The following is a 55,419-nucleotide window of genomic DNA, read 5'->3' as shown; positions in this document are numbered from 1 at the left end:
GGCCAGCAGCGAGTGCCGCAGGCGGAGCACGTCGCGCGCGGCGAGCGCATCGGTCATCGTCCCGTCCGCACCGAGGCCGAGCGCCGCGTTCGTCGCGTTGATCCGGCGGATCAGATCACGCAGCTGCACGAGCGCGGCATCGGCCTCGACGAGGAGGGCTGCCGCGTCTTCCGCCGGCTCCTCGCCCTCCTGATACCTGGCGTTCGCGGTGATGCGGGCACGCAGCTGCTCGATGCGACGCTGCAGATCTGCACGGGCGGTGAGAGCCTCGGCGAGTTTCATGCCTTCATCCTGTCAGGGTGCCGCCGTGTAACACAGCGTCACACGACCGTCCTCAGCGGACCCGCAGCAGCGAGGCGTGCTCGGGGTGCGCCTCGAACCAGTCCGAGACGTACCAGCACACCGCGTCGACCTTGCGGTCCGCGCGCTGCTCGATGTCGGCGACAGCCCCCTCGACGACCACCGCCGCATAGCCGTGTCCGCGGAAAGTCGGGATCGTGAACGCTCTCGTCAGGGCGATCGTGTGTCCGTCGTCCCGGTAGTCGAGCACGCTCACGAGCTGTCCGTCGCGTGTCAGCGTGTACCGCGATGCGTCCTTCTCGTCGGTGAGGATGAAGCCGGAGGCGAGGGTCGAGGTGGTCACCCGCACCACGTTACGCCCGACTCCCCCACCGACGGCCGTTTTGACACGCGCGGACTTCTTCGGTCATAATCCCCCCATGACTACCAACGCAAGCCCTTCGTCCGCCCAGGAGGCGAACAGGACTGCCGGGATGATGATGCCCGGTCGCGTTGGCATGTGTTGCCGAATGTGTCGCTGAACGAACAGCCACTCCGTCTGACCTGACTTCTCGCGATCTGCGGGGACTGGTCTCCGAGCACCCACCCCTGCTCGCTTCCCGGCTCGCCCGGTCATTCATGCAACGCATCAGAGCCTTCTCTTCGGCTCACGTCCTGAGGACTTCATCATCATGTCGAACATCGCACTTCTCGAGCGTCCTGTCGCCACCTCCGCACGCCCCGCACCGCAGGCCCCCGCCGCAGCACCGCTCGACGCGGACCTTCCCGCCGTCCGCTCGCCCCGCGGCTTCGCCCTCTACGTCGGTCTCGACGAGATCAAGGCGGCCGAAGCAGGCGTCAGCCTCCCGCTCCTCGTCGACGCGCTGCGTCGCACCCTCGCCGAACTGGCGCCCGGGGCCGAGACGCACGCCACCGTCGCCCTCGCTCCACACGGATCGGGTGGTCGCGACCTCGACGTCGTGCGCCTGGCGCTGCACGAGCCCGGCGCGATCGCTCGCACCAAGGCCGCGGCCGAAGAGGAGATCACCGACGAAGAGGGCGGTGTCGTGGTCGACATCTCCCGCAAGCGCGTGCTGATCGACGGCGAGTCCGCCGCGTTCACCTACAAGGAGTTCGAGCTGCTGCAGTACCTCGTGCTCCGAGAGGGACGCACGATCGAGCGCAGCGAGCTCGTCTCCGCCCTGTGGCAGGCGCAGGACGACGAGACCCCGGGCGAGCGCACCATCGACGTGCACGTGCGGCGACTGCGCGCCAAGCTCGGCCGCTACGAGGACATCGTCCGCACCGTGCGCGGCATCGGCTACCGCTTCGACCGCCACGCCGACGTCGTCATCCGCTACGGCCACGGAACACCCTCGCCCGACCGCTTCTGATCCGAGTGTCAGTCCCGCCACGTATGGTGGGCGCATGACCCTGACCACGGATGCCGGAGCTGCCGACGCAGCCCCTCGGGCGCATCCGCGAGAGAGCGTCTACCGACCCGCCGCACCTGTCGATCTGCGCGCGACGGTGGGGATGCTGCGGCGAGGCCCCGGCGACCCGACGACGGTGCACGACGGCCCCGTCATCTGGCGCGCCGTGCGCACCCCGTCGGGCCCGGCGACGGTCGCGCTGCGTGCGCAGGGCCGCGAGATCAGGGCGACGGCATGGGGCAGCGGAGCGGACCACGCTCTCGATGCGGTGCCGCGTCTGTGCGGAGCCGCCGATGACCCGTCGGGCTTCGATCCTTCGCATCACCCGTTCATCGCCGAGGTCGCCCGCCGCTCCCCCGGCATCCGCCTGTCTCGCACCGACGTCGTCTTCGACGCTCTCGCGTGCGCCATCCTCGAGCAGAAGGTCACCGGGCTCGAGGCGTTCCGCGCCTGGCGCCTGATCGTCACGAAGTACGGCGAGCGCGCACCGGGCCCGACCCCGCGACCGATGTTCGCCGCTCCGACCGCAGAGCAGTGGCGACGCATCCCCTCGTGGGAGTGGCATCGGGTGGGTGTGCAGCCGCCGCAGTCGAAGACGATCGTCCGGGTCGCCGAACGGGCCGAGAGCATCTCTCGTGCGCTGCTGGCCGCGCAGGACGGCGCCGACCGTGACCGCATCCTCACCAGCCTGCCCGGTGTCGGAGTCTGGACCTCCGCCGAGACGCGCCTGCGAGCGCTCGGCGATCCCGATGCGGTGAGCGTCGGCGACTACCATCTGGCGCATGAGGTCGGGTACGCACTCACCGGGCACCGGACCGATGACGACGGGATGCTCGAGCTCCTCGCGCCCTGGGCCGGTCACCGGCAGCGGGTGATCAGGCTGATCTTCGCGAGCGGCGTGAGCGAACCCCGCCGCGGCCCGCGGCTCTCTCCCGAAGACCACCGCTCGCGCTGACCCGTCCGCGAGCGATCGGCTCGTGGCTCGATCACCTCTAGGCTGAGGCCATGTCCCGCACTGCTCTCCGCCTGCTCGTGACCGCAGGACTCCTGATCCTCGGGATCGTGATCGGTCTGATCTTCCAGAACGTCTGGCTCGGCATCCTGCTCGCGGCGATCGTCTGGCTCGGCTGGTTCATCGGCTACGAGTCCCGCCGCGGACGCAACGCCGGGGTCAACGACGAAGATCACGGCATCGAGCTCTGACCACCCTCAGTAGTAGAGGGCGCTTCCCTGGGCAATACCCGGCTGAGCCCTCTGGCGCGACGCCGAAACCTCCTGCAAGACTGGCGGCATGGCTCTTCTCGATCACCTGGGCATCACCGTCGACGACCTCGAACGCGGAACGGCGCAGTTCCATCCCGTGCTGACAGCTCTCGGATACGAGAGCGGGCCGGGAGACGATCACTCGATCTCGTGGCATCACGGCGAAGAGACCGAGATCATCCTGTACGCGTGGGACGAGAGCTCGGGCCCGCACCGTCACGGACGCGTCGGCTGGCAGCACATGGCCTTCGCGGTCGCGTCGCGCGACGAGGTCGACAGACTGCACGCGGTCGCTCTGGACGCGGGGTGGTCCTCCGTCCGCGATCCGAAGGAGTACCCGCGGTACACGGACCGGTACTACGCCTCGTTCGTGGAGGACGACGACGGCATCCGCATCGAGTTCATGCACAATCCGCCCCGCGCGGCAGGGTGACGCCAGGGCGGGTCACCGAGCTATTGCGCCTGTCCTGCACGTCTCGGCTGCAATCCACGTTTTCCCCTGTACTCGGGATGACGGTATACAGCGACGTGGATCTCGATGCGTCGTCTGGAACGATGCGAAGATGACACGGTGCACCTCATGAACGACGCTCAGATCTGGACGATGATCGGCTCGTTCACTGCGCTCATGCTCGGGATGATGACGGTCGTGTCGACACTCTTCATCCGCGTCGTCCGGGCCGAGATCGGCGGACTCCGCGGAGAGATCGGCGGACTCCGCGGAGAGATGAACGCCCAGATCGGCGGACTCCGCGGCGAGATGAACGCTCAGATCGGCGGACTCCGCAATGAGATGAACGCCCGCTTCGACACCGTGAACACCCGCATCGACGGGATCGACCGCGACATGCAGGCCGTGGTCAAGCGCTCGTTCGGCCTCGACCGCGACTGACTTCGGACGACGCCACATGCCTTCGCCGCTCTCTTCGGATGACACCTACGACGCGCTGCCCGCGCACCCCAGAGGGACGGCGGTGCTCTTGCTCGCCGGTTCCAGCGGAAGACTCGAATCGGCTCGCGCGGATCTCCTCAGCCGTCGCGGAGCACGGGTGCGCGCCATCCGCTGGTTCGGCGGAGTGGGTCAGAGACCGGTGCCGCACGAGGTGCCGATAGAACTTTTCATCGATCAGATCGAGTTGCTGCGACGGGATCACGATCGCGTGGCCATCTTCGGAACATCGTTCGGGGCCGAGGCAGCTCTCGTCACCGCCAGCACGGTGGACATCGACACGACCGTCGCCGCCTCTCCCTCGTCGGTCGTCTGGTCCGGGCTGGCGGATGGGCAGTGGTCCTCCCACTGGACGCTGGACGGCGCTCCACTGCCATCGGTCGCCTTCGACCCTGCATGGACTGCGACCACCGATCCGCCGGAGTACCTCTCGCTGTACTCGTCGAGCCTGGCGCTCGACTCGGCGCGGACCGAGGCGGCAACCATTCCCGTCGAGCGAATCACCGGCGACCTGCTGCTCGTCACTGGGGGCGACGACCGCGTGTGGCCCAGTACCGAGTTCGCGGCCGCGATCACGCAGCGACGACTGGTCCACGGCAGACGGACGACGACTGTGGAGCATCCCGATGCCGGGCATCGTCTCATCCTCCCTGGCGAGGTGCCCGCCGACGGCGGAGTCGCCATGGCGCGAGGCGGGAGCGCAGCCGCTGACAGGACTCTCGGCGAGCACGCGTGGGTCGAGATCTCTCGGTTCCTCGATCTCGACCTCGATCTCGACCTCGACCGCGACTGCGACTGCGACTGCGACCGCGACCGCGACTGCGACTGCGACTGACGTCAGACCACGGGGGCGGCGACGGCTTCCGCATCCGCCCGGTCGGTGAACGCCTCCTTCGGCACGAACACGAGGATCGCGGCCGCCACGAGTGCGGTGACACCGCAGACCACCCAGACGGTGATGTAGCCGGCGAAGGATCCGGCCGTGCCCTCGGCCGCTCCGCTCACGCCGTTCAGCAGCGCGATGCCGAACACGCACGACGCGATCGCCCCGCCCACCGTCTTGACCGAGTTCGTGAGTCCCGTCGCGACACCGGTCTGGGTCGGGGGCGCGGCCGAGGCGGCCGCTGCGGGAAGAGCCGCCACGAGCGCACCCGATCCGAGCCCGACGACGGCCATGTTCGTGACGACCTGCAGATACGAATCGTGGAACGGCAGGAAGAGGAGGAATCCGATGCCCACGAGCAGCGACGCTCCCATGAGAGTCACCCGCGGAGTGAGCACCCGCGCGATCACCGGGAAAAGCAGGGCGCCGACGATCATGGCGATCAGATACAGGCCGATGATCAAGGAGGTCGCGAACCCGGTCGTGCCCAGCCCGTAGCCGTACTCGCCGGGGTCGGTGCGGGCGAAGGTCGACAGCGGGGCCTGTGCCCCGAGCACGCTGACGCCGAACAGTCCGGCGGTGAGGAACACCGGGCCGAGCGCAGGCGAGCGGAACATGCGCACGTCGATGACCGGGTCCTCGCAGCGCAGCTCCCAGAGCACGAAAGGGATCACGAGCAGGATGCCGAGGAGCACCACCGCCCACGACCACGGGTTCACGAGCCCGCCCTCGAGACGCAGCAGGCTGAGACCACCCGTGAAGCAGATCAATGCCATCGAGATGAGCACGACGCCGACGGTGTCGAAGACGCCGCCCGTCGGATCGGGCGACTCCTTCACCCCGAACAGGATGACGAAGAAGCAGATGACGATGAGCAGGGCCGGGATGAGGAGCACGACAGTCAGCGGCAGCACGTCGATGAGAGCCCCGCCGACCAGCGCCCCGATGATGGCACCGCCCTCGAGCGCCGCGACCAGGAGTCCCGCCGCCTTCGCCGTGATCGACGAGCGTCCTTCCATGCGCCGGGAGCGCGACCAGATCAGCGCGATCTCGAGCGGCAGCCACACGACGTAGAAGCCCATCAGCGTCCAGCCGATGAGGAACACCGCAAAGGAGTCGGTGAACGGCAGCACCAGGGCCGCTGCGGCGGTCAGCGCGGTGGAGATCAGCAGCATCCGCTTGTGGCCGACCATGTCGCCGAGCTTCGCGAACGCCGGCACGACGAGCGCCGACAGCATGAGCTGGGTGCCTTCGAGCCAGTTGACGTCGGCATCATGGATGCCGAGATGCCGCGCGATGTCGGTGAGCATGGGCGTGTAATAGCCCTGCAGGACGCCGCTGGTGAATTCGACGAAGGCCAGGAACCCGACGACCGTGGCCAGGGTGCCCAGAGTCCGACTGCGCGTCATCGCGGCTCCTCGAGGGAAGGGATGTCCGGGCGCTCGAGCACCCGGCGGGGTGAGATCACCCTAGCCCGAGGATGAGGGCGCGGTAGAACATCACACCCCGCTCGAGTGCGGATATCTCGACGTTCTCGTCGACCCCGTGGATCGACGCGCGCTGGGCATTCGACATCTCCAACGGAGCGAACCGGTAGACGGCGGGGGCGAAGCGATGGAAGTGCCTCGAATCCGTCGCCGCCATCATCACGTACGGCACCGCGGCGACGCCCGGATGCGACACCGCGAGCGCCTCGGCCAGCAGGGCGAACTGGGCGTTGTCGGTCGCGGACTCGGGTGACGGAGCACTCGCCTCCTCGACCCTCACCGTGACGAGTGGATCGCGGATGCGTCTGCGAACCCGCAGCACGGCCTGCTGCGGTGTCTCCCCCAGCGCGATCCGCAGGTTGAGGGTCGCAGATGCCTGGGAGGGGAGGACGTTCGAGGCCGTGCCGCCGGACTGCATGGTGGGTGCCACCGTCGTGCGCACGAGAGCCGCCGACTCGCCGCCGAGCGCGGCGAACAGACGACCGGTGAGGAAGCGCGCGGAGCCCAGCAGCCGCAGCAGCAGCCCTGCGGGCCCCGGAGTCTGCGCGCCGAGCTGCGACAGCATCCGTCCGATCGCCCTCGACGGGCGGGGACGGAACGTCGACGGTCCCAGGCGGTCGACGGCACGAGCGATCCGACGAACGGCAGTGCGCGTCGGAGGCGCCGAGGCATGCCCGCCGTCGCCGCGCGCCGAGAGCGTGAGGGTCATGAGCCCCTTCTCGCCGACCCCGATCATGGCGGCGCGACCGGGGACGAACGGCAGCGGGGCGTCGACGACGGCGCCGCCCTCGTCGACCACGAGCCAGGGCACGATGCCGCGCTCGCGGAACGTGCGGGCGATCTCCCGGGCGGCATCTCCGTAGGTCTCCTCGTTGCCGCCGAACGAGAGGTAGACGTCTCGGGCAGGCACGACGCCCTCGGCGAGGAGGTTCTCGACGGCTTCGAGGACCACGAGCAACGGCCCCTTGTCGTCGAGCGCGCCCCGCCCGTGCACCAGGCCGTCGGCGATCACTCCGGCGAACGGCGGATGCGTCCACGCGTCGCTCTCGTCGACCGGCACGACGTCGTAGTGGGCCATGAGCACCACAGGGCCGCCGGGCGCGGCGCCGCTGCCAGTCCAGTGGAAGAGCAGCCCGAACTCGGTGTGCCTCTCGAGGGCGAGCCGCTCGTGCACGAGCGGATAGAGCTCGGCGATCAGCGCCGCGAAGTCCTCGAACGGCCCGGTTCCCCGCTGTGCGAGTTCGGCCGACACGGTCGGCAGCTGGATCATCTGCGCGAGGCGCTCGGCGATTCCGGGGCGGGGTGCGGTCACGTCGGCCATCGTATCGCCGGCCCTGCGTGTCACGGGCAGCGAGCGAGGAGCGAGACAATGGAGGGATGAGTCTGTTCGCTCTGGCCCCCACGCGCGGTCCGCGCTGGCACCTGGCGACGCAGGCCGCTCTCGGCATCGCCGTTCCGATCGCCGTCATGACGGTGCTCGGTGCACCGTCGCTCGGTTACATAGCAGCATCCGGGGCGTTCACCGTGCTCTTCGCGGGCGCCGCGCCGGTGATCGACCGGGCGCGGATCCTGCCGTTCGTGGCCGCTGGCCTCATCGTCAGCGCCGTTCTCGGCGTCCTGGCCTCCGTGAGCCCGTGGCTGGTGAGCGTCGGCGTGGTCGTCGTCGCGATCGTCAGCGCGGCTCTCTCGTTCGGATTCCGCCTCGGCCCGCCCGGACCCCTGTTCTTCGTGCTGGTGTTCGGACTCTCCGCTCACGTCGTCGCCAGCTCGCCGATCCCGCCGGCCGGCTACATCACGGCCCTCGCGGCGGGCTGCACGTTCTCCTACGCGGTCGCGATGGCGCCGCTGCTCCTCCCCCGAGCTCGGGCGATCGCCCCGACACCGCTGCGGCGACTCCTGCCCGGGCCCGCGTTCACCGCGGATTCGCGGATGCTCGTGCTGCGGGTGGCGATCGTCGCGGTCCTCGGCGTGCTGCTGGGCCTGCTCATCGATCCGACCCGGACGTACTGGATCGTCGGATCCGCGGTCGCCGTCGTCGGGGTCGCCGCCGCCCGGCGCGCCGCCGTGCAGCGAGGACTGCACCGCATGCTCGGGACGGTGGTCGGAGCGGGGGTGTACGCACTGCTCGCGCTGCTGCATCCGTCGGGACTCTGGCTGGCACTGCTGCTGGGTGCCCTGCAGTTCACGATCGAGCTCGTGGTCGTGCGCAACTACGCCCTGGCGCTCGTGTTCATCACTCCGCTGGTGCTGCTGCTCACCGGGGCGGCGACCGGCGAGATCGGATCGATGCAGGTCGCCGGGGAGCGGATCGTCGACACCCTGGTGGGTGCCGCACTCGGTGCGGCCTCGGGCGTGCTGCATCCCCGGGCGGCTCCTGCGGACCGCTGACGCGGACCCCGCGCTGTCGGCGTGACCGAGATGCGGAAACCACGGTCGGGAACACCGCGTCGAGCCATTCGGTTGCACCGGAAGGATCGAGAGGGGGCACGATGGAACTGACGCTCGTCACATCCGCGTTCTGCGGGGCGTGCTCGCGCACGCGCGCGGTGCTCGCGGATGCCGTGCGGTTCCTCCCGGACGCGACGGTGACCGAGATCGATGTCGCCCACGAACCGGATGCGGCCGAAGCCCTCGACATCCGCTCCACGCCGACGGTGATCATCCGTGATGCGTCCGGCACCGAGGTGTTCCGCGCCGTGGGCGTGCCGACCGTGCCTCAGGTCCTCACGGCGGCGGTGAAGGCGCTTCCCGCCTGAGCGGGGGTCAGCGCAGCGCGTTCGCCTCGATGAACGCCCGCAGCTCGTGCTCGTCGTCGGCCATCTCTGTGGTGCGCTGCGGCGCATCCAGCATCGCGCGCAGCTCCGACGGGTACTCGAGCTCGACGCCGATCGCCTCACGGATCGTCTCGGCGAACTTCTGCGGCTTCGCGGTCTCGAGCACCAGCATCGGCACTCCGGGCTCGATGTACTCCCGTGCGACCTTGACGCCGTCGGCCGTGTGCGGATCGATGATGTCGCCCGAGGCGTCGTAGACCGCTTCGATCGTGGCGAGCCGGTCGGCATGCGTCGAGGTGCCGCTCACGATGCCGAACTCCTCGATGAACCGCGAGAGGTCCGCGGTGAAGTCGAAGTGCCCCTTGTCGTCGAGGTCCTTCCAGGCGCTGACCACGCGCGAGGCGTCGCGACCCACCAGCTCGAAGATGAAGCGCTCGAGGTTCGACGCCTTCGAGATGTCCATCGAGGGGCTCGAGGTCGCCAGGGTCTGGGCGGCGCTGCGGGGTCGGTAGACCCCGGTGCGGAAGAACTCGTCGAGCACGTTGTTCTCGTTCGCCGCGAGGACGAGGCGACGGATCGGCAGCCCCATCTGCTTCGCGAAGAACCCGGAGAGGATGTTGCCGAAGTTTCCCGACGGCACCGTGAACGACACCTCGGTCCATCCGCCGACGTCCGTCGCCCTCAGCCAGGCCCAGAAGTAGTAGACGACCTGCGCGGTGATGCGCGCGAGGTTGATGGAGTTGACCGCACCCAGGTTCTGCGCCCGCTTGAAATCGAGGTCGCCCGCGAGCTTCTTGACGAGGTTCTGGCAGTCGTCGAAGACGCCGTCGACGACGATGTTGTGGATGTTCTCGTCGTCGAGCGAGAACATCTGCGCGCGCTGGAAGGCGCTCATGCGTCCCTTCGGCGAGAGCATGAAGACCGAGATGCGATCCTTGCCGCGCAGCGCGTGCTCGGCCGCGGATCCCGTGTCTCCCGAGGTCGCGCCGAGGATGTTCAGCACGGAGCCCTTGCGCTCGAGGGCGTACTCGACGACCTGGCCGAGGAACTGCATCGCCATGTCCTTGAAAGCGAGGGTCGGCCCCTCCGACAGCCCCACCAGGGTGAGGTCCTCGTCGATCGCCCGCAGCGGCACGACCGCCTCGGGGAACGGCTCGTACGCCGCCGCCGTCATGCGCGCGAGATCGGCGCGCGGGATGTCGGTGGCGAAGAGCCCGAGCACCTCGGTCGCGAGTTGCGGGTACGTCAGCGCGCGCCAGCGCTCGAGGGTCTCGCCGTCGACCGTCGGCATCGTCTCAGGCACCGCGAGACCGCCGTCGGGGGCGAGCCCTTCGAGCAGCGTCTCGCAGTACGGCAGCGGCTGCATGCCGCCTCGGGTGGAGATGTACTGCACGGAAGCTCCTCGGTTCGGGATCGGCGCGGGGATTCCATTGTCGCAGGTGCGACCGCCCTGATTTCACGGGGCGACAGGCACACGCACGGACACGACTCGAGACATAGCGCGTGATCGCCCTGCTGGCAATGGGATATCCCAGATTCGCCCCCGCTCCTATCGTGAGAGCATCAACAGAATCAGGAGCCATCATGACTGCGAAGACCCATGCCGCACATGACCGGGAGTCCCCTCAGGACCAGGCTTCACAGGGAACCGCGACTCCGGTCGAGCCCCTCTATGAGCGCGTCGACCTCGATCGTTACGTCGTCTTTCACGACGGCCCGATAGGTTACATCGAACACGTTCATCCGGTCTTCGTCTGCTACGTCGGCCACCCCTACCCGAAAGCCGACGAGGTGGCCCAAGTGCACGACTTCCACGATGCTCTCCAGACCGTGCTGCACCGTGCAGTCGCGATGCGGCACGCGCAGTGAGCCACGACGTCTGGCCCGGATCTCCCTACCCGCTCGGCGCGACCTTCGATGGTCAGGGCACGAACTTCGCCCTGTTCAGCGAAGGCGGGGAGAAGGTCGAGCTGTGCCTGTTCGACGACGAGGGCAATGAGGAGCGGGTGCCGCTCGACGAGGTCGACGCGTTCGTATGGCACGGCTACCTTCCGTCGGTGCAGCCCGGCCAGCTCTACGGATACCGTGTGCACGGCCCGTACGACCCCGCACAGGGACAGCGCTTCAACCCGAACAAGCTGCTGCTCGACCCCTACGCCAAATCCGTGTCGGGTCAGATCGACTGGGGTCAGCCGCTCTTCGGCTACACCTTCGGCGACCCGGATTCGCGCAACGACGAGGACTCGGCCGCCACCATGGCCAAGGGCGTCGTCATCAACCCGTTCTTCGAGTGGGCCGGCGACCGTCTGCCCAAGACGCCGTATGCGCAGACCGTGATCTACGAGGCCCACGTCAAGGGGCTCACGCAGCTGCATCCCGACGTCCCCGAAGAGCTGCGTGGCACGTACGCGGCGATCGCGCACCCGTCGGTCATCGAGCACCTGGTGCATCTCGGGGTGACCGCGCTCGAGCTCATGCCCGTGCATCAGTTCGTGAACGACTCGACTCTGCAGGAGAAGGGCCTCTCGAACTACTGGGGTTACAACACGCTCGCGTTCTTCGCCCCGCACAACGGCTACGCCTCCAGCCGCGAGCACGGCCAGCAGGTGCAGGAGTTCAAGGCGATGGTCCGCGCGCTGCACGCGGCGGGCATCGAGGTCATCCTCGACGTGGTCTACAACCACACCGCCGAGGGCAATCACATGGGTCCGATGCTCTCGATGAGGGGCATCGACAACGAGGCCTACTACCGCCTCGAAGAGGACCGACGGTATTACACCGACTACACCGGCACCGGTAACAGCCTCAACGCCGGAAATCCGCACGCACTGCAGCTCATCATGGATTCGCTGCGCTACTGGGTGACCGAGATGCACGTCGACGGCTTCCGCTTCGACCTCGCATCGACCCTCGCGCGCGAGTTCTACGACGTCGACCGGCTCGCGGCGTTCTTCGAGCTCGTGCAGCAGGATCCGATCGTCTCGCAGGTGAAGCTCATCGCCGAGCCGTGGGACGTCGGCCCCGGCGGCTACCAGGTCGGCAACTTCCCCCCGCAGTGGACCGAATGGAACGGCAAGTACCGCGACACCGTGCGCGACTTCTGGCGCGGAGAGCCGCAGGCCCTCGGCGAGTTCGCGTCGCGACTGACCGGCTCGGCCGATCTCTACGAGCACTCGGGCCGTCGCCCTGTCGCGTCGATCAACTTCGTGACCGCGCACGACGGTTTCACACTGCGCGACCTCGTCTCGTACAACGAGAAGCACAACGAGGCCAACGGCGAGGACAACAACGACGGGGAATCGCATAACCGCTCGAGCAACCAGGGTGTGGAAGGACCGACCGACGACGAGACCGTCAACCGGGTGCGCGCCCGGCAGCAGCGCAACTTCCTGGCCACCCTGCTGCTGTCGCAGGGCGTGCCCATGATCGCCCACGGCGACGAACTCGGGCGCACCCAGCACGGCAACAACAACGGCTACGCGCAGGACAACGAGCTGACCTGGATCGACTGGGAGGCGGCGGATCGGCCGCTCGTCGAGTTCACCGCCGCCGTGGCGAGGCTGCGGCGCGCGCACCCGACCTTCCGACGCAGCCGGTTCTTCGACGGACGCCCAGTGCGGTCGGAGGACGGCGAGCGCGTGCCCGACGTCGTCTGGTTGCGCCCCGACGGAGCTCGGATGCAGCCTGAGGACTGGGATTCGGGCTTCGGGCTCGCGATCGGCATGTTCCTGAACGGACAGGGCATCCGCGAGAAGGATCGTCGTGGTCGCCCCGTGTCGGATCAGAACTTCCTCGTCTACTTCCACAGCGGCGCGGATGCGATCGATGCGATGCTCCCCGACGAGAGGCACGGTCGTGCCTGGGAGGTCGCCGTCGACACCGCCGGCGACCGTGCAGGCGGACCCGCGATCGACGCCGGCGCCCCGGTGACGCTCGAGGCCCACTCGATGCTGGTGCTGCGTGAGGTCGACCAGACCGAGGTGCCCACCGACGATTCCGTGGAGGCGTCGCTGCGCATCCAGACCGAACGCGCGGAGGCCCCCGCGCCCGCACCGAGCCCGGAGCTGCCTCGATGACGCGACGACCTCTCTCGACGTACCGGCTGCAGATCCGACAGGGCTTCACCCTCGACGATGCGGCGGAGGCGGCGGGGTACCTCGCCGACCTCGGCGCGTCGTGGGCGTATCTGTCGCCGCTGCTCGCGGCGGTGCCCGGATCCGATCACGGGTACGACGTGGTCGATCACTCGCGGGTCGATCCGGAGCGCGGAGGCCCCGAGGGCCTGACGCGATTCGCCGCTGCGGCACGCGCCGCCGGGCTCGGCATCCTCGTCGACATCGTGCCGAACCACGTCGGCGTCGCGCTGCCGCGCGCGAACCACTGGTGGTGGGATCTGCTGCGCCTCGGCACCTCGTCGCGGCACGCGATCGCCTTCGACATCGACCGGCGGATGTCGGCGGGCCGGGTACGGCTGCCGATCCTCGGATCCTCGCCCGCCGAGGTGCTCGCCGCCGGCGAGATCACGATCGACACGACACCCGCAGACGACGCCCCCGACGGCACGCTGCACTACTTCGACCACGTGCTCCCGCTGGCCCCCGGCACGGCCGACCTCGCGGACGATCTTCCCGCTCTGCTGGACGCCCAGCACTACGAGCTGCGCTTCTGGGAGGACCAGAACACCGAGCTCGACTACCGCCGCTTCTTCGCGGTCTCCGAGCTCGCCGGCATCCGTGTCGAGATCCCCGACGTCTTCGAGGAATCCCACCGCGAGATCGTGCGGTGGATCACCGAGGGTCTGGCGGACGGCCTGCGGGTGGACCACCCCGACGGGCTCGTCGACCCCGGCGCCTACCTGGAGCGCCTCGCGGATGCGACCGGCGCGGCCTATACGGTCGTCGAGAAGATCCTCGAGCCCGGTGAGGAGCTGCCCTCGTGGTGGCGCACCGACGGCACCACCGGGTATGACGCCCTCGTCGAGTTCGATCGCGTGCTGATCGACGGCGACGGCGTGCGCGCGCTCGACGACCTCGACGCACGCCTGCGCGAGGACTCCGGCCTCCCGGAGGCCGAGTCCTGGCAGGATCTCATCCATTCGACCAAGCGGATGATCGCCGACGAACTGCTGCGGTCCGAGGTGCGTCGCCTGGTCCGCGCCCTGCCGTTCGGGGTCGTGGATGCCGAGGAGGCGCTGGCCGAGATCGTCGCGAGCTTCCCCGTGTACCGCGCGTACCTGCCTGCCGGGCACGAGCATCTGCAGCATGCGCTCGACGATGCCGCCGCGCGACGGCCCGACCTGGCGACCGCGATCGCGGAGCTCGCTCCGCTTCTCTTCGACACCGGCCTCGAGATCGCCGAACGCTTCCCGCAGGTCACCGGCGCCGTGATGGCGAAGGGCGTCGAAGACACGGCGTTCTATCGGCACACGCGCCTCGGCACGCTCACCGAGGTCGGGGGCGATCCGTCGATCGCCTCGATCACGGTCGACGCCTTCCACGACGCCCAGCGCGCGCGACTCGCCTCGTGGCCGCACTCGCTGACGGCACTGTCGACCCATGACACGAAGCGCTCGGAGGATGTCAGGGCGCGACTCTCGGTGCTCGCCGAGATGCCGGAGCGTTGGGCCGAGGTCCTCACCCAGCTGCGCGGCATCGCCTCGACCGGGCACGGCCCCCTCGACGCTCTGCTCTGGCAGGCGGCGGTCGGTGCCTGGCCGATCACGGCCGAGCGGATGAGCCAGTACGGGCTCAAGGCCGCCCGAGAGGCTGCGGAATCCACCGCCTGGCAGCATCCGGATGAGGACTTCGAGAAGGGGGTCATCGCGATCGCGCAGGCCACCGAGGGGCCCGCACGCCCGCTGCTCGACGCCTTCGTGGCCGAGATCGTCGACGCCGGACGGGTGAACTCCCTCTCCGCGAAGCTCCTGCAGCTCACGGCCCCCGGCGTGCCGGACGTATACCAGGGCACCGAGCTGTGGGACCACTCGCTCGTCGATCCGGACAATCGGCGGCCCGTGGACTTCGGTGCGCGCGCCGACCTGCTGCGTCGTGTGGACGAGGAGGCCGCGCGCGGCATCCTCCCCCCGGTCGACGATTCCGGTGCCGCGAAGATGCTGGTCGTGTCGCGCGCGCTGCGCCTGCGACGCGACCACGATGAGCTCTTCGACGGCTACCGCCCCGGCACGGTGGCCGGCGAGGCGTCCGCGCACGCCGTCGCCGTCGATCGCGGTGGCGTCCTCGCCGTCGCGACCCGCCTTCCCGTCGGCCTCGCCGCCCGCGGCGGGTGGGGCGACACGGTGCTGCTGCGACGTGAGATCCCGGCGACCGACGTGCTCACGGGGCGCCGGATCGCCGCCGGTCCCGTGCACCTGTCGGAACTTCTCGACACCTATCCCGTCGCCCTGCTGGTGGAGGACCGATGATCTCCGTCTGGGCGCCCCGCGCCGATTCCGTGCGGCTCCGTCGCCTCACCCCGGCCTGCGTGACCATCTCGGAGCACGATCTCAGCCGTGAGGGGCAGCCCGACGGCTGGTGGAGCTCCGATGTGGCCATGGCCGAAGGCGAGCGCTACGGATTCCTGCTCGACGGGAGCTCGACGCTGCGCCCCGACCCCCGGTCGCGTCGCCAGCCCCGGGGTGTGCACGGACCGTCTGCGCTCTTCGACGCGTCGCGGTTCGAGTGGACGGACGGCGACTGGGCGGGGCGCGAGCTCGCCGGTGGCGTCGTCTACGAGCTGCACGTGGGGACCTTCACCCCGGAGGGGACCCTCGACTCGCTGATCGGACGACTCGACCACCTCGTCGCCCTCGGTGTCACCCACATCGAGCTGCTGCCGGTGAACGCGTTCAGCGGACGGTGGAACTGGGGATACGACGGCGTGCTCTGGTACGCCGTGCACGAGGGATACGGTGGGCCCGCGGGCTACCAGCGCCTCGTCGATGCCGCGCACGCCCGGGGGCTCGCGGTGATCCAGGACGTCGTCTACAACCACCTCGGTCCGAGCGGCAACTATCTTCCCGAGTTCGGCCCCTACCTGCGCGACGGCGAGCACAACACGTCGTGGGGGGATTCGCTGGATCTGAGCGAGCCGAGCGTGCGCGAGTACATCCTCGAGAACGCGCTGATGTGGCTGCGCGACTTCCACGTCGACGGTCTGCGCCTCGATGCCGTGCACGCGCTGCACGACGAGCAGACCCCGCACATCCTCCAGGAGATGGCGGAACGCGTCGATGCTCTCGCCGCCGAGCTCGGCCGACCGCTCACCCTCATCGCGGAGTCCGATCTGAACGACCCCACCCTCCTCCTGCCCAGGGACGAAGGAGGATACGGGCTCACCGCGCAGTGGTCTGACGACTGGCACCACGCGATGCACGTCGCCCTCACCGGGGAGACCGAGGGCTACTACGCCGATTTCGCGGCCCCGGATGCCGTGAAGAAGGTGTCACAGGGCGGCTTCTTCCACGATGGCACCTACTCGTCGTTCCGCGACCGCCCGCACGGGCATCCGCTGCCGGCCGAGGTGCCGGCCTGGCGCCTGGTCACCTTCACGCAGGACCACGATCAGATCGGGAACCGGGCCGCGGGCGACCGCCTCTCGGCATCGTTGTCGACCGACCGTCTGGCCGTCGCCGCGGTGCTCACCCTGACCGCACCGGGCACGCCGATGCTGTTCATGGGCGAGGAATGGGGGGCGAACACCCCCTGGCAGTTCTTCACCTCGCACGAGGAGCCGGAGCTCGCCACGGCGACCGCCGAGGGGCGCATCGCCGAGTTCGCGCGCATGGGGTGGGACCCCGCCCAGGTGCCCGACCCGCAGGATCCGCAGACCTTCGAGCGCTCGCACCTCGACTGGGACGAGCTCGGCCGCCCCCACCAGGCACGCATCCTCGATCTCCATCGACGGCTGATCGCACTGCGACGAGAACTGCCCGATCTCACCGACCCCGATCTCGCGCACACGCAGGTGACCGTGATGCACCAGGACGCCGCACCCGATGCCCGCGCGTACCGCCTCGACCGGGGCGACGTGTCGGTGCTGGTGAACCTGACCGCCGACGACGTCGAATTCGACCTCGCACCCGACGCCCGGGTGCTGCTCGAGACGACGCCGGTGCGCGTGACCACGCGGACCATCGCGCTCCCCTCCGAGTCGGCGGTGATCATCGGGCCGGCCGACTGAGGTCTCGTCGATACAGAGTTCTCTGAGTTCAGCGTTCCGTGTACAGTGGGCGTGTGACGCTGACCGCCTCCCCCACCCACACCGCCGCCGTGGCTCGCCTCGGGCATGCCCTCTCGGATCCGACGAGGGCGGCGATCCTCCTGGCGCTCCGCGAGACTCCGGCCTACCCCTCCGATCTGGCCGACGAGCTCGGCGTCAGCCGCCAGCTCCTCTCGAATCATCTGGCGTGCCTGCGCGGATGCGGCCTCGTCGAGGGGACCCCCGACGGACGCCGCAGCCGCTATCAGCTCGCCGACCCGCACCTCGCCCCGGCACTGGACGAGCTGATGCGTGTGATGCTGATCGTCGAGCCCGACTGCTGCGACTCCGACGGATGCACCTGCTGATGTCGACCCTCACGATCACCCCCGAGCGACGAGCACGGCTGCAGCGCCGCATCCGTCTCATCGTCGCGTTCACCATCGTCTACAACCTCATCGAAGCCGTCGTGGCGATCGCGGCAGGCTCCGTCGCCTCCTCCGCCGCCCTGATCGGCTTCGGGTTGGACTCGAGCATCGAGGTGCTCTCGGCCGCCGCCGTCGCGTGGCAGTTCACCCGCCGCGACCCCGAACGGTGGGAGAAGCCCACACTGCGAGTGATCGCGGTCGCGTTCTTCGCGCTCGCTGCGTATGTCACGGCGACCTCGCTGTGGGCGCTGATCGGCGGGGAACGACCGGAGCACAGCACGGTCGGTCTCGTGCTCACCGCTCTGAGCGTCGCGATCATGCCGGTCGTGTCGCTCGCCGAGCGGCGTGCGGGCCGCGAGATCGGCTCGGCCACCGCTGTCGCCGACTCGATGCAGACGCTGATCTGCACCTACCTGTCGGCTGCGGTGCTGATCGGCCTCGCGCTCAACAGTCTGTTCGGATGGTGGTGGGCGGATGCGGTCGCGGGACTCGTGATCGCGGTCTTCGCCGTGCGGGAGGGCCTGGAGGCTTGGCGCGGGGACGCGTGCGCCACCTCCGTCGGCATGATCCTCGAGAACGACCATGATGACGACGGCCGCGAGCACGACCACGACCACCGGCACGACCACGATCACGACCACGGGCACGACGACGGGCACGACGGCGGCCACGGCCACGACGGCCGCGAACACGGCTGAGTCGACTCAGATCCAGCCGCGAGCCTCGGCCATCAGCACCGCCTGCTGCCGCGTGCCGACCCCGAGCTTCGCCAGCACCGCGGAGATGTGGTTGCGTACCGTGCCGGGGGCGAGCGAGAGGCTCCGAGCGATCTGCCCCGTCGTCTCGCCGCGGCGCCCCGCGCGCAGCACGTCGAGCTCACGATCGGTCAGCGGCGAGCGCTCGTCGCTGAGCGCGTCGGCGGCGATCTCGGGGTCGACGTATCTCGCGCCCGCGGCGACGCGGCGGATCACGTCGGCGACCTGATCGGCGCCCCGTGACTTCGGCAGGAACCCCGAGACGCCCGAGGCGAGCGCCCGCCGCAGCACTCCGGGACGTGCGTGGCGGGTGACGACCACGCATCGCGTCGCTATCGCCCTGCTGAGCTTCTCGGCCACCTCGACCCCGTCGAGGCCCGGCATCTCGAGGTCGAGCAGGCACACGTCGGGCTTCAGCTCCAGCGCCCGGGCGAGCGCCTCCTCGCCGTCGACGCATTCGGCGACGACCTCGATGTCGCCCTCGAGCCGCAGCAGCGCGGCCAGCGCGGAGCGGATCATCCCCTCGTCGTCGGCAAGCAGCACCCGGATCATCGCATGGCCCTCTCGTCCGATGTCGCCCTCGCCGCGGGCACGGTCACGACGACGACGAACTCACCCTCATCATCACGGATCTCCAGCGTGCCGCCGGCCTCCGAGATGCGCCGCCTGACGCCGTCCAGCCCGGAGCCGATCGGCTGCACCACGGCATCCGCGCCGACATCGTTCGCCACCTCGTACCGCCAGCCCTCGGGCGCGCGCCCCAGGGCGAGACGCGCGTGCCCGCCCGCTCCATGGCGCAGCACATTCGTCGTGGTCTCCCTGATCACCGGGCCGAGCGCCGCGGACGGCGCGTCATCGGCATCGGGAGCGATCTCAGCCTGCACCTGGATGCCGGCGGCCGCGAGCAGGTCGCGGGCGTTCGCCACCTCGTCGCCGAGGGGCACCGAACGGAACCGCGTCGCAAGATCGCGCGTGCCCTGTCGCGCCTCGTCGACGCTCACCCGTGCGGCACGCAGCTGCTCGAGCGCGGCATCCGGATCGAGGGCCAGCAGGCGCTCGGCGAGTTCGAGCTGCAGGGCGATCACCTGCAGGTGGTGGCCCTGCAGGTCGTGCACGTCGGTGGCGACGCGCAGACGCTCCTGGGTCGCAGCGAGACGGGCTTCCGAGGCCCGCGCCCGGTCGAGGGTGACCAGAACATCCCACCACCAGAGCGAACTCACCGACATCGCCGGAATGACGATCGCGTAGAACGCGGCGAGCCACCCCGGCCCTTCCGTCTGGACCGCTCCCCTCGCGCCGTCGACGAACGCGGCGCCGATCAGCAGGGCGGTCATGAGCGCCACGACCCGCAGCCGGATGCCCTTGGGCCAGTTGAGCAGCACCACGGACTGCGCGACCGGCATCAGCGCGAGCAGCCAGCTGTCGACCACCACCCCGGCGATCACCCCGTAGACGACCGCGATGAGCAGCGGCGGCGCGATGCGCGTCCAGGCGATGCCGGGCTCGGCGTCGACGCGATGCCGATACGCCCACAGCAGCATGATCGTCGAGAGCCACCAGACGAGTCCTCCGACGCCCACGACGATCCACCCGGCTCCCGGCTCCGGAACGGCCAGTGCCTGCAGCGCCCACACGAGCACGAGGAACAGCTCGAGGAAGACGACGGCCGAGAACGTGTACCACCAGGTCGCAGTGATGCCGCGGGCGAGCTGCCGCTGACCGGGAGGGGGATCGACGAGCGGATCGACCGTGCGGGAGGAGGGGCTCATGTCCCCCACGATACGACCGTGACAGATGTCACGGATGCCGCAGGAGAAGCACCTGCAAAGCGGTGACGACCCGACACTGCCGCCGACGCACGATGAGCGATGGACTGTAGTCATCGCGGCGGAGAGACCGGCGCACAGACCACAGGGAGAGATCCATGAACCTCATCGAGACGTTCCAGGGCTTCGTCGCCCAGGTGCCCGAACTCATCCAGCCGCTCATCGTCGCGCTCGCCGGCGCGATCCCGTTCATCGAGGGCGAAGGCGCGGTGTCGATCGGCATCATCGGCGGCATCCATCCGGTGATCGCCGCGATCGCCGCGATCGTGGGCAACTTCCTCTGCGTCGCCATCCTCGTGATCGCCGGCTCGGGCGCCCGCTCGGCGATCGTCAAGCGCACCCGCAACCGAGAGGCGGTCGTCGCCGGCAGCGCCGGCAGCGTCGGCAGCGTCGGCAGCGCTGTCTCGGAGCCCGTCGACGCCGGCGCCACCGATCGTGGCAGGGCCCGCCGCGAGAAGTTCCAGCGCGCGTTCGAGCGCTACGGCGTGCCGGGCGTCAGCCTGCTCGGCCCGCTGCTCCTGCCGACCCACTTCACCGCGACGATGCTCGCCGCCTCGGGCATCGGCAAGGCACGCATCCTCATCTGGCAGGCCGTGGCGATCATCGGCTGGACGACGATCGTCGCCGTCATCGTCGGTGGCGCGGTCTCCGCGATCCGTTGACCCGCGTGCGGTTCGCCTTCGGGCCTGACCGCACGCCCGACAGACGACACGAGGCGGTCACCCTTCGGTGACCGCCTCGTGTCGTCTGCATCCCGTCCGCTCAGACTCGATCAGTGCGGGCACGGCGCCGGGCCGCGACTCCGGTGGCGATGCCGCCACCGGCGATCAGCGCGATCGCGAGGGCCAGGAACCCGTACCCGATCTCGCCTCCGGTCACCGCCAGCCCGCCGGGAGGCGGAGTCCGCACGCCCGGAGGCGTCGTCGGGGTCGGCGGAACGGTCGGCGGAACCGTCGGCGGGGGCGTCGTCGGCGGAACGGACGGCGGCGGCGTCACCGGATTCGCGGTGTTGGTGAGCGTCAGCGCCACCCCCGCTTTCGATGACGGCGTGACCTCGAAGGTGCCGTTGCCGACGTCGACGACGCCGTCACCGGTGATCGTCCAGGGCCCCCACGTGATGCCCTCGATACTCGGCAGGTCGACCTCCTCGATCACGAAGGTCGACCCGAGGGGCGCCCGCATGCTGTCGACGGACTCGCCGACCGGGACGGTCATCGTCGTTGCGGGAGCCTCGGAGCCCTTGACGGAATATCTCACCGTGTAGGTGGCCGACCGTGCGGCATCGGCCTGCGGGCCGGTGAGCGCCTTCGTGATCGAGAACCGGGTGAAATCGACACCCGTTCCGCCCCCTCCGCCGGTCTCGGTGACGGTGTGCGTGGCCGACGTCTCGAAGGTGTTCACGACCGCCTTGTTGCCGAAGATCTCACCCGGAGCCACCGGCCCGTCTGCCTGCGTGTAGTAGATCAGCTCGTAGGCGAAGCCGCCGGCCGGGAGCCCGGATGCCGTGAAGCGGAAAGACCCGCCGTCGTCCGCGAACACCGCCTGGTAGCTCTCGGGACCGAGAACGGTCCACCCGCCTGCGAGCTGCCCGTTCTCCACCGCCTGCTGTCGCAGCAGCACCTCGCCCGTGTAGTGGTGGGCGCTGTGGGTGCCGTCGAGGGTGTCGGCGATCGTGAAGGATCCGTCGGTGACATATCCGCTCGGTACACCGACGACCCACTTCAGCCGCCCGTCGGTCGTGGTCTGGCCACCGAACTTGTAGGGCTTCGCCTGCTCCGTGGGGTTGGCGGGCACGATGCCGCCGTCTCCGGGGAGGTCGACGATCTCGATCGTGTCACCCAGGTCGAAATCGACCGTCTCGTTCGTCGTGGACTGCGATGCTCTGGCCTGCATCCAGAAGGCGCCTCCGACGTCTTCCTTGCCCTCGACCGCGTCGGTGAGGGTGCACACCATCTCAGGCCCCTGGCCGGCCGCGACGACACACGTCGCCATGACCTCGTTCGTCTCAGGGTCGAGGATGTCGAACGTGCCCGCGGACTGGCGGCTGAACTCGGCGGGCAGGGTCATCCCGAAGGTCTCCCCGGCGTGCGCCCCCTCCGGCACGCTCCAGTCCCCCGAGATCCGCACGGTCTGCCACTGCTCGAGCGGGCCGCCCCCGTTCTGCCCCTCGAGCACCACGTTCGAGATCGCACCGGGGTAGGTCACCGTCGGTGCGGCAGCGGCGGGCAGCGCACCCCCGAGCAGACCCGCGATGCCCATGAGCATCGCCACCACGATCGCGACGACGCGTCGCCTCGGCGATACGCCCCCGGTTCCGTTCTCGATCCGTCGCGGCGACATCTCGTCGCCACTCATCGTTCTGCGTGCACGCACGACATCACACTCCCCAGTCATCATCTTCTGCATCTACTCGGACCACTCCCAGTCGTGGTCCTCCTAAGAGATCAGGAAAGAGGCCTCCCATTACGCGCATCTCGGAATACACCTGCGGTATTCCGGCACAGAGCGCTTCGGGGCTCTGTTTCTCCGATGGCTCGAGACGTCCCTACGATGAACTCATGCAGCCCCTCGACACCCTCGCGCTCGTCGCCGAGGTGCTGTCGTGGATCGGTCTGGGGCTGGGTCTGCCGCTGCTGATCGTGGCGATGCTCGTGCGCCTTGCCGAGGGGCCTTGGCTCCCGATCGAGATCGCCGTCGTCGAGCGCGACGGCGAGCTGCTCGCCCGCTGGTTCGCCGGCGACGACTTCCGCGAGCGGATGCTGCGCCGGGGCGAGCCGGCGACAGCCGGCTGGACCACGGGCGTCGTCAGCACCAACGACCCGACGAGGGCACGGATCGGCGACCCTCCGCACTTCCGCCGTGTGGTGCGGACGCTCGGGATCGTGTTCACCGGAGTCGGCGTGCTCGGCCTGATCGTGTCTCTGGTGCCGCTGTTCCTCTGACGCGCGAATCGTGCAGCTGCGGGGCGGGATCTGAGTTGGGCCGCAGCCGCGGTTCGACCGCGACCCGGGCTCGACCGCGGCCTAGGATTCTCTGATCGCTATGCCCGGATATTCCAGGACGAGCCCCGAACTGTCGTACCGCAGATCGCACGTGAACTCGAAAGTCGATGACTCGTAGTGGAAGACCATCAGGTCGGGACCGGCGTCGATCAGCGTGTAGCGCTGCTCGAGCCGTTCCACCCGCAGGTCCTCGGCTCGAACGAAAGCCGCCGGCACGTCGACGCCGACTCCCTCGATGAAGTCGAGACGATGAACCGGGAGCGTGTTCGTCACGGCGGACGACTCGAAATCCACGTCGACACACCCATCGAGCTCAGGTCGCGGCTCGCCGTTAACGGTCCACCGCCCCGCGTCGTCGCGCGCCAGCGTCACCTCACTCCTCCCCGTGTTCGTGAGGCTGGACGCCTGCACCGCCACCGTTGTCCACGAGCGGTCCACGCTCACGTCGTAGCCGACCGACCACAGCGCAGAGGACTCGTGCGCGGTGGTGTGGCCGGTGAGCCGATGGCCGCCGCTCAGTACCTGGAAGAAGGCGACCTCGAACCCGGCCCTCACTCCCGTATGGGTCCAGCTCGCCCCGCCGGGCAGTGTCGTCAGCCGCATGAACGGAATCTATCGTCTCCGCGTGGTGACGGCTCCGGCTCTCCGGCACAGGGACTCGCGCTCATCTGCCGATGCCCAGGCCGATCCACGACAACACCTCGGCGACGATGGCGATGTGTCGAGGGGGATCACCCCCTCGACGAACGGATGCAGCCCGCCTCTGGCCGAAAGTCAGAAACCCTGACTCATCGTTGGTCGAGACCGAGAGTCACTCTCGCATACCTTCGCGGTGAGCCGATGATCATCGGATACCATCACGAAGGAAGACATAGATGTCGAATGCAATGACGCACCTTTACTCACTCCCACAGGCGCCCGCGAGGGCCCTCGAGGCGCTCCAGCAGAAATACGAGACGAGCGACAACCCCGTGATCGTCGTGGCTGTCGCGGCGGCGATCGTGCTGGGAGTCGGCTTCATCGCCTTCCTGACGGCCATGTGCATCAGCCGCGGCTACAGCGGGTTCGGCGCGGTGGTCGACATCACCTGGACCAACCCGTTCTCCGCGAACGTCACGTTCAAATGCATCTAGAGATGACGCATGCCACCGAGGGTGCGGGCGCGAGTGTCGCGCCCGTGCTCTCCGTGAGCGCTCTGACGAAGCGTTACCGGGGCGGACAGGGAATCACCGACGCGAGTATCGAGGTCGCGCCCTCCGCCCTCGTAGGGGTGATCGGCCCGAACGGCTCCGGCAAGACGACTCTCGTGCACAGCATCGTCGGACTGCTCGAGCCCGACGCCGGTGAAGTGCTGATCGATCGGTCTCCCGCCGCGGATCTCGACGCCAAGCGCAAGCTCGGCTTCGTCCCGGACGAGCTGCCGCTTCCGTCGAGTCTGAGCGGAAACGAGTTCATCGACTACCTCGCCCGCCTGCAGCCGGGATTCGATTCCGAGTGGAAAGACTATCTCTGCGAGATACTCGGCCTCACCGACCACCTGGCGCGGTTCATCGGCGACTACTCACACGGTATGAAGAAGAAGATCCAGTTCGTCGCCGCCCTCGCCCATACTCCGCGGCTCCTGGTCTTGGACGAGCCGTTCCGCGGTCTCGACCCCGAGGCCGCCATCTGCATCCGTGCGCTCATCGACGCACACAGGGCGCGTGGCGGCGGGGTGCTGGTCGCCACACACGATCTCCTCTTCGCCGAGCAGTTCTGCACCAGCGTCGTGATCCTCGCAGATCAGAGAGTCGCGGCCTCCGGGCACCCTGCCGCCTTGCGCGAAGAAAGCGGCGCCGCGTCACTCGAAGAGGTGTTCCTGCACGTGTCGGGGCTCGCCTCTCAGGTGCTCACGGTGGAGTCCGGTATCGCTGCCCGATTCCCCGTACACGCCCGACTCTGATCCAACGAAAGGCTTCTCTCATGTCCTCCGCGCTCCGCCAGCTCGCCCTCATCCTCTCGGCGCTCCTCCTCGCGCCGATCGCCTGCTTCCTCCTCTTCCTCGGCAGCATCGCGCTCACCGTCGCCACGGGCACCGCGGTCTCGGTGCCCGGTATGACCGAGAACGGCAGCGGCGTGGGCGCCGAGCTCGCCAGCGCGCAGTTCGTGTTCCCGGGTTCTCTGATCTGGCTCATCGCGACCGCCGTCGTCATCTACCTCATCGGATTGCTCATCGTGCGACGCAGCTCCCGGGCGAGCGAACCCGCTCTCGCATGATCGCCCGGCCGGCGGGATTCTTCGGCCAGTCCCGCACGATCGCGTCCTTGACGCTCAGGGTATGGTCGAACGAGTTCATCCGTCAGTTCGGCGGCAGTCGAGCGACCTCACGGGCCATGATCGGGGTTCTCGTCGCGCTGCTCGCCGGATGGCAGCTGCTGGGCGTCGTCCCCCTGCTGATGGGGCAGACCGCCGTCGTCCCCGCTGCTCTTCAGGTGCAGATGGTGTCGGAGCAGCTGACGATGGCCGCGGCGATGAGTCTCTGCCTGCTGACCATCGTCCTGGTCGTGTCTCCCTCGCGGACGGCTGTGGACGATCTGCTCGCGCCGTATCCCGTGAGCGCCGCAGCCCTGCGGTTCGGGTCGCACGGAGTCCTCCTGGGGTCGGCGTGCGCCGCCGGGCTCCTGTTCACGCTGCCGTTCATCGTGCCGGCCGTGCCGCTGATCAGCGAGAAGATGCGCGTGCTCCTCGTGCTCGCCTGGATGCTCGTCTGCTGCGCGAGCATCGCCGCAGGCTGGGCACTCTTCCGCGGTGCGACCTGGCTGTCTCGGACGGTCCTGCGAGTGCCGTCGGCGTTCGGCCGCTCTCTCGCCTCGTTCGCACTGATCGCCGGTGTCATCGCGATCCTGGCTCTGCGCGTTCGCCTCCCTTGGGCCGATTCCGTCCTCGTGGGCTCGTCCGTGGCTCTGGGCGCTGCCGCGGTCTGCGTGCTGTGCCTGCTCCTGGGAACGGGAATTCCCTCCGACGTTCGCGAGGCGGGCGACGGCGCGATCATCCCGATCGCCGCCAGGCTGGGGCGCCGCGTCTCCGTGCCCGGGCGGGAGCGCACGATCGTCCGCATCGAACTCACCCAATGGATGCGCTCCTCGCTGGTCGTCGCCGCCGAGACCCTCACGATGCTGGTCGCCGTGGCCATCGCCCTCATGATCGGTCTGGGAGTGCTGCTGCCCGCGTCGGTCGGCTTCGCTCTGCTCGTCGCCGCCGCCGGCGGAAGCGCGATATTCGGATTCGGTGTCACCGCCCCCTACCGATGGATCAGGGCGGCGGTCGCGGGGCGGAGAGGTCAGGCGTCGGCGACGCGCGTCTCGCTCGCCGCGGCGGTCGTCGTCGCATCGGTGATCACGCTCTGCGTGATGGTTCTGCTCGTCGCGACCGGCATGCTGAGCGTGTCCGACGTCATCGCGGCCCTCCCGGCGATGGTCCTGAGCTTCTGCGCGGCCTTCGCAGCGGGAGTGCTCTTCCCGGTGAGTCCGCGGCAGAACATGTCGAGTCTGTTCACCCTGCTGCTGGCGCTGCTTCTGACCGTGGGTGCGGGCGTCGCTCTTCAGCAGATCGCCTCTGAGTGGGGGCGCGCTCTGTCGATGGTCGTCGTGGGGGTCGGCGCGCTCGCGCTCGCATTCACTGTGGTGCGGCGTCGCGAACCGCTCGCCCACGCGGCTCTGGCCGCATGACCCCGTCGGACACCTCGACGGCAGGAGCCGTTCGCGTGTTGCGACTCCACCCCGGAGTCCGACTCGATCGTGGCGTCGACGGTGCGTGGCTGCTCTCCGACGACGCCCGAGCGCTGCGCGGCGTCCCGCTCACGACCGCGGATGCCGACACCCTCGGCACCGTCTGCGTCGACGGCTCAGACGGGGAACGTCGAGAGCTGGGATGGCCGGTCGCGATCGATGTGCTTCTGCACGGCGCCGCGAGCGGTGATCGTCGATTCATCGAAAGCCTTCGAGGGGATGCCTCCCTGTCCTCACCGGAGCGGGCTCTGCTCCGGTCGCTCGCTCGGTCTCGACGCATGCGCCCGCGTCGCTTCGACGCCTTCTCGGTCTGGGTCTTCGTCATAGGTGCGGTGGTGCGCCAGTTGTCCGTTGTTCTGGTCGTGACCTCGCTTCTGCTCGGCGCGATGGCGATCGCTCTCGACCTCCCGGCTCGGCAGATCCCCGTGATCCTGGTGCTCCCTCTGCTGATCCCCGTCGTGATCGGAACGCATGAGGCCGCGCACTGGATGACGATGCTGAGGCTGACCTCCGCGCGGGCATCCGGTGCGCTGCTGGTCCGCGGCCGGCAGATCGCGGTGCTGACGCCGGACCTGGACACGAGCACGATGCGCAGAGTGGCGGCTGCGGGGCCGTGCGCGGGCATCGCGGTGTGCGCGATCTGGACGGGTATCTGGGCGTTCATCGGAGGTCCGTTCGGGATCGCCGTCGGCATCCTGTTGGGTGTCAGTCAGCTGCTGGGGGTGACGCCGCTCTCGAAGGACGGACGCGCTCTGCTCGGCATCCGGACGTGATCGTCAGACGTCGATGAGACCGGCCCGCACCGCGAAGATCAGAACCTGCAGCCGGTCGCGTGCGTTCCACTTGCGCATGACGGTGCTGAGGCACGCCTTGACGGTGCCCTCCGAGACGTTCAGCCTGGCGCCGATCTCAGGGTTCGATCGGCCATGCGCCAGTTCTTTCACGATCGCCAGTTCGCGTCCGGTGAGCTCCATCCCCGGGGAGAACCGGGCGATGGGCTCGGACGCGTTGGAGAGCACCGCGCCGATCAGACGCTTCGTCACGGCGGGCGACACGATCGTCATGCCCGCGTGTACCTGTCTGACCCCCGCGATGACGTCCTCCGGCTCGGAATCCTTCAGCAGGTACCCCGACGCTCCGGCACGAAGCATCGGCAGAACGGCGTCGTAGGAGCCGAGTGCGGTGACCGCGAGGATGCGCATCTGCGGGTGCTCGGCGAGGATCCGCTCGGTCGCGATCACCCCGTCCATGTTCGGCATGTGAACGTCCATGATGATGACGTCAGGACGGTGCATCATCGCCAGGTCGACGGCTTCCACCCCGTCCTTCGCCGTGGCGACGACCACGACGTCGGCCACACCGGCGAAGAAGAGACTCAGAGCACGGCGAACGAGAGCGTCGTCATCGACGACCATGACCCGGATCGGCTCCATGCTGACAAACTTACTCATTCGAACAAGACGCTCTTCCATCTTCTGGCCAGAAGTGCAGATCGTGATCCTCCACTTTCGACCAAGATGTCAGAAGGTCCGAAAAAAGGAGATCACCATGTTCCGCATCCTCATCCCCGCCGCATACGCAGATGGCGTGTGGGAGGACATCTGCCGCATCCTGCAGTTCTGCAGCTGAGCGAGTGAGCGATCCGGCGCGCCGTCGCCTGCTCGGACTCCTGCGCGGTGATGCGTCGGAGCGGGTTCCCGCGACCGGCGACACCGGGTTCGCGGATTTCATACCTCTCGTACCCGCGGCGAGGGTCGTGCTCCTCGTCGCAGCAGTCGTCGGGTGCATCGCCACTCTTGTCTCCGGCGCGAGCTCAGGGTTCCCGCTGACGGCAGCGCTGCAGTTCGGGGTCACGGCGGCTTTCGCCCTGTTCGCTGTCAACCCGATCGCTGCGGCCGCGGCGATCGCTGCAGCCATGTGCCTCTCCTTCCCCCTCGACATCGAGAGGCCGATGCTGCTGGCGGTGATCGTCGCCGTCGGATTCGTCTCCCGCATCGGATCGCGCACGCTTCTCCTCGCTTACGGGGGTTTCGTCGTCGTCGCCATCGCAGGGATCGTCTGGATGGACGGCAGCTCGATCCCGGCGATGAGCGTGCTGCTGTACGTGGTCTTCGCGGTGATCGCAGGGTCCCTCGGTCTCCTGATGCGTGCAGGAGCCACGCGCGAGCAGCGCCTGGCGGTTCAGCTCATCGCCGAGGAGCGGAGATCCGCAGACATCGTCAGGGACGAGCGCGCGCGGATCGCCGCTGACCTGCACGACGTGATCGCGCGCGATCTGGTCGTGATCGTCATGCACGCCAGGGCCCTCGATCAGCTCGACCGGCCCGCACTGACGCAGGCCCAGGCCGAGATACTGAGCGCGGCCAAGAGCGCGCTGTCCGACATCCGAGTGATCGTCGCGGCGGTCGACCCCGTTCCGCTGACATCCGGAGTGGAGGCACCGGCGCTGGCCGAGGAGATCGCCCAGGCGCACCATCTCCTCGATGCCCCGGGACGCACGCTCCGAGTCGGAGGTGCGATCCCGGAACTTCCCAAGCACATCGACGGGGCCCTCGGTCGGATCCTCCGCGAGGCCGTGCTGAACGCCTCGAAGCATGGAGCACCCGGCGAGACGACGCTGGAGGTGCAGTCCAGCGACGGCGAGGTGCGCCTCGAGCTGCGCAACCCGATTCACCCCGAGGGCACGGACGTCTCCTTCGCGCTCGGAGGCCACGGGATCACACGCATGCGAGAGCACGCGCAGATGCTCGGCGGCGACGTCGAGACATCGTGTGATCACGACGTGTGGACGACGAGCGCACGACTCCCGCTCTGAGGTGGTCGTGAGCCGTCTACATCAGGACGGAGGCCGCGCGGCCTTCGCCGCCCCGACCGCCCACACGAAGTCGGGAACCCGGTCGCTCACGGCATGATCGCCGACCCCGAACCACGCACGTGGCCAGCGCCCCTCAGGATCCCGCCGTCCGCCGCCGAATCCGCATCGGACCCTTCGCCCACGACGGGTCAACGACCCGCCCGTCGTGAACGATGTCGACAGCCCGCACGGCCACCAATCGGCGAGCGGCACGGCGGGCGGGCTCCTCCAGGGCGCGCCAGCCATCGCCGCCGACGGCACGTGCCGCGTCGGACGTACTGATCGTCTCCTTCGCGGAGCGTTGCGCGAGAAGAGCGAGGATCGTCGCCTCGAGCGCGCGATCCGTCGGCGTGACCTTGCGCGAGCGGCACGCGGCCGAGCAGTACTTCACCTCGGCCCAGACGGCGGACCACGATGCCCGCCACTGCATCTCGCGACCACACGACGCACAGACCTTCGTCTCGACCTGCGGACGCGGGTCACGCTGCCTGCTCACAGCGCGAGACCCGGTGACTGTGTGCGCACGATACTCAGCGTAAACCGGCGCCGCGCGGCATTTGAACCCAGCCCATTCGATCGAGGCCAGACGTGCGCCAATCACGACTGAGCTCCGGGCCGCGCTCACCGAGTTCAAGTTGCCCGGGGCGAGTTCGCCATTGGTCGGCCTCTGCCACGAGGTTGCCGGGAGAACGCGGGATTCGGGAAGGGCCCGGGCGACGCTACAGCGTGGTCGCGTAGATGCGGAACCTGCGCTGAGTGACGGTGATCGGAGCTGCAGCCTGCAGGTCGGAGAGACGCCGAGCATGCGATCGCACGGCGAACCCCGGTGCGTCCCACGGCACGAGGCCGATGTAGGTGACGAGCGCGACAGCATCCCTGAATCGCATCGTCCCTTCCCAGTGGTCGACCTGGTCGATCCGCATCCCTGCGTCCCGAAGGGCCTCTGCCTGCGCGTCCACCGTGACGTCGGAGTGGAGGTATTCACCCCCGAACCACTCATGGATCTCGGGGGCGTCGAAGCCGTCGACCTGCTGCGTCAGGAACCTGCCGCCCGAGACCAGCACCCGTGCGACCTCGGCCGGGTCGTACGACTCGTGACGGGACATCACCACGTCCTGACTCCGGTCGGGAAGGTCGAGGGGATCGCCGGCCTCAGAGTCGTACTGCAGCACCCCCACGTCACGGGGCGTGAGGCGTGCTCGCGCTTCGGGAACGTTGGGCGACCATCCCTCGGTCGCTGTGACCTGGGGCGGTCGGGACGACCCTTGTGCCAGTGAGTCCAGCAGCGCGGACAACCGCTCGCCGCCTCCGGTCCCCAGGTCCACGGCTCCGACGCGCGAGTCGCGCAGCGCGTGCAGACAGTCCGCCTCGAAGTCCCACCAGGGGCTGTCCGAGACCAGCGCGCCGTCCAGCCGCGAGAAGTCCCATCCGACCATCTGCGCGTCAGCGTGCACCGCTTCGAGTCGCGCGAGAAGATCCACGTCGATTCCTTCGAGGTCGCTGCCGAGATCGCCACGCATCGTGGGGTCCTCGGTCTGCTCGTCCGCCGTCACGCTGCGAGTCTGACATACCGACTCGATCCCGCTCGCAGCTCGCGCGGCGTGAGCGCGTTGCCCCAGCTGGCGTGCATGTCTGGCGTCGAGCACGCCCTGGCCCCGGGGCACGCCCGCTCTCATCGTGAGGTCATCGGCAAGACCGACAGTGCGACCACCACTCCACTTGCGATGAGGATCGCGGGCGCGAGATAGAAGGTGAGCAAGATCGACCACCAGGGACCCCGCACGACCCATCGGGAGAACGCGCGAAGGCCGCGACCGAGCCTGGGGAACTCGCCGCCGTGCAGCCACCGTCGATAGCACCAGTCGACTGCCGCGAGCCTCCGTCGGGCGCCCAGGCGCACGAGGTCCAGCGCCACCCAGAGCCAGAAGCCATAGGCGACCACGCCGACGAGACCGACGAACATCGACCAGAGGTCGTTCAGCAGCTCGACGCTGCCGCTCCGGGTCGCATAGAAGTCGCTTCCGGTGGCGATGATCGTCGTCAGCAGAATCCCGCCGAAGAATCCGAGAAACGCCACTGTTGTCCGCGCAAGGCCGACGATGTGCCGTCCCAGCACAGACGTCTCGGCGAGCGGTCGCGGCGGTCGCAGCACGGCAGCGACACAGGCATGGACGAGAACGACGGCGAGAGAGACGATCGCGATGACAAGGGCGAGACCCAGCGCAACGTGCAACCCCAGATCCGCGGGTTCGCCGGCCGATGCGAGGCGGGATACATCCCCCACTGTCACATCGGCCCCGTCATGACGTTGCCTCGGGCATGCGTTCCTCCTTATTCAGCCGAACCGCGTGATCGACCTCATCGTTCGCGAACTTGGCATTGCCGCGATCGTACCGGTGACTAGGACAGAACAGCCGAGGCGGCGGTCGCGCATCTCGTGACCCGCACGATCGTGTCCGACTGTCCCGATCCCGAACTTTCCGTGACCAAACCGTTGCATTCGTTATCTCGCCGTTATAGAGTGATCGCACGGTGAATGTTTGCTGTGGCATACACCGCATGTGATTGCAGGACACTCTTGGTGCAAGGGACAAGGGCCGGTCGGGAGCCTCTCCGACCGGCCCTTTACTGTTGCCAGTAATCTGGTCTCCATGACCGATCGCAAGCTCGCCGTCCAGGCGTGGGAGAGCCTGTTCCGTGCGCAGCACGAGCTGTTCACCGAGATGAACGCCGACTTCGATCACTCCGGTCTCGGGCAGGCCGAGTACGACGTGCTCCTCACAGTCACACGCTCGCCCCGCAAGTCCGCCCGGCTGCGCGACGTCACCTCGAACATGTTGATCAGCCAGCCCAGCGTCTCGCGCCTCGTCGACCGCATGGTCGCGCGCGGGCTCGTCGAGAAGTGCCCCGATCCCGACGACGGACGTGGTTCGCTGATCCGCGCGACGGATGCCGGAGTCCGAGCCTTCCGCCAGATCGCCACCGTGCACGGCCGCTCCATCGCCGACCGCATGTCGCGGCTCGACGACGACGAGCTGAGGGCCCTGCGCGACCTCGCCGAGAAGCTCCGCGGGCGCTGACCTCTCATCGGGGAGGTTCGTCCCTTGGACAGCTCTCCCCGTCAGGCGGAGTTCTCCCCGTCAGGCGGCGAGATCACGCAGAGGGGTCCTCCCGCCGGGGAGTTCTCCTCCCACACCGGAGGGAGGCTGTGCTCTCGGCGACGCCTGGAACCGTTTTCTGGCAGGGTGGACCGTAACCGCCCGCGCGACCGCGCGGGCGACACGGACCGCCCCCTCGGGGGGAACCAGGGAGGTCATCCATGGAGATCGCCGGAGCAGTCGGCATCCTCGTCATCGTCGGCATCGCCGTCGTCGCCGCCGTCGTCATCCTGCTGATCCTGCTGCTGTTCGCACGCAGCTGGATCAAGGTCGCCCGAGCCGACGAGGCCCTCGTCATCTCGGGACGCAAGCAGAAGGTGGCACGCGCTGTCATCGGAGCGGACGGCTCGACCAGAGACGAGATGTCGGAATCGCCCGTCACCGTCATCGTCAACGGCAAGTCGCTCGTCAACCCGATCACGCAGCGCCACGAGATCATCTCGCTGCGTTCGCGGCAGGTCTCCCTGAACGCCGAGGCGCAGTCGCTCGACAGCGTCACGCTCAACGTCGACGGCGTCGCGATCGTGAAGATCGGCTCCGACCCCATCCTCGTCCGCCGGGCCGCCGAGCGATTCGCCTCGCAGGACAAGGCCATCGAGCAGTTCACCACCGAACAGCTCGAGGGTGCGCTGCGTGGCATCGTCGCCACGCTCTCGGTCGTCGAGCTCATGCGCGAGCGCAAGAAGTTCTCTGACCAGATCGCCGCCGACGTCTCGCAGGAGCTCGCCGAGCAGGGACTGATCCTCGACTCGTTCCAGATCAAGGGCATCACTGACAAGGTCGGCTACATCCAGTCCCTCGGTGCCCCCGAGATCCAGGCGAAGCGCCAGTCCGCGGAGATCTCGCAGACCAACGCCGACCGTGCGATCAACCAGAAGAACATCGCCAACCAGGAAGCCAACCTGGTCGAGCAGACCGCTCTCGACACCAACACCGCCAACGCGAACGCCGGCATCGGCCGTGCGCGCGCCGAGGCCGAGCAGGCCGAGAACCTCGCCCGCGAGCAGGCTCAGCAGGCCGTTCTGCAGCAGCAGGCCGAGAACCGTCAGGCTCAGCTCGACGCCGACGTCAAGCGCGTCGCCGACGCGCAGCGGTATGAGGCCGAGACCCGCGCACAGGCCGAGCTCTACACGCGTGAGCGCGCGGCCGAGGCCGGTGCGATCGAGCAGGTCAAGCAGGCCGAGGCCCGCACCCGCATCGCCGAGCAGCAGGCTCAGGCCGACAAGGCCAAGGCCGACGGTGAGGCGGCAGCCGCGATCGCTCGCGCGACCGGTGAAGCCGATGCGCTGCGCGCCCAGGCAGAGGCCGAGTCCGAGGCACGTCGCCTGCGGGCCAACGCCGAAGCCGACGCGATCCGCGCCGAGGGTGAGGCACGAGCCGCAGCCGTCGAGGCCGAGGCGAAGGCCATCGCGTCGAACCAGGACGCCTTCCTGTCGCAGCGCGTGCTGGACGTGCTGCCGTCGATCATGGCCGAGTTCTCGAAGGGCTACGCCGCGATCGGCAACGTGTCGATCATCGGCGGCTCGAGCGAAGACGGGGCATCGAACCTTGTGGGCGCCGACAGCGCGCGGGCTCTGAAGTCGGTGTTCGACAGCGTCAGCTCGGCGACCGGGCTCGACCTCGCGTCGATCATCCAGGGCCAGGCCGTCGGTCGCGGCATCGGCGAGGGAGTCGCGGCAGCGTCCGCACCGTCGGCGGCTTCTGCACCGACGCGGCGCTCCGCACCGACCACCCCACCGCCCCCGGCACCGCCGGCTCCCGCAGCGGAGTAAGCGACAGCACAGCAACCAGCAGCACAGCGGATGCCGCGGCCGATTCGGCCGCGGCATCCGTCGTGTGCGGGCAGCCTGCCGCACACGATTCAGCATGAACGCCGCGCACCGGGCACTATCGGGTGCGATCCGCCGAGTTCAGTGACGCCCATGCTGAATCGTGCACGCGGTTCCCGACCGCCCGCTCGACGCCCGCTCGACGCCCGCTCGACCGCCCACCCCTCTGGCCCGCACCCGGACGGGGAGCGGACCGGGCAGACTGGGACCATGACCGCCTTCGACCTCGATGCCATCGGCGCGGGGCTCTCGTTCGCGGCTGCTCTCGACGAGCTGTCGGCGGTACTCGACACCCGCACCGCGGTGGTGGTGAGCGCTCCTCCCGGAACGGGCAAGACCACGCTCGTGCCGCCGCTGCTGGCATCGCGATCGCCCGGCCGGGTGATCGTCACCCAGCCTCGACGGGTCGCTGCCCGCGCCGCCGCACGGAGGCTGGCCCACCTCGACGGCACACCGCTGGGCACACGGGTGGGATTCACGGTGCGCGGCGAGCGCTCGGCAGGACCCGCGACCCGGATCGAATTCGTCACCGCGGGAGTGCTGCTGCGGCGGATGCTCGACGACCCCGGGCTCGACGGAGTCGATGCCGTGATCCTCGACGAGGTGCACGAGCGTGCGCTCGAGACGGATCTGCTGATCGGCCTGCTCTCCGAGGTGCGCGAGCTGAGGGACGACCTCGTGGTCGTCGCGATGTCGGCGACCCTCGACGCCGCCCGCATCTCAGACGCTCTCGGCACAGAGGCCCTACCCGCCCCGGTGGTCGACCACGAGGTCCCCGCATTCCCGCTCACCGAGCGGTGGGAGCCGAGCCCCACGCCGCGACTCGACGAGCGCGGGGTCACCCGAGGTTTTCTCGATCACATCGCCCGCACGACGGCGGATGCCACCCGTGAGCTGACCCGCACCGACCCGGCGGCGGACGTGCTGGTGTTCGCGCCGGGTGTGCGCGAGGTCTCGGAGATCGCCCGGCGCCTGCGCGACACGGTGCCCGACGTCGATGTCCGCGAACTGCATGGACGCATCCCCTCGGCGGAGCAGGATGCCGTCATCCGCGGCCGCCGCGCGGGTGCGACTCCGCGCGTCATCGTCACCACGTCGCTCGCCGAGTCGTCGCTCACGGTCCCGGGCGTGCGACTCGTCGTCGACAGCTGCCTGTCGCGGCATCCGCAGCGCGACGCCTCCCGGGGGATGACGGGTCTCGTCACCACGGCGGCATCGCGGTCGTCCTGCGTGCAACGGGCAGGCCGTGCGACGCGACAGGGCCCCGGCACGGTCATCCGCTGCGTCGATGAACGCACCTACGCTGCCGCACCTGTCCGCCCGGTCGCCGAGATCGCCGTGTCCGACCTCGCCGACGCCGCACTGCTGCTCGCGTGCTGGGGTGCGCCCGGTGGCGCGGGACTGCGGATGATCGAGCCGCTGCCCGCTGCCTCGCTCACCGACGCGCTCTCCGTGCTGCGCGGACTCGGAGCGATCGATGACCAGGGTCACGCCACCGCAGACGGTCGTGCCCTGGCGCGCATCCCGGCGGATCCCCGCCTCGCCCGCGCCCTGCGTGACGGCAGCCCGATCGTCGGCGCGCGGCTGACCGCCGAGGTCGTCGCGCTGCTGGGAGGCGATGTGCGCGTCGCCGAGGCCGACGCCGCGCAGGCGCTCGTCACCCTGCGCGGCGGCCGCACGCCGGATGCCCGGCGCTGGCGCAGCGATGCGGATCGGCTCGAGCGACTCGTCGCCCCCGCACCGGGGGTCCGGTCTGACCTCGACGGCGTCGGCCTCGTGATCGCCCTCGCCTTTCCCGACCGGATCGCGCAGCGCGTCGACCGCACCGCCGAGGGCGCGACCTTCCTGCTGGCGTCGGGCACCCGTGCCGGGGTGCAGGGCCCGCTCGCCGCGGTGGAGTGGCTCGCGGTCGCCGATGTGGCACGGGCGTCGGGTCGGGCCGCGGCCGGGTCGGGCGCCGTCATCCGCTCTGCGGCGGCGCTGTCGGAGGGGCAGCTCGAGCGGGCCGCCGGTCACCTGATGACCGACCGCGTCGAGGCGGAGTTCACCGGTGGGCGCGTGCAGGCACGCCGGGAACGCCGGGTCGGCGCGATCCTTCGGTCTTCGGCTCCGGTGCGCGCATCGGCCGAGGAGGGGCGGGATGCCGTGCGCCGGGCGCTTCGGCGAGACGGTCTCGGTCTGTTCACCTGGACCGGCGGCGCCGATGCGCTGCGACGTCGACTGGGGCTGCTGCACCGAGAGCTCGGCCTTCCCTGGCCCGAGGTGTCGGATGCCGGGCTGCTCGACGCCCTCGACACCTGGCTGGCACCCGAGCTCGACGCCCTGGCCGCCGGGACCTCCGTCGCTCGGCTCGATCTGACCTCCGCGCTCCGGCGCCTGCTGCCCTGGCCCGAGGCGTCCCGCCTCGACGAGCTCGCCCCCGAGCGGCTCGAGGTGCCCAGCGGCTCGCGCATCCGCATCGACTACCCGGAGCTCGGAGATCCGACGGCTCGGCCCGTCGTGGCGGTGAAGCTGCAGGAGTGCTTCGGCTGGGCGCAGACCCCGCGGCTGGTCGACGGACGGACCCCCGTGCTGTTCCACCTGCTCTCCCCCGCCGGACACCCGCTCGCGGTCACCGACGATCTCGCCTCGTTCTGGTCGGGTCCCTATTCACAGGTGCGCGCGGAGATGCGCGGGCGCTACCCCAAGCATCCGTGGCCCGAGGATCCCTGGGCCGCCACCCCGACCAGGCACACCAAGAAACGCGCCGCCGGCTGAGCGGCGACCGTCGCCGCGACCACCACCGCCCGCCGTCCGCGCCCTCAGTCCAGCAGATGTCGCAGGTACCGAGGCGGGTCCTGCAGGAACGAGCGCCAGTGGCCGACCAGCTCGAGATCGCTCCATCGCGCGGGCCGGATGCCCCAGTCGCCGACCTCGAGGATGCGCGCACCGGGCAGCGCAGCGAGCACCGGCGAGTGCGTGGCGCACAGCACCTGCCCGCCCTCGTCGACGATCCGCTGCAGCACCGCGATGAGCGCGAGCGTCGACTGGAACGAGAGCGCGGCCTCGGGCTCGTCGAGGCAGTAGAAGCCGGGTTCATCGAAACGGCTCTGCAGGACCGCGAGGAAGGACTCGCCGTGGCTCATCTCGTGGAACGGCACATCGGCACCGCTCGTCGACGGGTTCTCTTCGAGGTACGTGTAGAACGAGTGCATCGTCTCGGCCCGGAGGAAGAAACCCCAGCGGTTCGCGCCGACGCCGCGCTGGATCCGCAGCCATTCCGACAGGGGCGACTCGGTCGGGCGGGTGCTGTGTGCGGCGTTGCGCGACCCGCCCTCGGGGGACAATCCGTAGGCGATCGCGACGCCCTCGACGATGGTGGATTTGCCGCTGCCGTTCTCGCCGACGAGGAATGTCACCCCCGGCGAGAGATCGAGACCCTCGCGGAGCACCTGGGCGACCGCGGGGATGCTCGTGGGCCAGACCTCTCCCGGCTCGGGTGCGTCGTCATTCGCGCTGACGGAGACGACGGGCTGCTCGCGCCGACGACGACTGCCCGGCATCCAGATCGACTCCATGCTCCCGAGGCTACGCGCGACCGCCGGCATCGCCTCCTTCAGGTGGCGGTCACCTCCAGGCCCCTCAGCATTCGATGACGTTGACCGCGAGTCCGCCCTCGCTGGTCTCCTTGTACTTCGTCGACATGTCGATGCCCGTCTGGCGCATGGTCTCGACCACCGCATCCAGCGAGACGTAGTGGCTGCCGTCGCCCCGGAGCGCGAGGCGAGCAGCGGTGACGGCGGTCGACGCCGCGATCGCGTTCCGCTCGATGCACGGGATCTGCACGAGCCCGCCGATCGGGTCGCAGGTGAGTCCGAGATGGTGCTCCATGGCGATCTCGGCCGCGTTCTCGATCTGCCGGTTCGTTCCGCCCATCACGGCGGTGAGGCCACCGGCTGCCATCGCGCAGGCCGATCCGACCTCCGCCTGGCATCCGCCCTCGGCCCCCGAGATCGACGCGTTGGCCTTGAACAGCGAACCCAGGGCGGTGGCGGTGAGCAGGAACCGGCGGATGCCGCGGCGGCGGTTCGCCTCGGCGACCGCATCGTCACCCTCGGTGTCCGCCTGGGCGGCGTCGATCGCGCGCGAGCCGTCGAAGCCGAGCAGTGCACTGCCCACCAGCTCTCCGTACGGAGTGACCGCGTTGCCGGCTCCGAGCCCCGAATCGGCGAGGAACCGCCACCAGTACATCGCCACGGCCGGAAGGATGCCGGCGGCGCCGTTCGTCGGTGCCGTGACGACGCGCCCGCCCGCCGCGTTCTCCTCGTTGACGGCGAGCGCGAACGCGCCGAGCCACTCCCCCGGCAGCTCGCGGTGCCCGTCGGACTCGGCCTCTTCGAGCTGGGCGCGAATCACTCCCGCACGCCGCTTGACCTTCAGGATGCCGGGAAGCACCCCGTCGGAGTGCAGACCGGCGTCGACGCAGGCGGCCATCGCGTCCCAGATCGCGTCGAGCCCGGCGGCCACGTCCTCCTCGCTGCGCTCAGCGGTCTCATTGAGACGCGCGATCTCGGCGATCGACAGCCCGTGCTCATCGCAGAGCGCGAGCAGTGACGCCGCATCCGGGTAGGAATACGGCAGCGGCGCGGGAGCGAGCTTCGCCTCCTCTCCGCCACGGCGGATGAATCCGCCCCCGACGGAGTAGTACGTCTCCTCCGCCACGACGGCGCCGTCGGCCGACCACGCCGTCATCGTCATCGCGTTCGGATGCCCGGGGAGTCGCGTGCGCGGGGCGAACACGATGTCGCCCTTCGCGAAAGGCACCTCGTGGTCGCCGTCGAGCGCGAGCATCCCCCCTTCGGGAAAATCGGTCCACGCCGAGCGGACCGCGGCGGGATCGCAGGTCTCGGGCGAGAGGCCGCGGAGGCCCGCGACGACGGCATCCGGGGTCCCGTGCCCGATCCCGGTCGCGCCGAGCGAGCCGAACAGCGTGCACCCGACCCGGGCGACGCGGTCGAGGGATCCCTCGGCGCGCAGCCGCTGCGCGAAGTCGAGCGCGGCTCGCATGGGCCCCACCGTGTGGGAGCTCGACGGCCCCACACCGATGGAGAAGAGGTCGAAGGCCGAGACGTACGCTGTCACCCTTCCAGCGTACGTCGGCACGACACGCTCCGAGGCCCCCGCGTGTCGTCAAGCCCCTTCCCGCGGCGCGACCGAGAGGTGATGCTGATCATGCACTCGATGCGAAAGGGATGATCATGACGAACAGCACACCCGACCAGGACCCGACCGCGGACCTCGCCCCGGAAGCGCAGGCACCCACCCCGACATCGTCGTCGGGCGAGGGCGAATTCGTGGAGACGGGCCAGAGCGCGGACACCGCTGACACCGCCGACACTCCCGATGAGGCGGAATCCCCCGAGGATGCCGACCCCGCGGAGGTTCCCGACGACGCCGAGCTCGAGGAGCCGAGCACCGAGAAGGACCCCGGCGAGGAGCCGAAGGCCCCGACGCGCAGCGACCCCGAGCCCGACCATGAGGCGGTCGGGATCGGGGTCATCGACGGTCCGGAGACCGACGAGGGCGACTGAGCGACTCCTACCTCGCTCCGCCACCCGGCCGCTCCCGTCGCGATGCACCCTGCGACGGGAGCGAGTTCGGACGCGGCCTACTCGACGAGCTTGCCTTCGGTGTCGACCTCGCGCATGAGCTCGGCGATCTCTGCGGGGATCCCGGGGATCGGCTCGTGCGTGACCCCGCCGGTCGGAGACCAGACCAGGTTCACCTGCAGCGTGGGGTCGGTGTCCGGGTAGTCGCTGCGGTTGTGGCATCCTCGCGTCTCGCGACGCTCGAGTGCCGCCTCGATCGTGGCGCGGGCGGCGAGCGCCGACGCCTTGAGGTCGAAGGCGTGCGCGAGATCCTGGAAGCCTGCGATGTCGGGGTGGATGCCGATGTCCTCCATCCGTCCCTCGATCATGTCGAGGTCGGCGAGCCCGGCGCGCAGCCCCTCCTCAGAGCGCACGACGCCGGCGTGCTGGGTCATCGTGTTGCGGATCGCGCGCTGCAGCGCCCGCACGTTCTCGCGGCCGTCGGCCGCAAGAAGATCATCGATCTCGGCGCGAGCCCTGGCCACGGCCTCGGGCGATCGGCGCTGCGCGTCGAGGCCGGCCGCATGCGCCATGGCTGCCTGGCCGACGATGCGCCCGTAGACGAGCAGCTCGATGAGTGAGTTGCCGCCCAGACGGTTGGCGCCGTGCAGCCCGCTCGACGCCTCACCGATCGCGTAGAGCCCGTCGACGTCGGTCTGGTGATCCTCCGGCCGCACCCACACGCCGCCCATCGAGTAGTGCGCGGTGGGGGCGATCTCGATCGGCTCGGTGGTGATGTCGAGCATCTGCAGCTCCATCATCGTCTGGTAGACGCGGGGCAGGCGGGTCATGATCGTCTCGCGCGGCAGATGCGACACGTCGAGCCACACGCCGCCGTTCTCGGTGCCGCGGCCCTCGGCGATCTCGGTGTACGCGGCGAGCGCGACGCGGTCTCGGGTCGAGAGTTCCATGCGCTCCGGGTCGTACTTCGACATGAACCGCTCGCCGAGGGCATTGCGCAGGATGCCGCCCTCACCTCGGGCCGCCTCCGAGATGAGGGTGCCCGCCGCGTTCTCGGGCTCGATGATGCCCGAGGGGTGGAACTGCACGAGCTCGGGGTCGCGCAGGCGGGCGCCCGCGTCGACGGCGAGGCGGAACGAGTCGCCGGTGTTCTCGTCGCGGCGCGACGAGGTGCGACGCCAGATGCGGTTGTGGCCGCCCGCGGCGAGGATCACGGCATCCGCATGGATGAGGTAGCGCGTGCCGTCGGACTGATCGAAGCCGTAGGCGCCGAACACGACGTTGTCGCGTACGAGCAGGCGGGTGATGTAGACGTGGTCGAGGATGGGGACCTCGAGCTGCTCGGCCTTGGCCACGAGGGTGCGCTGGATCTCGAGGCCTGTGTAGTCGCCGGCGAAGGCCGTGCGGCGGAAGGTGTGGGCGCCGAAGAACCGCTGCGAGATGCGGCCATCGTCTTCGCGGGCGAAGTCCATGCCCCAGCGCTCGAGATCACGGATGCCGCGTTCGGCGCCCTGCGTCACGATCTCGACCGTGTGCGGGTTGGCGAGCAGGTAGCTCTCCTTGATGGTGTCGGCGGCGTGCTGCTGCCAGCTGTCGGCCTCGTCCATGGTGCCGAGGGCGGCGTTGATGCCGCCGGCGGCGAGAGAGGTGTGCGCATCCTGCCGCGGACGCTTGCCGACCGCGAGCACGTCGACACCGTGCTCGGCGATCTCTATCGCCGCCCGGAGCCCCGAGCCTCCCGTGCCGATGACGAGGACCGTCGTGGAGATCTGCCGTTCGCGTGCGCTCATGGACACCACGCTAGTTACGCCCTCTCATGCCGTCCAATGCATAGTCCTGCTGGTATCGATAGACTGAAAGCATGAACCTCGAGCAGCTCCGCGGGTTCGTCGAGGTCGCCCGCCTCGGCCACTTCACGCGTGCATCCGAGTACCTGCACCTCGCCCAGCCCTCGCTGAGCAGGCAGATCTCGACCCTCGAACGCGAACTGGGTGCCGAGCTCTTCCACCGCGCGCGCGGCCACATCGCGCTCACCGCCGCCGGCGAAGCGCTGCTCCCCCGCGCTCAGCGGATGCTCGCCGAAGCGGAGGCCATCCGCGACGAGATGGGCGAGCTCGCCGGGCTCCGACGCGGACGCGTGCGCCTCGGCGCTCCCCCGACCCTGTGCATCAGCCTCGTCGCCGAGGCCATCAGCGCGTTCCATGCGGCCCACCCCGGTGTCGACCTGCACCTGGACGAGAGCGGGTCACGGCTTCTCGTCGATCAGCTCGCGGTCGGCGCCGTCGACATCGCGCTGATCACCGAGTCGACGGGCCCACCCCCGTCGGGATTCAGCCTGACGCGCATGCCGCTGCTCACCGAGGAGTTGGTCGTGGTCTCCGCGGCATCCCAGCCTCCGGTCGCGATCACCCCCGCGATCGGCCTCGAGCACCTCGCCACGCTTCCACTGATCGCCCTCGACGAGACCTACGAGCTGCGCGCGACCACCGACGCGGCCTTCCGCTCTGCGGGCATCACCCCGACGCACGTGCTCGAGGGGGCGGAGATGGATGCCGTGCTCCGCTTCGTCGAACGAGGAGTGGGCGTCGCCGTCGTGCCCGCGATGGTGCTGTTCGACCAGCCGGCGTTGCGCTCGGTGCGACTGACGCACCCGATGATGCGGCGCACCGTGAGCCTCGCGCACCGCGCGGACGTCACCCCCGCGGTCGCCGTCGCCGCGATGCGCGATGTGATCCTCACCACCGCCGCCGACTACGCGCGACGAGACCCCGCGATCACCAGCCTGCTCGACTGAGCGCGCCGACCGGCGTCACGCCTCGACCGGCTCCTTCGCCTCGGTCCTCGCCTCGGCCTTCGCCTGGGCTCGCGCCACGATGCGCCCGCGGATCGCGACCAGGAGGACGACGCCCAGGATCACGTACAGCGTGATCGAGATCGGCCCCTGGACGAGCACCGAGAAGTCGCCGTTCGCGCTCATCGCGGCATCGCGCAGGCTGGTCTCGGCGAGCGGCCCGAGCACCATTCCGATGATCAGCGGGGCGAGCGGGTAGTCGAGAGCCCGCATCAGGAAGCCGAGCAGACCGATGCCGAGCAGCATGAGCAGGTCGAATGCCGAACCGCTCGTCGCGTAGATCCCCAGTGCGCAGAAGAGGGTGATCCCCGCGTACAGGTACGGGCGCGGGATGAGCAGCAGCTTAGCCCAGAGCATCGCGAACGGGAGGTTGAGGATCAGCAGCACCACCATCGCGATGAAGAAGCTCGCGAGCAGCGCCCAGACGAGCTCCGGAGCGCGCTCGAACAGCAGGGGTCCTGGCTGCAGCCCGTACTGACGGAAGGCGGCGAGCATGATCGCGGCAGTCGCCGAGATCGGCAGGCCGAGTGCGAGCAGCGCGCCCATGGCCATGCTCGTGGTCGAGTTGCCGGCTGCCTCGGGGGCGGCAAGGCCGCGGATCGCCCCGGTGCCGAACTTCGGGCGCGACCGGCGCGCGTCGAGTCGCTTCTCGAGTCCGTAGGCGAGGAAGGTCGGGATCTCGGAGCCGCCCGCGGGAACGACGCCGAACGGAAGACCGATCGCGGTGCCTCTGAGCCACGCCGGAGCAGCCTCCGCGAACTCGCGGCGCGTGAGCCAGGGCCGCCCCGACGGCTTGATGAGAGCCTTGTCCTTCATGTGCCGCTCGAGGCAGGCGACGTAGATCACCTCGCCCAGTGCGAGGATCGCCACCGTCACCGTGACCAGCGAGACGCCGTCGAAGAGGTTCGGAGACCCCATCGTGAAGCGAGGCGCGCCCGAGACGCCGTCGACGCCGATCACGGCGATGCCGAGACCGATGAACAGAGAGGTCAGTCCCTTCACGACGTTGTCGGTGACCACCGACGACGTCGCGACGAAGGCGAAGACGGCGAGCGCGAAGAACTCCGCCGGTCCGAACCGGCTCGAGAAGTCGGCCAGCGCCGGGGCGAGGAAGACCACGACGATGGAGCCGACGAAACCGCCGATGAACGCGCCGATCGCCGCAGTGGCGAGGGCCTGTGCCGCTCGCCCGTTGCGGGCCATCTTGTGGCCTTCGATCGTCGACGCGATCGCCGACGCCTGCCCGGGGGTGTTCATGAGGATGCCCATGGTGGAATCACCGAAGAGGCCGCCGAAGTAGACGCCGGCGAACATGATGAACGCGGCCGTCGGCTCGAGCGAGAAGGTCACGGGCAGCAGCAGGGCCACCGCCATCGACGAGCCGAGGCCGGGCATCACGCCGACCGCGGTGCCGAGCAGGCATCCGATCAGCACCCAGACGAGGTTCTGCCAGGTCAGTGCGCCGGCGAATCCCTCCGCGAGAAGCTGCAGAACATCCATGTCAGAACCCCCAGCCGAGGATGCCCGAGGGCAGCGACATGCCGAGCGCCATGTCGAACGCGATGTACGAGAGCGAGCTGACGGTCAGACCGACCACGAGACCGAACAGCCAGCGGGTGGAGCCGAAGCCGCGCGCGATGCACCAGAAGAGGAGCCCTGCGGCGATGATCCAGCCGAGGATGTTCAACACGAGCGAGAACACGAGGAACGAGCCCACGACCCAGGCGAGGGACCTGCCGTCGACGCGGACCGTACGCGGCTCGGCCGGCACCTCGGGAGTGGACGCGGATGCCGGGGACACGGGTGTCGTCACTGCCGGCTCCGACGAGACGGATGCCGCGGACACGGTGTCGACCACCGCACGATGCTCCCGCACCGCCCCGACGGAGAGGACTGCGGCGAACAGGTAGAGACCGGCCATGATCAGCATTGGGAAGAACTGCGGGCCGGGGAACGCGGACCCCTCGGGGACCTTCATCGTGATGATGCCCACGAGCAGATAGGTGGCGAACGCGACGAGCACGACCGGCATCGTCAGGTTCTTCAGCAGCACGGCCGCCCGCCCGGGGCCGGCGCCGAATGCGAGCCGCTGCCCGACGACCGCCGACACCGCCGTCGGATTGCTCGATGACATCACAGCCCCATCTCCTCGTACAACTGCTCGATCCGGGTGTGCTCGTCTGCGAGGAACGCGTCGAGTTCCTCGCCCATGATGACCCGCTCCGTCCAGCGGTAGCGGTCGATCGCGTCGCGCCACTCCGGCGTCGCGACCGAGTCCGCGATGAGCTCGCGCAGGTCGTCGACCTGATCGTCTTGCAGCCCCGCGGGCGCGGCGAGCATTCGCCAGTTCGTGAGCGAGACGTCGTACCCCTGCTCGGCGGCCGTCGGGATGTCGATGCCGTCGACCGGCTCCTCTGCGACGAGGGCGAGGACGCGCAGTCGGCCCGACTCGATCTGATCGATGTTGTCGGGGTAGCCACCCGCCGCGGCCTGAGCCGTGCCGTTGAGGAGGGCCTGGATCGCCTCCCCTCCACCGTCCGACGAGATGTACGTCGTGTCGAGCGGGGCGATGCCCGCGCTGAGCGCGAGGTCTGTCACCACGAGCTGGTCGAACGAGCCGCCACCCGTCCACGGCACGCTCTTCGGATCCGCCTTCCAGGCGGCGACGAGATCGTCGAGCGTCTCGTGCGGCGAGTCCGCCGGCACCACGATGACGTCGTACTCCTCGACGATCACGGCGAGGGGCGTCACGTCGTCGAGCGTCGCCGCGGAGCCGAACTGGATCGTCGCCGCCATGAGACCGGTCCCTCCGACGAGGAGGTTGTTCGGCTGCCCCTCGAGCACCGACACGTTGCCGAGAGCGATCGTGCCGCCGGCACCCGGCATGTTGACGACCTGGACGTTGTTCACGAGCCCGTTCGCCTTCTGCGCCTGCTGGAGCTCGCGCGCCACACCGTCCCAGCCACCGCCGGCCGCGGCCGGGGCGATGATCGTCATCGACGCGTGGATGTCCTGACCGGCTGCGGCGGACGTGATGGAACCGAACGCGGCGATGCCGATCGCCGCGGCGGCGATCGTGCCGCCTATGACCCGCGGCAGAATCCGCGTACCCGATGAACTCGTCGTCATCATTGCCTCCTCGTGCGGACACCGTTGTCGCCGCAAGACGGTTATTAGGATGGCAAGAGACCGAGCGCACGTCGCGTGCGCTCGGCTTTGTGCTCATAAATGCTCATAGGAGAGCGGAGCGCGGCGATCCAGCGACGGAGAGGCGGCCGAGATGAGACGCAGAGACGGTGCACGCGCCGTGCGCCTCGGGATGCTCCTGCTGCCCAGCCTCATCGTGCTGTCCGCTGTCGGGGTGACCGCGGGGGTCGCGATCGCGGCACAGGAACGCAGCATCCGCGCATCGACGGCGGACCGTGTGCGCGAGGTCGCCGCGAGCCTCGCCGTGCTCCCCGAGGTGCAGCGCATGCTGGAGTCCACGGTCGACAGCGGCGACGATGACGACCCCGCCGATGCGGACGACCTCGCCGAGGCGACAGAGCAGCTGCAGCCCCTCGCCGACATCGTCGCGCAGGCCGCCGGGGTGTACTACGTCGTCATCACCGACGACGAGGGGGTGCGGATCACGCATCCACTCCCCTCCGAGCGCGGGGTGCGCGTGTCGACGACGAACGAGTCGGTGCTGGCGGGCGCGGAGTTCCTCGGCACCGAGACGGGCCCGTCCGGTCGATCCCTGCGCGCCAAGGTCCCCGTCTTCGGCGACGGCGACCGGATCATCGGCATGGTGGCCGTCGGCGTGCTGGAGTCGAGCCTCTCCGCGCGTCGCGAGGAGGCCCTCGGCGACATCCTGCCGTGGATCATCGGAGCCCTGGTCGTGGGGACCCTCGCCAGCTCGGCCGTCGGCGCGACGATCGAACGGCGCTTCCGCCGTCTCGACGAGCAGGCCGCCGAGCACGAGCACCTGCGCCGCATCACCACCGCTCTGCAGGAGCAGTCGCACGAGTTCAGCACCCGCCTGCACGTGATCCACGGGCTCGTCTCGCACGGTGACGCCGAGGAGGCGCTGACCTACATCGACGACATCGTCCCCGTACTCGCGTCCGAGCTCCCGGGAACCACGCGGACCCCGGTCATGAGCGTCGCGATCGAGGCCGTGCGCAGGGAGCTCACCGCGCTGGGGACCCACCTCGAGGTCGAGGCGGACGACGACATAGACATCGACGAGGGCGTCCTGCTGGTCGTCGCGAACCTCTGCCGCAACGCGGGCGAGGCCGGCGCGAGGAACGTTCGCTGCACGGTGACGCAGCGCGGCCGCACGCTGATCGGCTCGGTCGAGGACGACGGGCCGGGCATCGACCCCGCCGACGTCGAGCGGGTCTTCGCTCGGGGATTCTCGTCGAAGTCCGCCCGCACGGTCGGCGGTCGCGGCATCGGACTCGATCTCGTGCGGCGCACCGTGATGGCGCGCGGCGGGCTGATCGAGATCGGACGTTCGCCGCTCGGCGGCGCGCGCTTCGATTTCGAGATGGATGACGTGCGATGAACGGGATCCGTGTGCTCGTGGTCGACGACGACCCCGGCGCTCGCGCGCTGCACGGCCGGTTCATCGCCGAGACGCCCGGCTTCGACCTCGTGGGCACGGCGGGCACCGGCGCCGCCGCGCTCGCACAGGCGACCGACGACGTCGACCTGCTGCTGCTCGACATGCGCCTGCCCGACATCAGCGGCGTCGAGGTGCTGCACCGGCTTCGCGCCGTCGACGCCGCGGGCCCCGACGTGCTCGTGATCAGCTCGTCGCGCGACCAGGTCACGGTGCGACAGGCGCTCGCGGCGCACGTCGCCGGGTACCTCATCAAACCCTTCACGCAGGAGGTCCTGCGCCGGAGGCTGGAAGAGTACGCCACGCGGCGCAGCGCCCGCGATGGCGTGGAGCAGGACCGACCTCTCGCACAGGGCGAGGTCGACCGGCTGCTCGCCACCGGAACCATCCGGGTGAGCGACCGGACGGAGGAGCGTCCACCGGCATTCTCGCCCGGCCCGACGGGCGGCCTGCCGAAAGGACTCGCCGACGTCACGCTCGCGCGCGTGATCGCGGCTCTCGACCCGGTCACCTCGCGGTCGGCATCCGAGATCGCCACCGCGTGCGCGCTCTCGCGGGCGACCGCTCGACGCTACCTCGAGCACCTCGTCGCGACGGGTGTGATCGACCTGGCGCACCGGTACGGCAAGCGGGGGCGCCCGCAGGTGCTCTACCGTCTCGCTCCGTCGCCGGACGCGTGAGACCGCCTCCGCGATGCGGGAGGGGAGCACCGTGTCGCCCCGGGAACGCGAAATCCCCGCCGCTCTTGCGACGGGGATCTCACCTGATGTGCGCCCGAAGGGACTCGAACCCCTAACCTTCTGATCCGTAGTCAGATGCTCTATCCATTGAGCTACGGGCGCTCCTGGACCGCTCAGCGGGCCGTAGAACAGCCTACAACAGACGCGGCGCGAAAGCGAAACGAGGGTCAGGCCTCGTCCGCGCCGACCTTCTGCTTCGTCGTGCGCTTGGCCTTCGCGCGCTGCAGCGACGACAGCGCCTGCAGGTCGACCAGGCGCAGAGCCTGCATCCTGGCCTCGCGCATCCGGTCGTAGTCGGGGTCCTGATCGGGCCGCATCCCCTCGACGCGCAGGCGCCGATCGAGGTTGTGGCGCACATCGGCCCAGGCGCCCTCGCGCGCCTCCTCGACGATCACGCGCAGCGCGGCGTCGTCTTCCATCACATCGCGCAGCTTCGCGGCGACACCGTGCGACTGCTTGGCTCGCCGACGCAGGTTGCGCACGTCGCGATCGCGGTAGTCGTGGGTGCCCGACGGATCGGAGTGGCGACCTCTGGCGCGCTTGCGCAGCTGGGTGAGGTTGCGCTCGATCTCCTCCGACTCCTCGGCCATCGCCCGCAGCGCCTCACGGGCATCGGCGACGTATCGGTCGGTGTCGAACACCCCGTTCTCGGCGATCGTGCCGATGAGGATGTGATTCTTCACGGCGAGGCGCGCGGCGGCGGTCGCGATCGCAACGCCTTCGGCGACGGCATCCGCAGTTCTTCCCACCCCGACCTCCTCCATTGAGAATACCCGTATCGCTTCGCCGCGCACTCGGCCAGAATGGATCGGATCACGCCGTCGCTCCTGCCCGGCGCCGAACGTCACCCTCGATCCCTGTCGGGAGGAGTGCAGTGAAGCGTCTCGCCCTCGCCGGGAGCACGACGGTCATCACCGGAGCCGCGAACGGGATGGGCGCGCAGATCGCACGGATCCTCGCCGCCGACGGCGTGCACCTCGCTCTGATCGACCACGACGCCGACGCGCTCGCGACAGTGGTCGCGGCGCTCCCCCCGACCACCGTCACCACCCACGTGGTCGATCTGCGCGACGACGACGCCGTGTTCGCCGCCGCCGCCGACATCTCCGGCGCGCATCCTCGGATCTCCGCCCTGATCACGTGTGCGGGATCGTCGATGCTCGGCACGCTCGACCAGCTCACGATGGAGGAGATGCGCTGGCTCGCCGACGTCAACCTCTGGGGCACCGTGTCGATCACCAAAGCCCTGCTGCCCTCGCTGCGCGCGTCTCCCGCCGCGCACATCACCCACCTCGCGAGCATCTACGCGCTCGCCGCGCCCGCCGGACGCATCCCCTATGCGCTGAGCAAGTACGCGGTGCGAGGCTTCTCGGAGGCGCTGCGGCACGAGCTCGAGGGGACGACGGTGACGGTGGGGGCGGTGTACCCGGCCGGCGTCCGCACCGGCATCATCCTGCACGGTCGCTACGCCGCGGCGATCGATCCTGCCGTGGCCGCCCGGGCGGCGGAGGCGCAGGCGGCGATGTACCACACCGAGCCCGCGGATGCGGCGGCCGCGATCGTCCGGGCGACGGTGCGCCGTCGTGCGCGCACGATGGTGGGCAGAGAGGCCCGACTCGTCGACGTGCTCGTACGGCTCGCTCCCGCCGCCTACTGGCGAGTGATGCGGCGCCCCCTGCGCGACGCGACCGACACGACCACCCCGATCGGCTGACCGAGCTCAGCGCACGGCGCCGACCCAGATCCCCGAGGCCCAGGCCTGCTGATCGCTGTCGCACCCGACCGAGCCCGGATACCCGCGCACCACCGCCATGCAGTTCGCGAGGAACTCGGGGTCGCCGCCGAACATCGACCGGTACGTGTCGGAGGAGGTGAGCGCACCCCACACGCGGAACTGGTAGATGTGCGCGAGCTCGTGCGCCATCGCCCAGTTCAGTCGCTCGCTGCTCCACTGGGCGATGTCCGCGCGGTACTTGATGTACCCGTTGCTGTTCGCGCAGGCGGCAGCCGATCCCCCGGCGCACGAGGCGGACTCATACAGTCCGACCCCGGCTCCGCCCACCGTGTCGAGGGCGGCGCGCACCCGCGCGTAGCCGTCGGGTCCGCTCGACGACCAGGCAGGCCCCCCGGGTGCCGCGTACTGCGCGGCCTCCCAGACCGAGACGTCCTGGCCGACCTTGTCGATCAGGGCATGCACCGTCGCGGTCGCCGCGACGACCACCGCGGGGTCCTTGCGCTCGGCGAGCACGGCCTGCTGAGCGGACTGCACCGCCGCCCGATGCGCCGCGGTGTCGACCTTGCCCTCGGCCGACGTCAGCGCCGTCTGCAGACCCGCCAGCTCGGTCACGAACGCGCCCCGCACATCGAGGACGGCCGCGCGATCGGCGATCTCCCCCTCGGTGATCTCGATCAGTCCGGTGAGGCGGTCGGTGCGCATCTGCGCCGACTGCTCGGACTGCACGAGCGTGCGCAGCTCGTCGATCACGGCGGCACGGTCGGCGTCGAGAGCCACGGCGCGACTCACGACCCCCGCGGCCAGCAGCAGGGTCGCGACCATGGTGACCGAGAAGATGCGCCGGATCATGGCGTGCCCCTCACGGCAGGAACCCGGTGGTGTCGGACAGCAGGGTCTCCTGCGCGGCGAGAGCGGTGCGCAGGCCGGTGAGCTGCTCGGCATATCGATAGTTGGCGTCGCGGGTGGCCTCGAGCGACTGCTCGGCACGCACCACGGCGGCCTTCGCGTCGTCGAGCGCGTCGACCCGCTGCTGATCCGCGACCACGACGAGCACGGTTCCTGCGATGAGCAGCAGACCACCCGCGACGACCGCGACGCCCCTCATATCGCTCCCCAGAAGAAGATGACCATCCGGAACGATTCCGTAGGGCCAATATATCCTCGTCGCGGGCGGTCAGCTAGCGAGCAGCGGGCGCCGCGGCCCCACCGAAGCGCCGGAGTCGAAGACTGTTCAGCACCACGAACACACTGGAGAACGCCATCGCCGCCCCGGCGAGCATCGGGTTGAGCAGGCCGAGAGCGGCGAGCGGTATCGCGGCGACGTTGTAGGCCAGCGCCCAGAACAGGTTTCCGCGGATGGCGCCCAGGGTGCGCCGCGCCAGACGGATCGCATCCACGGCTCCCCACAGGTCGGCCCGCACGAGCGTCAGGTCCGACGCCTCGATGGCAGCATCCGTCCCGGTGCCCATCGCGATGCCGAGGTCGGACTGCGCGAGCGCCGCGGCGTCGTTGACGCCGTCGCCCACCATCGCCACACTGCGCCCCTGCTGCTGCAGGGCGACGATCTCGGCCACCTTCTGCTCGGGCAGCACCCCGGCGCGCACCTCGTCGATGCCGACCGCAGATGCGACGCGACGCGCTGTGCGCTCGTTGTCACCGGTCAGCAGAACCGGCCGCAGTCCGAGCCGTCGCAGTGCGGCGATCGCGTCTGCGCTCGAGGGCCTGACCTGATCCGCGACGATCAGCACGCCCCGCACCCGTCCGTCCCACGCCACGGCGACCGCCGTCCGCGCGCTCTCCTCGGCGTCATCGAACGCGACGGCGAGCGAGGAGTCGAGCTGCAGCCCCCAGTCGGCGAGCAGAGAGGGCCGTCCGGCGACCACTGCTCGCGCCTCGACGACACCGGTGACGCCGCGGCCCTGCACGTTCTGGAACGACTCGACCGCCGGCAGCGCACCGAGACGCTCGGTCGCGCCGCGCACGATCGCCTGCGCGATCGGATGCTCCGACGCCTCCTCCACCGCGGCCGTGAGGCGCAGCACCTCTGCCTCGTCCTCTCCCGACGCGGGGATGACCTCGAGGAGGGTCATGCGTCCGGTGGTGACCGTGCCGGTCTTGTCGAGCACGATCGTGTCGACGCGACGGGTCGACTCGAGAACCTCCGGGCCCTTGATGAGCAACCCGAGCTGGGCTCCCCGCCCCGTCCCCACGAGCAGGGCCATCGGGGTGGCGAGGCCGAGCGCGCACGGGCAGGCGATGATCAGCACGGCCACCGCCGCGGTGAACGCGGCCGCCGTGCCGCCTCCGACGAGCAGCCAGGCGACGAGCGTCACCGCCGAGATCGCGAACACGATCGGCACGAAGACCGCCGACAGCCGGTCGGCGAGCCGCTGCGCCTCGGCCTTGCCCGACTGCGCCTCCTCGACGAGGCGGGCGATGCGGGCGAGCTGGGTGTCGCCGCCGATGCGCGTCGCCGAGACCCGCAGTCGACCGCCGATGTTCACCGTGGCGCCGGTGACGGCGTCACCCGGGCGCACTTCGACCGGCACGGACTCGCCCGTGAGCATCGAGGCGTCCACTGCGGACGCCCCCTCGAGCACGACGCCGTCGGTCGCGATCTTCTCGCCGGGCCGCACGATGAACACGTCGCCCACCACGAGGTCGGCGAGCGGCATCCGCTCTTCGCGACCTCCGCGCACGACCGCGACATCCTTCGCGCCGAGCTCGCCGAGCGCGCGCAGTGCCGCGCCCGCTCGCCGCTTGGAGCGCTGCTCGAGAAAGCGCCCGAGCAGCAGGAACATCGTCACGCCGGCGGCGACTTCGAGGTAGATGCTCCCCAGACCGTCGCCGCGTTCGATGAAGCGGAACGGGTGCGTCATGCCCCACATGCCCGCGGTGCCGAAGAAGAGGGCGTACAGCGACCAGGTGTAGGCCGCGGTGACGCCGACCGAGATGAGCGTGTCCATCGTGACGGTGCGGTGTCGCGCGTTCCGCAGCGCGGCGCGGTGGAACGGCCAGGCCGCCCAGGTGACGACGGGAGTGGCGAGCACCAGCGACGCCCACTGCCAGCCGGCGAACTGCAGGGGCTCGGCCATCGCCATCGCGATCACCGGCACCGCGAGCGCGATCGAGATGATCAGACGCAAGCGCAGCAGCAGGTACGCCGGATCGACCTCATCTGACTGCACCTCCCTCGGCAGTGCGGCCGTGTACCCGGTTCGCACGATCTCGGAGATGAGGTCGTCGACGACGACTCCGGCGCGGGCGTCGACGTGCGCCTTCTCGGTCGCGTAGTTCACCGACGCCGAGACGCCGTCGAGGCGGTTGAGTCGCTTCTCGACGCGCGCGGCGCACGACGCGCACGTCATGCCCCCGATGTCGAGGTCGTAGGAGACGGTCTCCGTCGAGGTGGCCATGTCAGGCACGGACCGCGGTGTATCCGGCCTCGTCGACGGCGGCCAGCACGGCGGCGTCGTCGACCGGGGCGTCGGCAGTGATCACGAGCCTGCCCGAGTCCGCGCTCACCTCGATCGCGGTCACCCCCGACAGCTTCGAGACCTCGCTACGGACGGATCGCTCGCAGTGTCCGCAGGTCATCCCGGTCACGGCGTAGGTGGTCGTACTCATGTCTGCAATCCCTTCGATGGTGTTGAATACCCCCCGGGGGTATCCCTCCGATCACAACAGTACCCCCTCGAGGGGTATTCCCGCAGCGATCTCAGACCGTGGAGGGCCCACTCGCGAGGCGGCGTTCGGCGGTGGCCTGTCCGTTCGCCAGATGCCGCGGGATCAGCCAGCGCAGCGTGTCGGTGTCGCGCGCAGCGACCGCCTCGAAGATCACCCGGTGCTCCTCGGCCATCGCGAGCAGGTCGTCATGCTGTCCGAACAGCCAGCGCAGTCGGGTCACGAACACGCCGATGAGCTCGTCGAGCATCTCGTTGCCCGCCAGCTCCGTCGCCACCTCGTGGAACTCACCGGCAGCCATGCGAGCGACCTCGGTGTCCCCCGCCTCCGCCGCCGCGAGCTCCCGCTCGAGCGCCGCGCGGAGTCGCACGAGGCCCTGCTCGGTATGACGCTCGGCGGCGAACAGGAAGATGAGGGTCTCGATGGCTTCGCGCACCTCGCCGAAGTCCTGGATGTCCCGGCGTGTGAACTCGCGCACGACCGCCCAGCTGCGCGGCCTCGCGACCACCACTCCCTCGCTGGCCAGGGTGCGGATCGCCTCGCGCACCGGCAGCCGCGAGACGTGGAGTTCGGCAGCGATGTCGCGTTCGACGAGTCGCGATCCGGGCGCGCGGCGCCCGAGGATGATGTCGTCGCGAAGAATGCGCGTCACCCTCACCGATTCGAGTTCGCCTGCAGCCCCCACCCCCGCCATACGCGGATCCTCTCATTCCTCGCCCCGGCCCGACAAGTTCGGCGTACCCGAGCCCGCGCGGACTCGGCGGGCGGGCTCGGTCGTCTGACGCCCGTGCGCGGGGGCTCCTGCCGGGCAGGGCGGGAGCATGCGAGAGGGGCGGATGCCGCAGCATCCGCCCCTCTTCGACCAGCCGTCGCTCAGGGCAGGCGGTTCGCCTTCGCGAGGTTCGCCTCGAGCTCCGCGGCGGTCTGCTTCACGACATATGCCGGGCGGTCGCGCTCGACGCGCCAGGACTCGCTCAGCGGGCCGATGTTCACGGTGTCGAAGCCCACCTCGTCATAGAACCGCGTGACGAAGTCCGTGGCCTCGGCGTCATCGCCCGCGGTGGCGAGTGCGCGGCGACCCTCGGTTCCGGCAGGGGTTCCGTCGGTGGTGATGTCGGCCGAGAAGATGTGGTTGAACGCCTTCGCGATCCGCGACGTCGGCAGCTTCTGCTGCAGCATCTCGGAGGTGGTCGTCTCGCCCTTGTCGAGCGCCTCGATGTGACCGTCGCGCTCGAAGTAGTAGTTGTTGGTGTCGAGCACGATCTTGCCGGCGAGCTGGTCGACGGGCAGCTGATCGATCGCGCCGAGCGGCACGGTCACGACCGCCACCTC

At 69.6% G+C, this 55,419-nt stretch carries 56 protein-coding genes and 1 tRNA gene (2 of these 57 only partly in view); 30 read left to right on the top strand and 27 right to left on the bottom strand.

Features of this window, described 5'->3' with window-relative positions:
• Positions 1 to 282: the 5' portion of a DIP1984 family protein gene (locus tag DXT68_RS03615; RefSeq protein ID WP_045254760.1), read on the bottom strand. 186 nt of this gene lie to the left of the window's left edge; 282 of the gene's 468 nt are visible here — the first part of the coding sequence; its start codon is at positions 280 to 282; its stop codon lies off the left edge, out of view.
• A gap of 52 nt (positions 283 to 334) precedes the next feature.
• The gene (locus DXT68_RS03610; protein ID WP_045254961.1) at positions 335 to 643 is read right to left on the bottom strand and encodes a GNAT family N-acetyltransferase; all 309 of its coding nucleotides are present in this window, start codon (positions 641 to 643) and stop codon (positions 335 to 337) included.
• Between the two features lie 328 nt (positions 644 to 971).
• Here DXT68_RS03610 and DXT68_RS03605 point away from each other — a divergent pair, with 328 nt between their 5' ends.
• From DXT68_RS03605 to DXT68_RS03580, 6 genes are all read left to right on the top strand, one after another.
• Positions 972 to 1,673: a winged helix-turn-helix domain-containing protein gene (locus DXT68_RS03605; protein WP_045254761.1), complete on the top strand. Its 702-nt coding sequence runs from the start codon at positions 972 to 974 to the stop codon at positions 1,671 to 1,673.
• 34 nt (positions 1,674 to 1,707) lie between these two features.
• Positions 1,708 to 2,667 (top strand): DNA-3-methyladenine glycosylase family protein, encoded by a 960-nt coding sequence (locus DXT68_RS03600; RefSeq protein ID WP_045254762.1) that lies wholly within the window; start codon positions 1,708 to 1,710, stop codon positions 2,665 to 2,667.
• A gap of 50 nt (positions 2,668 to 2,717) precedes the next feature.
• On the top strand, positions 2,718 to 2,915 hold the full coding sequence (locus DXT68_RS03595; protein ID WP_045254763.1) for a hypothetical protein: 198 nt from the start codon (positions 2,718 to 2,720) through the stop codon (positions 2,913 to 2,915).
• A gap of 88 nt (positions 2,916 to 3,003) precedes the next feature.
• Positions 3,004 to 3,408 carry a VOC family protein gene (locus DXT68_RS03590; RefSeq protein WP_045254764.1) on the top strand — a complete coding sequence of 135 codons (405 nt, stop codon included), beginning with the start codon at positions 3,004 to 3,006 and terminating at the stop codon, positions 3,406 to 3,408.
• 147 nt (positions 3,409 to 3,555) lie between these two features.
• Positions 3,556 to 3,867 carry a hypothetical protein gene (locus DXT68_RS03585; RefSeq protein WP_045254962.1) on the top strand — a complete coding sequence of 104 codons (312 nt, stop codon included), beginning with the start codon at positions 3,556 to 3,558 and terminating at the stop codon, positions 3,865 to 3,867.
• Between the two features lie 16 nt (positions 3,868 to 3,883).
• On the top strand, positions 3,884 to 4,759 hold the full coding sequence (locus DXT68_RS03580) for an acyl-CoA thioester hydrolase/BAAT C-terminal domain-containing protein (RefSeq protein WP_052677780.1): 876 nt from the start codon (positions 3,884 to 3,886) through the stop codon (positions 4,757 to 4,759).
• A gap of 2 nt (positions 4,760 to 4,761) precedes the next feature.
• Here DXT68_RS03580 and DXT68_RS03575 read toward each other — a convergent pair whose 3' ends face one another.
• On the bottom strand, positions 4,762 to 6,216 hold the full coding sequence (locus DXT68_RS03575; protein WP_045254765.1) for an MFS transporter: 1,455 nt from the start codon (positions 6,214 to 6,216) through the stop codon (positions 4,762 to 4,764).
• Between the two features lie 55 nt (positions 6,217 to 6,271).
• Positions 6,272 to 7,615 (bottom strand): M20/M25/M40 family metallo-hydrolase, encoded by a 1,344-nt coding sequence (locus DXT68_RS03570; protein WP_045254766.1) that lies wholly within the window; start codon positions 7,613 to 7,615, stop codon positions 6,272 to 6,274.
• Between the two features lie 56 nt (positions 7,616 to 7,671).
• On the opposite strand from DXT68_RS03570, the gene DXT68_RS03565 reads away from it, so the two are divergent.
• Entirely contained in the window at positions 7,672 to 8,682 is a 1,011-nt protein-coding gene (locus tag DXT68_RS03565) for an FUSC family protein (RefSeq protein ID WP_045254767.1), read from the top strand.
• A gap of 101 nt (positions 8,683 to 8,783) precedes the next feature.
• On the top strand, positions 8,784 to 9,050 hold the full coding sequence (locus tag DXT68_RS03560; RefSeq protein WP_045254768.1) for a thioredoxin family protein: 267 nt from the start codon (positions 8,784 to 8,786) through the stop codon (positions 9,048 to 9,050).
• A 7-nt stretch (positions 9,051 to 9,057) separates the two neighbouring features.
• Here DXT68_RS03560 and thrC read toward each other — a convergent pair whose 3' ends face one another.
• The gene (gene thrC / locus DXT68_RS03555; RefSeq protein ID WP_045254769.1) at positions 9,058 to 10,461 is read right to left on the bottom strand and encodes a threonine synthase; all 1,404 of its coding nucleotides are present in this window, start codon (positions 10,459 to 10,461) and stop codon (positions 9,058 to 9,060) included.
• Between the two features lie 191 nt (positions 10,462 to 10,652).
• On the opposite strand from thrC, the gene DXT68_RS03550 reads away from it, so the two are divergent.
• From DXT68_RS03550 to DXT68_RS03525, 6 genes are read left to right on the top strand one after another with little or no spacing between them, the layout of a single operon-like run.
• Complete coding sequence (locus tag DXT68_RS03550; RefSeq protein WP_045254770.1) at positions 10,653 to 10,937, top strand: hypothetical protein; 285 nt, start codon at positions 10,653 to 10,655, stop codon at positions 10,935 to 10,937.
• Complete coding sequence (glgX, locus tag DXT68_RS03545; RefSeq protein WP_045254771.1) at positions 10,934 to 13,144, top strand: glycogen debranching protein GlgX; 2,211 nt, start codon at positions 10,934 to 10,936, stop codon at positions 13,142 to 13,144. The genes DXT68_RS03550 and glgX overlap by 4 nt, the downstream gene beginning before the upstream one ends.
• Positions 13,141 to 15,489 carry a malto-oligosyltrehalose synthase gene (gene treY, locus DXT68_RS03540; RefSeq protein ID WP_045254772.1) on the top strand — a complete coding sequence of 783 codons (2,349 nt, stop codon included), beginning with the start codon at positions 13,141 to 13,143 and terminating at the stop codon, positions 15,487 to 15,489. The genes glgX and treY overlap by 4 nt, the downstream gene beginning before the upstream one ends.
• Positions 15,486 to 17,246 (top strand): malto-oligosyltrehalose trehalohydrolase, encoded by a 1,761-nt coding sequence (gene treZ / locus DXT68_RS03535; protein ID WP_045254773.1) that lies wholly within the window; start codon positions 15,486 to 15,488, stop codon positions 17,244 to 17,246. Before treY ends, treZ begins: the two co-directional genes overlap by 4 nt.
• A gap of 53 nt (positions 17,247 to 17,299) precedes the next feature.
• Positions 17,300 to 17,632 (top strand): ArsR/SmtB family transcription factor, encoded by a 333-nt coding sequence (locus DXT68_RS03530; RefSeq protein ID WP_115760449.1) that lies wholly within the window; start codon positions 17,300 to 17,302, stop codon positions 17,630 to 17,632.
• Entirely contained in the window at positions 17,632 to 18,390 is a 759-nt protein-coding gene (locus DXT68_RS03525) for a cation efflux transmembrane domain-containing protein (protein WP_082069000.1), read from the top strand. The genes DXT68_RS03530 and DXT68_RS03525 overlap by 1 nt, the downstream gene beginning before the upstream one ends.
• 6 nt (positions 18,391 to 18,396) lie before the next feature.
• Here the strand turns inward: DXT68_RS03525 and DXT68_RS03520 are convergent, their stop codons facing one another.
• Both DXT68_RS03520 and DXT68_RS03515 read right to left on the bottom strand, forming a co-directional pair.
• Positions 18,397 to 18,999 carry a response regulator transcription factor gene (locus DXT68_RS03520; protein ID WP_045254775.1) on the bottom strand — a complete coding sequence of 201 codons (603 nt, stop codon included), beginning with the start codon at positions 18,997 to 18,999 and terminating at the stop codon, positions 18,397 to 18,399.
• Positions 18,996 to 20,216: a sensor histidine kinase gene (locus DXT68_RS03515; RefSeq protein WP_045254776.1), complete on the bottom strand. Its 1,221-nt coding sequence runs from the start codon at positions 20,214 to 20,216 to the stop codon at positions 18,996 to 18,998. The genes DXT68_RS03520 and DXT68_RS03515 overlap by 4 nt, the downstream gene beginning before the upstream one ends.
• 155 nt (positions 20,217 to 20,371) lie before the next feature.
• Here DXT68_RS03515 and DXT68_RS03510 point away from each other — a divergent pair, with 155 nt between their 5' ends.
• Positions 20,372 to 20,935: a hypothetical protein gene (locus DXT68_RS03510; protein WP_045254777.1), complete on the top strand. Its 564-nt coding sequence runs from the start codon at positions 20,372 to 20,374 to the stop codon at positions 20,933 to 20,935.
• A 100-nt stretch (positions 20,936 to 21,035) separates the two neighbouring features.
• On the opposite strand, the gene DXT68_RS03505 is transcribed toward DXT68_RS03510, so the two are convergent.
• A complete protein-coding gene (locus DXT68_RS03505) occupies positions 21,036 to 22,646 on the bottom strand; it encodes an Ig-like domain-containing protein (RefSeq protein ID WP_156149303.1) in 1,611 nt (536 codons plus the stop codon).
• A gap of 185 nt (positions 22,647 to 22,831) precedes the next feature.
• Between DXT68_RS03505 and DXT68_RS03495 the strand changes: the two genes are divergently transcribed.
• On the top strand, positions 22,832 to 23,215 hold the full coding sequence (locus DXT68_RS03495) for a hypothetical protein (RefSeq protein WP_052677781.1): 384 nt from the start codon (positions 22,832 to 22,834) through the stop codon (positions 23,213 to 23,215).
• 81 nt (positions 23,216 to 23,296) lie between these two features.
• Here DXT68_RS03495 and DXT68_RS03490 read toward each other — a convergent pair whose 3' ends face one another.
• Positions 23,297 to 23,878: a putative glycolipid-binding domain-containing protein gene (locus DXT68_RS03490; protein WP_045254780.1), complete on the bottom strand. Its 582-nt coding sequence runs from the start codon at positions 23,876 to 23,878 to the stop codon at positions 23,297 to 23,299.
• A gap of 284 nt (positions 23,879 to 24,162) precedes the next feature.
• On the opposite strand from DXT68_RS03490, the gene DXT68_RS03485 reads away from it, so the two are divergent.
• The 5 genes from DXT68_RS03485 to DXT68_RS03465 are packed head-to-tail and all read left to right on the top strand — an operon-like array spanning position 24,163 to position 27,815.
• On the top strand, positions 24,163 to 24,408 hold the full coding sequence (locus DXT68_RS03485; protein ID WP_045254781.1) for a hypothetical protein: 246 nt from the start codon (positions 24,163 to 24,165) through the stop codon (positions 24,406 to 24,408).
• 2 nt (positions 24,409 to 24,410) lie between these two features.
• Positions 24,411 to 25,217, top strand: coding sequence for an ABC transporter ATP-binding protein (locus DXT68_RS03480; protein ID WP_052677782.1), 807 nt, complete (start codon positions 24,411 to 24,413; stop codon positions 25,215 to 25,217).
• 20 nt (positions 25,218 to 25,237) lie between these two features.
• A complete protein-coding gene (locus DXT68_RS03475) occupies positions 25,238 to 25,531 on the top strand; it encodes a hypothetical protein (protein WP_045254782.1) in 294 nt (97 codons plus the stop codon).
• Complete coding sequence (locus DXT68_RS03470) at positions 25,528 to 26,982, top strand: hypothetical protein (protein WP_045254783.1); 1,455 nt, start codon at positions 25,528 to 25,530, stop codon at positions 26,980 to 26,982. Before DXT68_RS03475 ends, DXT68_RS03470 begins: the two co-directional genes overlap by 4 nt.
• Entirely contained in the window at positions 26,979 to 27,815 is an 837-nt protein-coding gene (locus tag DXT68_RS03465; RefSeq protein WP_162829100.1) for a hypothetical protein, read from the top strand. Before DXT68_RS03470 ends, DXT68_RS03465 begins: the two co-directional genes overlap by 4 nt.
• Positions 27,816 to 27,818: 3 nt before the next feature.
• On the opposite strand, the gene DXT68_RS03460 is transcribed toward DXT68_RS03465, so the two are convergent.
• Complete coding sequence (locus tag DXT68_RS03460; protein ID WP_244918556.1) at positions 27,819 to 28,514, bottom strand: response regulator; 696 nt, start codon at positions 28,512 to 28,514, stop codon at positions 27,819 to 27,821.
• Positions 28,515 to 28,675: 161 nt separating this feature from the next.
• Between DXT68_RS03460 and DXT68_RS03455 the strand changes: the two genes are divergently transcribed.
• Positions 28,676 to 29,857 (top strand): sensor histidine kinase, encoded by a 1,182-nt coding sequence (locus DXT68_RS03455; protein WP_045254785.1) that lies wholly within the window; start codon positions 28,676 to 28,678, stop codon positions 29,855 to 29,857.
• 133 nt (positions 29,858 to 29,990) lie between these two features.
• On the opposite strand, the gene DXT68_RS17205 is transcribed toward DXT68_RS03455, so the two are convergent.
• The 3 genes from DXT68_RS17205 to DXT68_RS03440 all read right to left on the bottom strand — a co-directional run bounded on the left by DXT68_RS17205 (position 29,991) and on the right by DXT68_RS03440 (position 32,129).
• The gene (locus DXT68_RS17205) at positions 29,991 to 30,392 is read right to left on the bottom strand and encodes a DUF3253 domain-containing protein (RefSeq protein ID WP_045254786.1); all 402 of its coding nucleotides are present in this window, start codon (positions 30,390 to 30,392) and stop codon (positions 29,991 to 29,993) included.
• A 223-nt stretch (positions 30,393 to 30,615) separates the two neighbouring features.
• Positions 30,616 to 31,449 (bottom strand): class I SAM-dependent methyltransferase, encoded by an 834-nt coding sequence (locus tag DXT68_RS03445; RefSeq protein ID WP_244268207.1) that lies wholly within the window; start codon positions 31,447 to 31,449, stop codon positions 30,616 to 30,618.
• Positions 31,450 to 31,568: 119 nt separating this feature from the next.
• Complete coding sequence (locus DXT68_RS03440; RefSeq protein WP_115760447.1) at positions 31,569 to 32,129, bottom strand: hypothetical protein; 561 nt, start codon at positions 32,127 to 32,129, stop codon at positions 31,569 to 31,571.
• 418 nt (positions 32,130 to 32,547) lie between these two features.
• On the opposite strand from DXT68_RS03440, the gene DXT68_RS03435 reads away from it, so the two are divergent.
• From DXT68_RS03435 to hrpB, 3 genes are all read left to right on the top strand, one after another.
• Entirely contained in the window at positions 32,548 to 32,976 is a 429-nt protein-coding gene (locus DXT68_RS03435) for a MarR family winged helix-turn-helix transcriptional regulator (RefSeq protein ID WP_045254788.1), read from the top strand.
• 239 nt (positions 32,977 to 33,215) lie between these two features.
• Complete coding sequence (locus DXT68_RS03430) at positions 33,216 to 34,826, top strand: SPFH domain-containing protein (protein WP_045254789.1); 1,611 nt, start codon at positions 33,216 to 33,218, stop codon at positions 34,824 to 34,826.
• A 267-nt stretch (positions 34,827 to 35,093) separates the two neighbouring features.
• On the top strand, positions 35,094 to 37,640 hold the full coding sequence (hrpB, locus tag DXT68_RS03425) for an ATP-dependent helicase HrpB (protein WP_045254790.1): 2,547 nt from the start codon (positions 35,094 to 35,096) through the stop codon (positions 37,638 to 37,640).
• A gap of 44 nt (positions 37,641 to 37,684) precedes the next feature.
• Here the strand turns inward: hrpB and DXT68_RS03420 are convergent, their stop codons facing one another.
• Both DXT68_RS03420 and DXT68_RS03415 read right to left on the bottom strand, forming a co-directional pair.
• Positions 37,685 to 38,440: an AAA family ATPase gene (locus DXT68_RS03420; RefSeq protein WP_082068980.1), complete on the bottom strand. Its 756-nt coding sequence runs from the start codon at positions 38,438 to 38,440 to the stop codon at positions 37,685 to 37,687.
• A gap of 64 nt (positions 38,441 to 38,504) precedes the next feature.
• Positions 38,505 to 40,004, bottom strand: a complete 1,500-nt coding sequence (locus DXT68_RS03415; protein WP_045254791.1) for an L-serine ammonia-lyase, iron-sulfur-dependent, subunit alpha — start codon at positions 40,002 to 40,004, stop codon at positions 38,505 to 38,507.
• Between the two features lie 116 nt (positions 40,005 to 40,120).
• Between DXT68_RS03415 and DXT68_RS03410 the strand changes: the two genes are divergently transcribed.
• Positions 40,121 to 40,453, top strand: coding sequence for a hypothetical protein (locus DXT68_RS03410; RefSeq protein WP_045254970.1), 333 nt, complete (start codon positions 40,121 to 40,123; stop codon positions 40,451 to 40,453).
• A 77-nt stretch (positions 40,454 to 40,530) separates the two neighbouring features.
• On the opposite strand, the gene DXT68_RS03405 is transcribed toward DXT68_RS03410, so the two are convergent.
• A complete protein-coding gene (locus tag DXT68_RS03405; RefSeq protein ID WP_045254792.1) occupies positions 40,531 to 42,261 on the bottom strand; it encodes an L-aspartate oxidase in 1,731 nt (576 codons plus the stop codon).
• Positions 42,262 to 42,332: 71 nt separating this feature from the next.
• Between DXT68_RS03405 and DXT68_RS03400 the strand changes: the two genes are divergently transcribed.
• Positions 42,333 to 43,265 carry a LysR family transcriptional regulator gene (locus DXT68_RS03400; protein ID WP_045254793.1) on the top strand — a complete coding sequence of 311 codons (933 nt, stop codon included), beginning with the start codon at positions 42,333 to 42,335 and terminating at the stop codon, positions 43,263 to 43,265.
• A gap of 15 nt (positions 43,266 to 43,280) precedes the next feature.
• On the opposite strand, the gene DXT68_RS03395 is transcribed toward DXT68_RS03400, so the two are convergent.
• The 3 genes from DXT68_RS03395 to DXT68_RS03385 are packed head-to-tail and all read right to left on the bottom strand — an operon-like array spanning position 43,281 to position 46,451.
• The gene (locus DXT68_RS03395; protein WP_045254794.1) at positions 43,281 to 44,822 is read right to left on the bottom strand and encodes a tripartite tricarboxylate transporter permease; all 1,542 of its coding nucleotides are present in this window, start codon (positions 44,820 to 44,822) and stop codon (positions 43,281 to 43,283) included.
• 1 nt (position 44,823) lies between these two features.
• Complete coding sequence (locus tag DXT68_RS03390; RefSeq protein ID WP_045254795.1) at positions 44,824 to 45,456, bottom strand: tripartite tricarboxylate transporter TctB family protein; 633 nt, start codon at positions 45,454 to 45,456, stop codon at positions 44,824 to 44,826.
• Entirely contained in the window at positions 45,456 to 46,451 is a 996-nt protein-coding gene (locus tag DXT68_RS03385; RefSeq protein WP_052677814.1) for a tripartite tricarboxylate transporter substrate binding protein, read from the bottom strand. Before DXT68_RS03385 ends, DXT68_RS03390 begins: the two co-directional genes overlap by 1 nt.
• 151 nt (positions 46,452 to 46,602) lie before the next feature.
• Here DXT68_RS03385 and DXT68_RS03380 point away from each other — a divergent pair, with 151 nt between their 5' ends.
• Together DXT68_RS03380 and DXT68_RS03375 are read left to right on the top strand one after the other, a co-directional pair.
• On the top strand, positions 46,603 to 47,871 hold the full coding sequence (locus DXT68_RS03380; RefSeq protein ID WP_082068982.1) for an ATP-binding protein: 1,269 nt from the start codon (positions 46,603 to 46,605) through the stop codon (positions 47,869 to 47,871).
• Positions 47,868 to 48,608: a response regulator gene (locus DXT68_RS03375; RefSeq protein WP_045254796.1), complete on the top strand. Its 741-nt coding sequence runs from the start codon at positions 47,868 to 47,870 to the stop codon at positions 48,606 to 48,608. Before DXT68_RS03380 ends, DXT68_RS03375 begins: the two co-directional genes overlap by 4 nt.
• A gap of 89 nt (positions 48,609 to 48,697) precedes the next feature.
• Here DXT68_RS03375 and DXT68_RS03370 read toward each other — a convergent pair.
• Both DXT68_RS03370 and DXT68_RS03365 read right to left on the bottom strand, forming a co-directional pair.
• Positions 48,698 to 48,770, bottom strand: a tRNA-Arg gene (locus tag DXT68_RS03370).
• A 65-nt stretch (positions 48,771 to 48,835) separates the two neighbouring features.
• Positions 48,836 to 49,417, bottom strand: coding sequence for an asparagine synthase (locus tag DXT68_RS03365; RefSeq protein ID WP_082069001.1), 582 nt, complete (start codon positions 49,415 to 49,417; stop codon positions 48,836 to 48,838).
• Between the two features lie 125 nt (positions 49,418 to 49,542).
• Here DXT68_RS03365 and DXT68_RS03360 point away from each other — a divergent pair, with 125 nt between their 5' ends.
• Positions 49,543 to 50,382, top strand: coding sequence for an SDR family NAD(P)-dependent oxidoreductase (locus DXT68_RS03360; protein ID WP_045254798.1), 840 nt, complete (start codon positions 49,543 to 49,545; stop codon positions 50,380 to 50,382).
• A gap of 6 nt (positions 50,383 to 50,388) precedes the next feature.
• On the opposite strand, the gene DXT68_RS03355 is transcribed toward DXT68_RS03360, so the two are convergent.
• The 6 genes from DXT68_RS03355 to DXT68_RS03330 form a co-directional block, all read right to left on the bottom strand.
• A complete protein-coding gene (locus DXT68_RS03355; RefSeq protein ID WP_045254799.1) occupies positions 50,389 to 51,252 on the bottom strand; it encodes a hypothetical protein in 864 nt (287 codons plus the stop codon).
• Positions 51,253 to 51,262: 10 nt separating this feature from the next.
• A complete protein-coding gene (locus tag DXT68_RS03350) occupies positions 51,263 to 51,508 on the bottom strand; it encodes a hypothetical protein (RefSeq protein ID WP_045254800.1) in 246 nt (81 codons plus the stop codon).
• Positions 51,509 to 51,581: 73 nt separating this feature from the next.
• Positions 51,582 to 53,819, bottom strand: a complete 2,238-nt coding sequence (locus DXT68_RS03345; protein WP_045254801.1) for a heavy metal translocating P-type ATPase — start codon at positions 53,817 to 53,819, stop codon at positions 51,582 to 51,584.
• A 1-nt stretch (position 53,820) separates the two neighbouring features.
• On the bottom strand, positions 53,821 to 54,030 hold the full coding sequence (locus DXT68_RS03340) for a heavy-metal-associated domain-containing protein (RefSeq protein WP_045254802.1): 210 nt from the start codon (positions 54,028 to 54,030) through the stop codon (positions 53,821 to 53,823).
• Between the two features lie 91 nt (positions 54,031 to 54,121).
• On the bottom strand, positions 54,122 to 54,739 hold the full coding sequence (locus DXT68_RS03335; protein ID WP_244268208.1) for a GntR family transcriptional regulator: 618 nt from the start codon (positions 54,737 to 54,739) through the stop codon (positions 54,122 to 54,124).
• Between the two features lie 221 nt (positions 54,740 to 54,960).
• Positions 54,961 to 55,419: the 3' portion of an NADPH-dependent F420 reductase gene (locus tag DXT68_RS03330; protein ID WP_045254804.1), read on the bottom strand. 183 nt of this gene lie beyond the right edge of the window; the window shows 459 of its 642 coding nt (coding positions 184-642); its start codon lies off the right edge, out of view; its stop codon occupies positions 54,961 to 54,963.

The organism is Microbacterium foliorum, from assembly GCF_003367705.1.
Classification (GTDB): domain Bacteria; phylum Actinomycetota; class Actinomycetes; order Actinomycetales; family Microbacteriaceae; genus Microbacterium; species Microbacterium foliorum.
This window is presented reverse-complemented; position numbering and strand designations above follow the sequence as displayed.

What these genes read in the sequence shown, in the direction of transcription:
- DXT68_RS03605 (WP_045254761.1), top strand. Translation starts at nt 972, where the DNA reads ATGTCGAACATCGCACTTCTCGAGCGTCCTGTCGCCACCTCCGCACGC.
- DXT68_RS03600 (WP_045254762.1), top strand. Translation starts at nt 1,708, where the DNA reads ATGACCCTGACCACGGATGCCGGAGCTGCCGACGCAGCCCCTCGGGCG.
- DXT68_RS03595 (WP_045254763.1), top strand. Translation starts at nt 2,718, where the DNA reads ATGTCCCGCACTGCTCTCCGCCTGCTCGTGACCGCAGGACTCCTGATC.
- DXT68_RS03590 (WP_045254764.1), top strand. Translation starts at nt 3,004, where the DNA reads ATGGCTCTTCTCGATCACCTGGGCATCACCGTCGACGACCTCGAACGC.
- DXT68_RS03585 (WP_045254962.1), top strand. Translation starts at nt 3,556, where the DNA reads ATGAACGACGCTCAGATCTGGACGATGATCGGCTCGTTCACTGCGCTC.
- DXT68_RS03580 (WP_052677780.1), top strand. Translation starts at nt 3,884, where the DNA reads ATGCCTTCGCCGCTCTCTTCGGATGACACCTACGACGCGCTGCCCGCG.
- DXT68_RS03575 (WP_045254765.1), bottom strand. Translation starts at nt 6,216, where the DNA reads ATGACGCGCAGTCGGACTCTGGGCACCCTGGCCACGGTCGTCGGGTTC.
- DXT68_RS03570 (WP_045254766.1), bottom strand. Translation starts at nt 7,615, where the DNA reads ATGGCCGACGTGACCGCACCCCGCCCCGGAATCGCCGAGCGCCTCGCG.
- DXT68_RS03565 (WP_045254767.1), top strand. Translation starts at nt 7,672, where the DNA reads ATGAGTCTGTTCGCTCTGGCCCCCACGCGCGGTCCGCGCTGGCACCTG.
- DXT68_RS03560 (WP_045254768.1), top strand. Translation starts at nt 8,784, where the DNA reads ATGGAACTGACGCTCGTCACATCCGCGTTCTGCGGGGCGTGCTCGCGC.
- DXT68_RS03550 (WP_045254770.1), top strand. Translation starts at nt 10,653, where the DNA reads ATGACTGCGAAGACCCATGCCGCACATGACCGGGAGTCCCCTCAGGAC.
- treY (WP_045254772.1), top strand. Translation starts at nt 13,141, where the DNA reads ATGACGCGACGACCTCTCTCGACGTACCGGCTGCAGATCCGACAGGGC.
- treZ (WP_045254773.1), top strand. Translation starts at nt 15,486, where the DNA reads ATGATCTCCGTCTGGGCGCCCCGCGCCGATTCCGTGCGGCTCCGTCGC.
- DXT68_RS03525 (WP_082069000.1), top strand. Translation starts at nt 17,632, where the DNA reads ATGTCGACCCTCACGATCACCCCCGAGCGACGAGCACGGCTGCAGCGC.
- DXT68_RS03520 (WP_045254775.1), bottom strand. Translation starts at nt 18,999, where the DNA reads ATGATCCGGGTGCTGCTTGCCGACGACGAGGGGATGATCCGCTCCGCG.
- DXT68_RS03515 (WP_045254776.1), bottom strand. Translation starts at nt 20,216, where the DNA reads ATGAGCCCCTCCTCCCGCACGGTCGATCCGCTCGTCGATCCCCCTCCC.
- DXT68_RS03510 (WP_045254777.1), top strand. Translation starts at nt 20,372, where the DNA reads ATGAACCTCATCGAGACGTTCCAGGGCTTCGTCGCCCAGGTGCCCGAA.
- DXT68_RS03495 (WP_052677781.1), top strand. Translation starts at nt 22,832, where the DNA reads ATGCAGCCCCTCGACACCCTCGCGCTCGTCGCCGAGGTGCTGTCGTGG.
- DXT68_RS03490 (WP_045254780.1), bottom strand. Translation starts at nt 23,878, where the DNA reads ATGCGGCTGACGACACTGCCCGGCGGGGCGAGCTGGACCCATACGGGA.
- DXT68_RS03485 (WP_045254781.1), top strand. Translation starts at nt 24,163, where the DNA reads ATGACGCACCTTTACTCACTCCCACAGGCGCCCGCGAGGGCCCTCGAG.
- DXT68_RS03480 (WP_052677782.1), top strand. Translation starts at nt 24,411, where the DNA reads ATGACGCATGCCACCGAGGGTGCGGGCGCGAGTGTCGCGCCCGTGCTC.
- DXT68_RS03475 (WP_045254782.1), top strand. Translation starts at nt 25,238, where the DNA reads ATGTCCTCCGCGCTCCGCCAGCTCGCCCTCATCCTCTCGGCGCTCCTC.
- DXT68_RS03470 (WP_045254783.1), top strand. Translation starts at nt 25,528, where the DNA reads ATGATCGCCCGGCCGGCGGGATTCTTCGGCCAGTCCCGCACGATCGCG.
- DXT68_RS03465 (WP_162829100.1), top strand. Translation starts at nt 26,979, where the DNA reads ATGACCCCGTCGGACACCTCGACGGCAGGAGCCGTTCGCGTGTTGCGA.
- DXT68_RS03460 (WP_244918556.1), bottom strand. Translation starts at nt 28,514, where the DNA reads ATGGAAGAGCGTCTTGTTCGAATGAGTAAGTTTGTCAGCATGGAGCCG.
- DXT68_RS03435 (WP_045254788.1), top strand. Translation starts at nt 32,548, where the DNA reads ATGACCGATCGCAAGCTCGCCGTCCAGGCGTGGGAGAGCCTGTTCCGT.
- DXT68_RS03430 (WP_045254789.1), top strand. Translation starts at nt 33,216, where the DNA reads ATGGAGATCGCCGGAGCAGTCGGCATCCTCGTCATCGTCGGCATCGCC.
- hrpB (WP_045254790.1), top strand. Translation starts at nt 35,094, where the DNA reads ATGACCGCCTTCGACCTCGATGCCATCGGCGCGGGGCTCTCGTTCGCG.
- DXT68_RS03420 (WP_082068980.1), bottom strand. Translation starts at nt 38,440, where the DNA reads ATGGAGTCGATCTGGATGCCGGGCAGTCGTCGTCGGCGCGAGCAGCCC.
- DXT68_RS03410 (WP_045254970.1), top strand. Translation starts at nt 40,121, where the DNA reads ATGACGAACAGCACACCCGACCAGGACCCGACCGCGGACCTCGCCCCG.
- DXT68_RS03405 (WP_045254792.1), bottom strand. Translation starts at nt 42,261, where the DNA reads ATGAGCGCACGCGAACGGCAGATCTCCACGACGGTCCTCGTCATCGGC.
- DXT68_RS03400 (WP_045254793.1), top strand. Translation starts at nt 42,333, where the DNA reads ATGAACCTCGAGCAGCTCCGCGGGTTCGTCGAGGTCGCCCGCCTCGGC.
- DXT68_RS03395 (WP_045254794.1), bottom strand. Translation starts at nt 44,822, where the DNA reads ATGGATGTTCTGCAGCTTCTCGCGGAGGGATTCGCCGGCGCACTGACC.
- DXT68_RS03390 (WP_045254795.1), bottom strand. Translation starts at nt 45,456, where the DNA reads ATGTCATCGAGCAATCCGACGGCGGTGTCGGCGGTCGTCGGGCAGCGG.
- DXT68_RS03385 (WP_052677814.1), bottom strand. Translation starts at nt 46,451, where the DNA reads ATGACGACGAGTTCATCGGGTACGCGGATTCTGCCGCGGGTCATAGGC.
- DXT68_RS03380 (WP_082068982.1), top strand. Translation starts at nt 46,603, where the DNA reads ATGAGACGCAGAGACGGTGCACGCGCCGTGCGCCTCGGGATGCTCCTG.
- DXT68_RS03375 (WP_045254796.1), top strand. Translation starts at nt 47,868, where the DNA reads ATGAACGGGATCCGTGTGCTCGTGGTCGACGACGACCCCGGCGCTCGC.
- DXT68_RS03355 (WP_045254799.1), bottom strand. Translation starts at nt 51,252, where the DNA reads ATGATCCGGCGCATCTTCTCGGTCACCATGGTCGCGACCCTGCTGCTG.
- DXT68_RS03350 (WP_045254800.1), bottom strand. Translation starts at nt 51,508, where the DNA reads ATGAGGGGCGTCGCGGTCGTCGCGGGTGGTCTGCTGCTCATCGCAGGA.
- DXT68_RS03345 (WP_045254801.1), bottom strand. Translation starts at nt 53,819, where the DNA reads ATGGCCACCTCGACGGAGACCGTCTCCTACGACCTCGACATCGGGGGC.
- DXT68_RS03340 (WP_045254802.1), bottom strand. Translation starts at nt 54,030, where the DNA reads ATGAGTACGACCACCTACGCCGTGACCGGGATGACCTGCGGACACTGC.